The 57671-nt window shown below is 43.0% G+C and carries 44 protein-coding genes (2 of these 44 running past the window's edge); 21 read left to right on the forward strand and 23 right to left on the reverse strand.

Annotated elements, in window-relative coordinates; genetic code table 11:
• From recJ to DB520_RS24250, 6 genes are all read right to left on the reverse strand, one after another.
• Window positions 1–410: the 5' end (the start) of a single-stranded-DNA-specific exonuclease RecJ gene (gene recJ, locus DB520_RS24225; protein ID WP_114752373.1), read on the reverse strand. The gene continues 1291 nt to the left of window position 1, outside the view; only the first 410 of its 1701 coding nucleotides appear in the window; the start codon lies at window positions 408–410; its stop codon lies off the left edge, out of view.
• 112 nt (window positions 411–522) lie between these two features.
• Entirely contained in the window at window positions 523–1149 is a 627-nt protein-coding gene (locus tag DB520_RS24230; RefSeq protein WP_114752374.1) for an SPOR domain-containing protein, read from the reverse strand.
• Between the two features lie 261 nt (window positions 1150–1410).
• Window positions 1411–2814, reverse strand: a complete 1404-nt coding sequence (fumC, locus tag DB520_RS24235; RefSeq protein ID WP_114752375.1) for a class II fumarate hydratase — start codon at window positions 2812–2814, stop codon at window positions 1411–1413.
• A gap of 104 nt (window positions 2815–2918) precedes the next feature.
• Window positions 2919–3404 carry a hypothetical protein gene (locus tag DB520_RS24240; RefSeq protein ID WP_114752376.1) on the reverse strand — a complete coding sequence of 162 codons (486 nt, stop codon included), beginning with the start codon at window positions 3402–3404 and terminating at the stop codon, window positions 2919–2921.
• Between the two features lie 107 nt (window positions 3405–3511).
• A complete protein-coding gene (locus DB520_RS24245; protein WP_114752377.1) occupies window positions 3512–4210 on the reverse strand; it encodes a response regulator transcription factor in 699 nt (232 codons plus the stop codon).
• A complete protein-coding gene (locus tag DB520_RS24250; protein ID WP_114752378.1) occupies window positions 4207–5925 on the reverse strand; it encodes a sensor histidine kinase in 1719 nt (572 codons plus the stop codon). Before DB520_RS24250 ends, DB520_RS24245 begins: the two co-directional genes overlap by 4 nt.
• 141 nt (window positions 5926–6066) lie before the next feature.
• Here DB520_RS24250 and lysA point away from each other — a divergent pair, with 141 nt between their 5' ends.
• The 3 genes from lysA to DB520_RS24270 all read left to right on the forward strand — a co-directional run bounded on the left by lysA (window position 6067) and on the right by DB520_RS24270 (window position 9644).
• Window positions 6067–7299: a diaminopimelate decarboxylase gene (gene lysA, locus DB520_RS24255; protein WP_114752379.1), complete on the forward strand. Its 1233-nt coding sequence runs from the start codon at window positions 6067–6069 to the stop codon at window positions 7297–7299.
• Between the two features lie 449 nt (window positions 7300–7748).
• On the forward strand, window positions 7749–7991 hold the full coding sequence (locus tag DB520_RS24265) for a hypothetical protein (protein WP_232835130.1): 243 nt from the start codon (window positions 7749–7751) through the stop codon (window positions 7989–7991).
• Between the two features lie 120 nt (window positions 7992–8111).
• The gene (locus tag DB520_RS24270; protein ID WP_114752381.1) at window positions 8112–9644 is read left to right on the forward strand and encodes a cryptochrome/photolyase family protein; all 1533 of its coding nucleotides are present in this window, start codon (window positions 8112–8114) and stop codon (window positions 9642–9644) included.
• 12 nt (window positions 9645–9656) lie between these two features.
• On the opposite strand, the gene DB520_RS24275 is transcribed toward DB520_RS24270, so the two are convergent.
• The 6 genes from DB520_RS24275 to DB520_RS24300 all read right to left on the reverse strand — a co-directional run bounded on the left by DB520_RS24275 (window position 9657) and on the right by DB520_RS24300 (window position 16303).
• Window positions 9657–11069, reverse strand: coding sequence for an aldehyde dehydrogenase family protein (locus DB520_RS24275; RefSeq protein WP_232835131.1), 1413 nt, complete (start codon window positions 11067–11069; stop codon window positions 9657–9659).
• Window positions 11070–11510: 441 nt separating this feature from the next.
• The gene (locus DB520_RS24280; RefSeq protein ID WP_114752383.1) at window positions 11511–12095 is read right to left on the reverse strand and encodes a precorrin-2 dehydrogenase/sirohydrochlorin ferrochelatase family protein; all 585 of its coding nucleotides are present in this window, start codon (window positions 12093–12095) and stop codon (window positions 11511–11513) included.
• 17 nt (window positions 12096–12112) lie between these two features.
• On the reverse strand, window positions 12113–12889 hold the full coding sequence (cobA, locus tag DB520_RS24285) for a uroporphyrinogen-III C-methyltransferase (RefSeq protein ID WP_114752384.1): 777 nt from the start codon (window positions 12887–12889) through the stop codon (window positions 12113–12115).
• Window positions 12886–14988 (reverse strand): nitrite/sulfite reductase, encoded by a 2103-nt coding sequence (locus DB520_RS24290; protein WP_114752385.1) that lies wholly within the window; start codon window positions 14986–14988, stop codon window positions 12886–12888. Before DB520_RS24290 ends, cobA begins: the two co-directional genes overlap by 4 nt.
• Before the next feature lie 47 nt (window positions 14989–15035).
• A complete protein-coding gene (locus DB520_RS24295) occupies window positions 15036–15761 on the reverse strand; it encodes a phosphoadenylyl-sulfate reductase (protein WP_114752386.1) in 726 nt (241 codons plus the stop codon).
• Window positions 15762–15886: 125 nt separating this feature from the next.
• On the reverse strand, window positions 15887–16303 hold the full coding sequence (locus DB520_RS24300) for an RrF2 family transcriptional regulator (protein ID WP_114752387.1): 417 nt from the start codon (window positions 16301–16303) through the stop codon (window positions 15887–15889).
• A gap of 498 nt (window positions 16304–16801) precedes the next feature.
• On the opposite strand from DB520_RS24300, the gene DB520_RS24305 reads away from it, so the two are divergent.
• From DB520_RS24305 to DB520_RS24315, 3 genes are read left to right on the forward strand one after another with little or no spacing between them, the layout of a single operon-like run.
• A complete protein-coding gene (locus DB520_RS24305) occupies window positions 16802–17314 on the forward strand; it encodes a DUF1572 family protein (RefSeq protein WP_232835132.1) in 513 nt (170 codons plus the stop codon).
• 11 nt (window positions 17315–17325) lie between these two features.
• Window positions 17326–18555 (forward strand): metallophosphoesterase family protein, encoded by a 1230-nt coding sequence (locus DB520_RS24310; protein WP_198675443.1) that lies wholly within the window; start codon window positions 17326–17328, stop codon window positions 18553–18555.
• On the forward strand, window positions 18552–21575 hold the full coding sequence (locus DB520_RS24315; protein ID WP_114752388.1) for an AAA family ATPase: 3024 nt from the start codon (window positions 18552–18554) through the stop codon (window positions 21573–21575). Before DB520_RS24310 ends, DB520_RS24315 begins: the two co-directional genes overlap by 4 nt.
• Before the next feature lie 303 nt (window positions 21576–21878).
• Here DB520_RS24315 and DB520_RS26870 read toward each other — a convergent pair whose 3' ends face one another.
• From DB520_RS26870 to DB520_RS24335, 3 genes are all read right to left on the reverse strand, one after another.
• A complete protein-coding gene (locus DB520_RS26870; RefSeq protein WP_157972233.1) occupies window positions 21879–22034 on the reverse strand; it encodes a hypothetical protein in 156 nt (51 codons plus the stop codon).
• 666 nt (window positions 22035–22700) lie between these two features.
• Entirely contained in the window at window positions 22701–23138 is a 438-nt protein-coding gene (locus DB520_RS24325) for a hypothetical protein (RefSeq protein ID WP_114752390.1), read from the reverse strand.
• 593 nt (window positions 23139–23731) lie between these two features.
• Window positions 23732–25042: an ATP-binding protein gene (locus DB520_RS24335; RefSeq protein ID WP_114752392.1), complete on the reverse strand. Its 1311-nt coding sequence runs from the start codon at window positions 25040–25042 to the stop codon at window positions 23732–23734.
• 490 nt (window positions 25043–25532) lie between these two features.
• Here DB520_RS24335 and DB520_RS27385 point away from each other — a divergent pair, with 490 nt between their 5' ends.
• From DB520_RS27385 to DB520_RS24350, 4 genes are all read left to right on the forward strand, one after another.
• A complete protein-coding gene (locus DB520_RS27385) occupies window positions 25533–25895 on the forward strand; it encodes a hypothetical protein (RefSeq protein ID WP_232835133.1) in 363 nt (120 codons plus the stop codon).
• A 160-nt stretch (window positions 25896–26055) separates the two neighbouring features.
• A complete protein-coding gene (locus DB520_RS27390; protein ID WP_232835134.1) occupies window positions 26056–26685 on the forward strand; it encodes a hypothetical protein in 630 nt (209 codons plus the stop codon).
• Window positions 26686–26743: 58 nt separating this feature from the next.
• Window positions 26744–29170 (forward strand): hypothetical protein, encoded by a 2427-nt coding sequence (locus tag DB520_RS24345; protein WP_114752393.1) that lies wholly within the window; start codon window positions 26744–26746, stop codon window positions 29168–29170.
• A gap of 267 nt (window positions 29171–29437) precedes the next feature.
• Window positions 29438–29974 carry an RNA methyltransferase gene (locus tag DB520_RS24350; RefSeq protein WP_114752394.1) on the forward strand — a complete coding sequence of 179 codons (537 nt, stop codon included), beginning with the start codon at window positions 29438–29440 and terminating at the stop codon, window positions 29972–29974.
• A 2-nt stretch (window positions 29975–29976) separates the two neighbouring features.
• Here DB520_RS24350 and DB520_RS24355 read toward each other — a convergent pair whose 3' ends face one another.
• Window positions 29977–30735, reverse strand: coding sequence for a hypothetical protein (locus DB520_RS24355; RefSeq protein WP_114752395.1), 759 nt, complete (start codon window positions 30733–30735; stop codon window positions 29977–29979).
• Between the two features lie 112 nt (window positions 30736–30847).
• Here DB520_RS24355 and DB520_RS24360 point away from each other — a divergent pair, with 112 nt between their 5' ends.
• The gene (locus DB520_RS24360) at window positions 30848–31624 is read left to right on the forward strand and encodes an SDR family NAD(P)-dependent oxidoreductase (protein ID WP_114752396.1); all 777 of its coding nucleotides are present in this window, start codon (window positions 30848–30850) and stop codon (window positions 31622–31624) included.
• A gap of 10 nt (window positions 31625–31634) precedes the next feature.
• Here the strand turns inward: DB520_RS24360 and DB520_RS24365 are convergent, their stop codons facing one another.
• The 3 genes from DB520_RS24365 to DB520_RS24375 all read right to left on the reverse strand — a co-directional run bounded on the left by DB520_RS24365 (window position 31635) and on the right by DB520_RS24375 (window position 33910).
• Window positions 31635–33014 (reverse strand): M24 family metallopeptidase, encoded by a 1380-nt coding sequence (locus tag DB520_RS24365; protein WP_232835135.1) that lies wholly within the window; start codon window positions 33012–33014, stop codon window positions 31635–31637.
• The gene (locus DB520_RS24370) at window positions 32980–33543 is read right to left on the reverse strand and encodes an acyl-CoA thioesterase (RefSeq protein ID WP_232835136.1); all 564 of its coding nucleotides are present in this window, start codon (window positions 33541–33543) and stop codon (window positions 32980–32982) included. The genes DB520_RS24365 and DB520_RS24370 overlap by 35 nt, the downstream gene beginning before the upstream one ends.
• Window positions 33544–33631: 88 nt before the next feature.
• Window positions 33632–33910, reverse strand: a complete 279-nt coding sequence (locus tag DB520_RS24375; protein ID WP_114752398.1) for a hypothetical protein — start codon at window positions 33908–33910, stop codon at window positions 33632–33634.
• A 933-nt stretch (window positions 33911–34843) separates the two neighbouring features.
• On the opposite strand from DB520_RS24375, the gene DB520_RS24380 reads away from it, so the two are divergent.
• From DB520_RS24380 to DB520_RS24395, 4 genes are all read left to right on the forward strand, one after another.
• Window positions 34844–38107 carry a SusC/RagA family TonB-linked outer membrane protein gene (locus tag DB520_RS24380; RefSeq protein ID WP_114752399.1) on the forward strand — a complete coding sequence of 1088 codons (3264 nt, stop codon included), beginning with the start codon at window positions 34844–34846 and terminating at the stop codon, window positions 38105–38107.
• A gap of 25 nt (window positions 38108–38132) precedes the next feature.
• Window positions 38133–39743, forward strand: coding sequence for a SusD/RagB family nutrient-binding outer membrane lipoprotein (locus DB520_RS24385; RefSeq protein WP_114752400.1), 1611 nt, complete (start codon window positions 38133–38135; stop codon window positions 39741–39743).
• A 616-nt stretch (window positions 39744–40359) separates the two neighbouring features.
• Window positions 40360–43620: a SusC/RagA family TonB-linked outer membrane protein gene (locus DB520_RS24390; RefSeq protein ID WP_114752401.1), complete on the forward strand. Its 3261-nt coding sequence runs from the start codon at window positions 40360–40362 to the stop codon at window positions 43618–43620.
• Window positions 43621–43667: 47 nt separating this feature from the next.
• Window positions 43668–45266: a SusD/RagB family nutrient-binding outer membrane lipoprotein gene (locus DB520_RS24395; protein ID WP_114752454.1), complete on the forward strand. Its 1599-nt coding sequence runs from the start codon at window positions 43668–43670 to the stop codon at window positions 45264–45266.
• Window positions 45267–45329: 63 nt separating this feature from the next.
• Here DB520_RS24395 and DB520_RS24400 read toward each other — a convergent pair whose 3' ends face one another.
• On the reverse strand, window positions 45330–46820 hold the full coding sequence (locus tag DB520_RS24400) for a PQQ-binding-like beta-propeller repeat protein (RefSeq protein ID WP_114752402.1): 1491 nt from the start codon (window positions 46818–46820) through the stop codon (window positions 45330–45332).
• A 325-nt stretch (window positions 46821–47145) separates the two neighbouring features.
• Between DB520_RS24400 and DB520_RS24405 the strand changes: the two genes are divergently transcribed.
• The 4 genes from DB520_RS24405 to DB520_RS24420 are packed head-to-tail and all read left to right on the forward strand — an operon-like array spanning window position 47146 to window position 54265.
• Window positions 47146–50484, forward strand: a complete 3339-nt coding sequence (locus tag DB520_RS24405) for a VCBS repeat-containing protein (RefSeq protein WP_232835137.1) — start codon at window positions 47146–47148, stop codon at window positions 50482–50484.
• 32 nt (window positions 50485–50516) lie between these two features.
• On the forward strand, window positions 50517–51884 hold the full coding sequence (locus tag DB520_RS24410; RefSeq protein WP_114752403.1) for a TrpB-like pyridoxal phosphate-dependent enzyme: 1368 nt from the start codon (window positions 50517–50519) through the stop codon (window positions 51882–51884).
• A gap of 25 nt (window positions 51885–51909) precedes the next feature.
• Complete coding sequence (locus DB520_RS24415) at window positions 51910–52827, forward strand: amidohydrolase family protein (RefSeq protein WP_114752404.1); 918 nt, start codon at window positions 51910–51912, stop codon at window positions 52825–52827.
• Window positions 52828–52840: 13 nt separating this feature from the next.
• Window positions 52841–54265: a Gfo/Idh/MocA family protein gene (locus DB520_RS24420; RefSeq protein ID WP_114752405.1), complete on the forward strand. Its 1425-nt coding sequence runs from the start codon at window positions 52841–52843 to the stop codon at window positions 54263–54265.
• Window positions 54266–54320: 55 nt separating this feature from the next.
• Here DB520_RS24420 and DB520_RS24425 read toward each other — a convergent pair whose 3' ends face one another.
• The 3 genes from DB520_RS24425 to DB520_RS24435 are packed head-to-tail and all read right to left on the reverse strand — an operon-like array spanning window position 54321 to window position 57124.
• Window positions 54321–55361 (reverse strand): vWA domain-containing protein, encoded by a 1041-nt coding sequence (locus tag DB520_RS24425; protein WP_114752406.1) that lies wholly within the window; start codon window positions 55359–55361, stop codon window positions 54321–54323.
• Complete coding sequence (locus DB520_RS24430; RefSeq protein ID WP_232835138.1) at window positions 55354–56253, reverse strand: hypothetical protein; 900 nt, start codon at window positions 56251–56253, stop codon at window positions 55354–55356. The genes DB520_RS24425 and DB520_RS24430 overlap by 8 nt, the downstream gene beginning before the upstream one ends.
• Entirely contained in the window at window positions 56246–57124 is an 879-nt protein-coding gene (locus DB520_RS24435) for a DUF58 domain-containing protein (protein WP_114752407.1), read from the reverse strand. Before DB520_RS24435 ends, DB520_RS24430 begins: the two co-directional genes overlap by 8 nt.
• Before the next feature lie 118 nt (window positions 57125–57242).
• Here DB520_RS24435 and DB520_RS24440 point away from each other — a divergent pair, with 118 nt between their 5' ends.
• Both DB520_RS24440 and DB520_RS24445 read left to right on the forward strand, forming a co-directional pair.
• Window positions 57243–57581, forward strand: a complete 339-nt coding sequence (locus DB520_RS24440; protein WP_114752457.1) for a DUF4296 domain-containing protein — start codon at window positions 57243–57245, stop codon at window positions 57579–57581.
• Window positions 57578–57671, forward strand: the start of a protein-coding gene (locus DB520_RS24445) for an endonuclease MutS2 (protein ID WP_114752408.1). It continues 2306 nt past the right edge of the window; only the first 94 of its 2400 coding nucleotides appear in the window; the start codon lies at window positions 57578–57580; the stop codon falls past the right edge of the window. The genes DB520_RS24440 and DB520_RS24445 overlap by 4 nt, the downstream gene beginning before the upstream one ends.

The following is a 57671-nucleotide window of genomic DNA, read 5'->3' on the forward strand; positions in this document are numbered from 1 at the left end:
CTAAAACCATTTTCGGCAGCATACCGAATACCTTTTTCGGATACACCATATCCTTCTTTATAACGGTCAGGAATATAAAAATCCACCAAATCATAAAATTCAGAAAGAAACCCTAAAAACATGGCCACAGATGTGGTCCCATCCACATCGTAGTCACCATAAACGAGGATTTTTTCCTTATTTTCAATGGCACTCTGCAGTCGGGTTACCGCTTTTTCCATGTCCTTCATCAAAAAAGGATCGTGGAGCTTGTCGAGGTCAGGACGGAAAAAGTTTTTGGCCTTTTGGAAATTGTCCACACCCCTGTTGACCAAAACGTTGGCCAACGTTGGGTTTACATTTATTTCTTGACTTAGCAGTTCCACTTTTACAGCTTCTGCCTTATCTTTAATTTTCCACCTAAAGTCCATAGTGACTAAATTACGAAACAATAGGCTAGTTTGCTGAAAAATGCAGACAATTGTTCTAAAGGGAAAAGCTTTAAAAACCTAATAGGTAAAAGATCAGGGTCTTACCAAATATTTAATCTAAAGTAGAAAGGACCTCTTTTAGAGGAACCCTATTGCCATCTTTAAAAGGAACTACCCAGGCCCCTTTTAGCCCTAATTTCCTCAGCTCTTTTTTTAACTTATCGGCTTCCTCGTAATCCCTAAAATAACCGACCAGGTATTTTAAGAAGCCATCTTCCATCGTGATATCCAGATTTGGGCTCCCTTGTGCGAAGGACTGGGCATCCTTTTCTTCAATGGCTCCTATCTGAACCCTAAATGCTACACCCTCATTCCAACGATCCTTTTCTTGATTGGTAGTGGCCTCATCTATTTGGCCATCATTTGCTTTTACCTTTTGTGAAAGGGATTGATTTTCTTTCTCAAGTTGACTTAGGCGGTCTCTTAGGGTACCGGTACTTTTTTCTTGCTGCTCAAGTTTGCGCTCAAGGCGGGAATTAGCATCTCTTAAAGAATCTTCCATGGAAGCCAATTTTTCCTTTTCCTCTACCATTTGTTTTAGCTCCTCCGGACTCAGTGCTCTCCGTTCCCTTTTCCACTTTTTCTTTTCCTCTTTAGAAAGCTGTGCTTGGGAAATAAAGGGGATCATCAAAAACACCAATAAAGTGAAAATAAATAGATTGTTTAATTTTGGTTTCATGAGACAAATAGTTGGTAGTTAAGAAAATGACTATTCAATAAATGAAAGTTAACAAAAAAAACGCAAAAAACGGGCTGATTTGTTCTTTTAAGGCAATGAAATCGAGCCTGCCTGGATGGCAGTCAGGCATGAGGAAAACCTCACACGGTGGGATGATTAAGATTGCGAGATTCTCCCGAAATAAATTCCCCGAAACGAGTTCGGGGCAAGCTATATGACCGCTGAAAAGAAAAAGGGGGCCAGTTTTGTGGCCCCTTAGTATCAATTTTTAAGACCACCCGTCATCTCTTCGGGCTTTACCCAGGTGTCAAATTCTTCACTGGTCAAAAGCCCAAGGTCGATTGCAGCTTCCCTTAGACTTGTTCCTTCTTTATGGGCTTTCTTAGCAATATTAGCCGCATTTTCATAACCTAAATGTGGGTTTAGTGCTGTCACCAACATTAAGGAATTTTCCAGATGGCGTTTTATAAAGGGTTCGTTTGGAGCTATGCCCACCGCACAATTGTCGTTAAAAGAGACACAGGCATCCCCTAACAAGGTAGCAGAACTCAGCAGGTTATTCACCATCATAGGCTTAAAAACATTGAGCTCAAAATGCCCATTTGATCCTCCAACCGAAACTGCAGTGTCGTTTCCTATAACCTGTGCACATACCATAGTCAGTGCTTCAGCCTGGGTGGGATTGACCTTTCCTGGCATAATGGAGGAACCTGGTTCATTTTCTGGAATAAGGATCTCCCCAATGCCAGACCTTGGACCAGAAGATAGCATTCGGATGTCATTCGCTATTTTCATCAAGCTTACCGCCAGCTGCTTTAAGGCTCCATGTGTTTCAACCATGGCATCATGAGCTGCTAGGGATTCAAATTTATTCGGGGCAGTTACAAAGGGAAGTCCAGAGAGTTCCGCAATTTTTTTGGCAACTTTCTCCGCATACCCTTTCGGGGTATTAAGACCAGTGCCCACGGCGGTGCCCCCAAGTGCCAATTCCGACAAATGCGGTAAAGTGTTTTTAATAGCTCTTATGGCGTGATCCAGTTGGGCCACATATCCCGAAAACTCTTGCCCTAAGGTAAGTGGGGTTGCATCCATAAAGTGGGTTCTTCCTATTTTTACCACCCCCATGTATTTTTCTGATTTGGCCTTCAGGGTGTCCCTAAGTTTCTCCACACCTGGTATAGTAGTTTCCACCACTTTCTTGTAGGCGGCAATGTGCATGGCCGTGGGGAAGGTGTCATTGGAGGATTGGGATTTATTCACGTCGTCATTGGGGTGGATTTTTTTCTTTTCATCCCTTAAGTCCCCACCCATCATCACGTGGGCTCTGTATGCGATGACCTCGTTCACATTCATATTGGACTGGGTGCCTGAGCCAGTTTGCCATACCACCAGGGGAAACTGGTCATCCAGCTTGCCTTCCAAAATCTCGTCACAAACTTTGGCGATTCCTTCCGCCTTTTCCGTTGCCAGTACCCCAAGATCTGCATTGGTGAGGGCGGCAGATTTTTTTAAAACCGCAAAGGCATGAATGATTTCTAAGGGCATTTGGTGTCTTGGGCCACCGATTTTAAAATTGTTTATGGAGCGCTGGGTCTGTGCACCCCAATATTTGTCGGCAGGCACCTCTACAGGCCCCATTGTGTCTTTTTCTATTCTATGATTCATTTCTTTATATAGATTGATTTTCCTACAATTTTGAAAAGGCTAAAATACAACCTAAGCCTTACATTTCATGGGAAATAGGCATATATTGGAGATTAGATATGGTATCAGTCCTTAAACTGAACATCCAGCATCCGGTGCAATAATCCCTGTGACCTCCTGACTTTTCTTTTAAAATTGCTCCAGGTAAAAAGATAATTGATAGCTCCAATGAAGAAACTCAATAAGGAATATAACCAGTTTTGATGCACTACCAAGAAAAAAATGGTCAATAAGGCTGTGACTACACTCCAAAAACCCAAAAAGAATATTGTGCTTGGGAAAAAACGATAATCTAGAAATAAAATGCTCCCCTTGTTGGTGGGCTCTAGTTTTCCTGCAACAAGGGGTAGGAAACTATCTGCTTTTGCCACTTTCTCAGAAATAAAAAAGGAATAGCCCTTAATTTTGCCAGTGAATAGGAAGGAGGATCCGGTTTGAGGGATGGAATAGGACATGCCGTCTTCCTGTTCTGTGGCAGAGGAGACTCTTTCCAACACTTGATCAGCTTCCAGCCTTGACACTAAAACTTCGGAATATTCAGGTGTACGCATTAAATTCAAAGACTTTTTTGGTTTACCCCGCACCCACACTGCCCCTTAACTACGGAGATTTTAAAGTGTTTATTTGGATAAGAACAGCAAAATCTGTGCTGAGATTTTCAGGACTCCTGCTGCTCCACCATTTTGAAGCCTTCACCATGAAGAGTAATGATCTGAACCTTGGGATCCTCTTTGATTAATTTTCTGATTTTACTAAGATAGACATCCATGCTTCTGGCATTAAAATAACTGTCGTCTCCCCAGATTTGTTTCAAGGCATGGGAACGGCTTACCGTCTGGTTAAGTTCAGAAGCCAATAGCCTCATCAGCTCATTTTCTTTGGAAGTGAGTTTATGGTTACCTCTCGGGCTTTCAAGGAGTTGCCGGTCGTAATGAAGGGTGAAATCCCCAAAATTATAAATTTTCAACTCCTTCACCTCTTCTTTAACCTGAGTACGCCTTAGGATAGCAGTAATGCGGAGAAGGAGTTCCTCCATACTAAATGGCTTAGTGATGTAATCGTCCGCACCGATCTTTAGTCCCTGAATCACATCTTCTTTCAGGTTTTTGGCAGTCAGGTAAATAATGGGTATATCTTCCTCAATCTTTTTGATTTCTTTGCCTAAAGTAAAACCATCCTTTTTTGGCATCATCACATCGAAGATACATAATTGAAAAATGCCCTTTTTAAATTTATTCCAGGCTTCTTCACCGTCTTTGCAGAGTAGGGTGTCATAACCTTTGAGAGTCAGGTACTCTTGTAAGATATCACCTAAGTTTGGGTCGTCCTCTGCAAGAAGAATTTTTATTTTACTCATTGTTTTTTGGGAAGATTAATGGTAAATGTACTTCCTTTTCCAAAGTCACTGTCCACATAAACCGTACCTTTATGTGCTTCAACCATGGTTTTGACATAAGAAAGGCCTAAGCCAAATCCCTTAACATCATGGACGTTGCCCGTAGGCACTCTATAAAACTTGTCAAAAATCTTTTTCTGGGCATCCTTGCTCATCCCAATACCACTGTCTTTTATGGATATTATTAGATGATCCACGTTTTCTTCCACCAAAATCCTTATACGGGGAGCTTGTTTTGAATATTTGTTGGCATTGTCTAGAAGATTACTCAGTATGTTTGCCAAATGAAATTTGTCACCTTCCATATAGGGGGCATTTGCCTTAAAATCAACCTGTATTTCACCACCCCTTTTTTCGACAATGAGTGAAAACTGTTCTTTTACAGACAGGATCAGACTTTCCAAATTTATTTCCTCGACTTTTAATTTGAAGTCTTTTTTATCCAGAGCCGCGGCCTGTAATACCTGCTCCACTTGAGAGCCAAGCCTCTTGTTTTCATCCTTGATGATTCCTAAGTACTTTGTCCTTATCCTTTCCTCATGCGCCAATTCCGGCTCTTGTAGGGCTTCTATGGCCAGACTCACCGTGCTGATGGGTGTTTTAAACTCATGGGTCATGTTGTTGATAAAGTCATTTTTTATCTCCGAAAGTTTTTTTTGCTTTATAATTACCTGAACTGCGTAAATAAAACAACAAACAATGATTCCCAGAAAAACAAGAGAACTCAATAAGGGCAACCAAATCTGTTGTAATAGATGGCTTTTTTGATTCGGGAAATTAATAACTAAAAAATTGCTGAAGCCCATTAAATCACTGGGGAAAAGTTCAGCCCTAATTTTGGAATTTATTAGACGGTTTTCATCATTAACATTGCCCACACTAATTACCTCTTCCTGCCGGGAATCAAGAATTCCCAATTCAAATGGTTGGTGTATGCCACGTTTGTGAAGTTGGTCCTGGATTTCTTTTTTCACCACACTCGTATCTACACGTGCCAGTATATGTTGTTTGCTTTGGGATAGCAATTGATGAATAACCACATCCACTAACTCAAGCTTCATATTCACCTGCATTATGGTCTCGGCGACATTCCTAGAAACATTATATTCTTCTATCATCAACTCCTGTCTGTCCGCAGCATAGGATCTCTTGTTGTAGTTCCTGTCCTGTTTACTGATTAGGTCAAGGTACTTTTCTTTTTCCTGAAGCAGGATTTGCATCTCATCCGGGGTAAATATGGAAGAGGCCTCTGACGGGGGCATGTCTAGGTATTTTTCGATGTCCTCAAAGCTCTTCACCTCGCCTTCCTTGGTAGCGATTAATTTTTGGAAGGTTTGCGAAATTTGGGGAATCGGCTGTCTCAGCAAGGAGTCAACCATGGAAGGTCTTTTTACCGCTACTTGTCTTCTTGTGATCTGAAGCTGGATGGGTTCGATTTTTTGAAATAGCGTTTGTCTGAAAATGGTGTCCCTGGCCAGTGATTTTAGAAGTATTTCACTGGTTTCACTTTTTTCCAACTTGTCGGCGGTATACGCCATGGCCTGAAAGACGTTTTGTTCAAAACGTTCCCTGTTTATCTTTAATACGTTGGTCACCCAATAGAACTGAAAGCCCATTAGCCCAAGGCAGGCCAAGGACATCAATAGGATGATTATGTTCATATTAGTCTTGGACATAATGCAAAAATACTATTTATAAGTCAGCCAATGAGAAGGTTAACTTTTTTTAACACTAGGAAGCAAGAGTGTATGGAAGGTTTAGCTCCTGCTTTTTTTTTACAGCTCTTTACTTATCTTTGCTTCCTCAAAAAATAGACCATGCAAGTCATAGATCAAAAATACAAGATTCAAGGCATAAATTTGACAGATTTGGCCGGAAAATATGGCACACCGCTATATGTGTACGATGGCGAAAAAATCCAATCGCAAGTAACTGCGCTGAAGGAGGCCTTTTCCACCGTGAAAATGAGGATTAAGTATGCCACCAAAGCCTTGTCAAACATCAATATCTTGAAAGTCATAAAAGACAGCGGAGTAGGGGTAGATGCCGTATCTATTGAGGAAATAAAATTGTGCTTGCATGTAGGTTTTGAACCTAAGGACATCATGTATACCCCAAACTGTGTTTCTTTTGGGGAAATCCAGGAAGCAGTAAGCCTGGGGGTAATGGTGAATATTGACAATATTCCAATGCTTGAGCATTTTGGGAACGAATATGGCGATAGCGTTCCAATTTGTATACGCTTAAACCCTCATATTTTGGCAGGAGGAAATGCAAAAATCTCTGTTGGCCACATAGACAGCAAATTCGGGATATCCATCCTCCAGTTAAAGCATGTTCTTAGGGTTGTGGACGCCTATAACCTTAATGTGATCGGGCTTCATGTTCATACTGGTTCCGATATTTTGGATGCGGAAGTTTTTCTGAAAGGCGCAGAAATTCTTTTTGAAGCTGCAAGGGAGTTTAAAAAGTTGCAATTTTTGGATTTTGGTGGTGGATTCAAGGTTGGTTATAAGCAAGGGGACATTACGACGAATATAAAGGAACTCGGAGAAAAGGTTTCCTTGGCTTTTAGGGAATTTTGTGAAGAATACGGCAAGGAACTGGAAATCTGGTTTGAGCCTGGAAAATTTTTGGTCAGCGAATGCGGAATACTTCTGGTGAAGGCAAACGTGATTAAATCAACTCCGGCGACTACCTTCGTGGGGGTAGATTCAGGCTTGAACCATCTGCTCAGGCCTATGATGTATGATGCCTATCACGATGTGGTAAATGTCTCCAGAGTGGAAGGCCCCGACCGGGTCTATACCATCGTAGGCTATATCTGTGAAACGGATACTATCGCCGCTGATCGCAGGTTGAAAGAGATCAAAGAAGGAGACATTATTGCAATCAAAAATGCAGGGGCTTATGGGTTCAGTATGGCTTCCAACTATAATTCAAGGTTAAGGCCAGCTGAGGTACTCTTGTTGAACGGCAAAGACCACCTTATTAGAAAAAGAGAAACCTTTGATGATATTTTGAGAAATCAGGAATTGGCAAATTGGTAGTTGCTAATAGCAACATCCTATTTCTGAAGTTAATTTTCTCCAATTTAACATTGGTTTATATTTTGCGTATTTTAATTTACAAATGGCGTTTGTTTGCTGATAAAAAATATTTTCTAAATTTTTCATTTTTTTATATTGCTAATTAGGGTTTTATTTTATTAATTATCCTTATATGGATTATATTAAAAATATCATTTACCTATATATGAGATACATAAAATATTATTTTTAAAATCAAAAAACAAAATTATTTATTTGTAAAACAAAAATCTTGGTTAAAAAAGACCTCGGTCTTGATGCTGCTTTTAATCTTTGCCTCTTTGACATCCAGGTTGGCAAAGGGATACGTAAATATGTCCAAATCAAAATTTGAAACGATTGCTAGTGAGCTTGGAGATAGGAGGGGAAGATGAAAAATAGCAAAAAACCTGGAGACAAACATGACAATAATGGCATCTAAAACAAAGGCAATTATGCAGATTCAGCTAGATCAGAACGATGCGGACAAGATTGGGGACGATCTGCTCGAATATGCCGAAACACTTTGTCAAGCACTTGGTATGGACTGTCAAAGAATCACCAATGAGATGACTAGTGGGGACCTATCCCATCTAATCGAAACTTTTAACAAGTATTTTGGTGATTACATTGAACTTTTGAACGTAGACCAAGCGGTGTTTACCAAAAAGTAATAGAATTAACAGCTTTTTTCTATCTCTTTTTTAGGCTTGAAGCATCTCATTTAAAATTGCCCGGGAATTTTTAAACATCCCGGGATTTTTTTCGCTTATGTTTCCAAAAAGCTTTGGGAAATGGCAAAAGTACTTCGTTTAATCTTGGGGGATCAACTCAACCAGCTACACAGTTGGTACCGGGAAGATACCAAGGACGTGGTATATGTGATGATGGAAATCCGTCAAGAAACGGACTATGTGGTTCATCATATTCAGAAGATACTGGCATTTTTTATGTCCATGAGGAATTTTTCTGAAATGCTCAAAGGCAAGGGGTTGGAAGTGGAATATCTTACCCTTGATCACAAAGAAAACCTTCATAAACTAAACGAAAACCTTCTTTTTCTGATCGAAAAGTACGAAGTAAGCAAGTTTGAATACCAGTTGCCTGATGAATTCAGGTTAGACAGTGAACTGAAGGCCTTTTGTGAAAAGCTTGAAATTGACTCGAAAGCCTTTGATACAGAACATTTTTTGACTAGCAGAGGGGACTTATCCCGATTTTTTAAAGGAAAGAAAAATTACCTTATGGAGTCGTTTTATCGGCACATGAGAAAGGAGTACGATATCCTAATGGATGGGGATCAACCCGTATCCGGTAGATGGAACTACGATGAGCAAAATAGAAAAAAGCTGAAGGATACTTCTTTACTAAAAAACTTGCCAGAGGAGGGGCTTGATGTTTCAGAGCTTATTTCACTACTGAGAAAGGAGAATGTAAAGACCATTGGAGGCCTGAGCGACTCGTCAAAGTTAGATTGGCCCTGCACCAGAGAAAGCGCCTTGAAATGGTTGGATTTTTTTCTGGAGCAGTTGCTCCCCCGGTTTGGTGACTTTCAGGATGCAATGCATACAGCCTCCCCTTATTTGTTTCATTCCCGCTTGAGTTTTGCCTTAAACATCAAATTAATTCATCCCCTGGAAGTAATACAGGCAGTGGAGAAAAGGTGGAAAAGTGATCCGGATACCTATGGGATTTCTCAAGTTGAAGGCTTTATCAGGCAGATTTTGGGATGGCGAGAATTTATGCGTGGGGTTTATTGGGCAGAGATGCCTGGTTATGCTGCCAAAAATTTTTTTGGAAACAAAAACCCGCTACCAAAATTCTTCTGGACCGGTGAAACCCAAATGAACTGCTTGAAGCATAGTATCGGTCAATCCCTTAGTCACGCCTATGCCCACCATATTCAAAGGTTGATGGTCACCGGGAATTTCGCTCTATTGGCGGGTATAGACCCAGACGAGGTGGATCAGTGGTACTTAGGTATATACATTGATGCTGTGGAGTGGGTGGAAATCACCAATACAAGAGGTATGAGTCAATTTGCAGATGGGGGAATTGTGGGGACGAAGCCTTATGTGTCCAGTGCCAACTACATCGATAAGATGAGTGACTATTGCTCAACTTGCCACTACTCAAAGGCAAAAAAGTACGGGGAAAATGCATGTCCTTTCAATAGCCTGTATTGGGCATTCTATGAGAGAAATAAGGATAAACTTGAAAAAAACCCAAGAATAGGTTTTGTTTATCGCACCCTGGGGAGGCTAAAGGACAAAGACAAGATAATGCAGCAAGCCCACGACTATTTGAAGCAATTGGAGGAACTTTGATCTGGGGCTTTTTTAAACCCACCTTAAAAAGAAATCGGTGATTTTTTTGGATTTAAAGGTATAGGGAGGATAGACGCTTTTTAGTAGGTTTATGGAGGTTCCCTGATGCAAGACAGCTCTTTCATTGGAAAAGGCCTTAAACCCAAAAAAACCATGTGATTTTCCCAACCCACTTTGATTTACTCCTCCAAAGGGCAGGGAGGAATGTCCAAACTGTACCGCGCAATCATTAAAACAAACACCCCCGCTACTGGTATTGCTTAGCACATAATCCTTAACAAAGCTTTCTTCAGTGAACACGTACATGGCAAGTGGTTTGGGAAGCTTTCCGATAATAGATACTGCTTCCTCAAGAAGAGTATACTTCAATACCGGTAAAATAGGGCCAAATATCTCCTCCTTCATGATTTCCATATTTTCGTTGGTTTGTGTAAGCACAGTTGGAGAAAAATATAGGGTTTCAAGGTCATGGACTTCCCCCATAAAGCATTTTGCCCCTTTTGATAGGGCATCAGAAATCAAATGCTGTAACCTTAGATGGTGTTGCTTGTTGATGATGCGTGCATAATCAGCACTTTTATTTATGCCTTTATCTTTGTGGTCGTACATCTTTTTCACGGTCTCTGCCAAATGATCCAAAATGGATTCGTAATCCAGATCATTTACCAGCACATAATCCGGAGCAATGCAGGTTTGTCCACAGTTAAGCCATTTTGCCCAGGCAATTTTCTCTGCGGCATCTTTCAGAGAATATCCTCTATCCAAAAGTACTGGTGATTTCCCCCCTAGTTCCAAGGTAATATCAAAGTGGTGCTTCGCAGCAGCCTCCATCATTAATTTGCCTGTCTTGGGACTACCGGTGAAAAACAATTTATCGAAGGGTAGCGTCAAAAGCTCCTGAACTACTGATTTGTCCCCTTCTACTACCGCAACCTCCTCCATGGAAAAAAGCTCTGCCACCATTTTCTTTATCAGCGTGGAAGTGGAGGGCGAAAATTCAGAAGGTTTAAGGATTACTGCACATCCAGCTGCAATAGCAGATATCAAAGGCCCTATGGATAAATTGAAAGGGTAGTTCCACGGGGAGATGATCAAAGAATTGCCCATGGGTTCATAGTGAATAAATCCCTTTGTGCCGATGAACTGAATGGGGGTATTGACTTTTTTTGGTTTCATCCATCTGCTCAGGTGCTTTACCGCATGACTTATTTCATGCAAAACTATGGATATCTCCGAAATGTCCACTTCCGTGGCAGGTTTGGAGAGATCACTATGAACAGCGAACCTTATCTCCTCTTTATGTACTAGTATCCAGGTCTTCAACGCAAGTAGTTTTTCCTTTCTTTCTTTGGGGCTGCTGTTTTTAAGTCTAGGCAAACTCTTCTTTTGCAATTGAAAAAGGGCATCTAAGTTGGGGTTTTCCATGACCATAGGGATTTTTATTCAATATAATGCAAAAACACCTTTATTTACCTCTTTATATTTGTCTTTTGGGGGGCACCACCGACTGCACTCCCAAACATTCCTAACAACCAGACAAGCTTGATTCCTGAAAATCTTGCCCCTATTATCAACCCTGTTGGAGATGTTTTCGGTATGCTCGACTTCAAATTTCCAAAATATGCATTTACTTTTTCTAAGTATCCTCTTGATTTAATTTAAAAAATACCCCAACCTTTTTGTATAAATTACTGTTTATAAGGTATAATTAGAATAAACACACCGTAATCATGTTTTGGAGTATAGATGGGCTGTTTCAAAGGCAAAAATTGCCGGATAGCCAAAAATGGAAAGTTATTAAGAGCTATATAAAAAAGCTCAAAGAGGAAAATGCAAAAAAGAAAGGGGCTTAGGCCCCTTCATAAATTATTCCTTTACCTCTTTTTTAACAAGGCCTTCTGTCAACTTATTAAGTGCATCTACCTTGTATTCAAAATCTCCCTTAAGCGTCTCCCTGTACTTATTGATATTCTCAACCATTGTGTTGATATCCTCGGGGATGGTTTCTTCGAACAACTGCCGCAATCGCTTGGCAGTAGTGGGAGACTTGCCATTGGTACTGATGGCGATTTTTACATTTCCCTTGGTAACAATGCCTCCCAGATAAAAATCACAGTATTGGGGAGTGTCTGCCACATTAACCAATAGATACCTTTCTTTGGCATCCAGATAAATCTGTTTGTTTACGGCTTTATCATCTGTAGCCGCAATCACGATGTGTTTTCCAAGCAGGTATTTTTCCTGATAGGCGTCTTGAATTAAGGTGATCCGCTCATTTTCTGAGGCAATTTGGGAAATTTCTTCAGAAACTTCCTTAGCAACTATGGTGACATGGGCTTGGGGGCTTGATTTAAGAAGGAAAGACAATTTTTCCAGCCCCACAAAACCCGCTCCTACAATCAAGGTGTTCAATTGATTTACTTTCAGAAATATGGGATACAATTCATTCATTTTTGAAACTGTTGGGGTCAAGCGAATTTTCCGTTAATCTCTAATTCCTGATGGATATCTTTCAGTTTTCTGGCCTCCCTTACCACCTCACCTATTACAATTACTGCAGGAGGGCCAATACCGATTTTAGCAGCTTTCTCTTCAATGTCTTCCATGCAACCGATAACGGAACATTCCTCTTTTGTTGTCCCGCTTTGGATAATGGCAAGGGGCATTTCACCATGACCTAATTGCCTATAAATTTGCACAATTTCTGGGAGTTTCCGGGTACCCATAAGAACTACTACGGTAGCAGTAGATTGGGAGGCCAAATACAAGTCTGAGGAGAGGTTTCCGGAGGAGGTGGTTGCAGTAATTACCCAAAAGCTCTCCGAAACCCCCCTTTTAGTCACAGGAACACCTATACAAGCCGGCACTGCAACAGCGGAGGTTATCCCAGGAATTACTTCGGTAGGGATACCATATCCCTCAATAAAATCGATTTCTTCAGCTCCTCTGCCGAAGACAAATGGATCCCCTCCCTTCAACCTAACCACGTGTCCGTGCTTTTTTGCATAAGCTACACATAGCTGATTGATCTCTTCCTGGGGATGGGTCCTTTGACCATGCCTCTTACCTACGAATATTTTTAACGCTTTCGCTGGGGCATGGTTCAATAAAGCCGCATCGATGAGGGCATCATATAATACTACATCCGCCTTGTTTAGTGCCAATATGCCCTTTAGCGTAACCAGTTCTGGATCTCCAGGGCCCGCACCAACCAAGGTGACTTTTGGATGGGTTTTTTCTGTCATACCTGAACTTCCTTGGCTCGGAACGCATCAATTTGCTCAAACACCCTTTCAGCATCAGCATAATAGGACCTAGCAAAAGATTCATTCGGCTCGTTATTTTGAATCTGATAAACTATATCAGAAAATTTTCCGCCTACATTAATCTTACCTGATTCAGCAAGCACCTCTTCAAACTGCTTTACGATGTTCGCATAAGAGTTGGTGTTAACTCCTTCTGCTGTCAGGATGGCCTTTGCGGCATTGATTATTCCCGCATAGGTATGATAAATAGCATCAGACCATTTGCTTTCTTTTAGGGAATCCTCTGCGTTGGCTAACTTTTCTTTGGCCTCCAACAAGAGTGTAGAAACCAGATCGATGACCACGCCTGCACATTCCCCTACACCAATGGCTTTTACATAAGCCTCCTCATTTCCCCAATCCACAAAGTCTTCATCCTTCAGATCTTCGGTACTAGCAAGGGGTTTAAGGATTTCGTAGAAATACATTTGGCCCATCCTTTCGTAAAAGGCATGGTAGGACTCACCCTCATTGGCGTGTTGTTTAAAATCGTCCAGTAGTGCCCTTAGGGCTTGTGGACCTCGCTTGCTGGGTATTTTGATGACCTTATCGGAAAATTTTCCCTTCCCTTTTCCAAAAGTAGCTCCACCAAGTAACACTTGAAGTGCAGGAGCCACTTTTTTACCTACTTTAATGGACATACCCTGAAACCCTATAGAAGCCATGTTGTGCTGCCCACAGGCATTCATGCACCCTGAAATTTTAATATTGAAATCTTTGTCCACCAAAAACTCCGGATACTCCTCAAGGATGACTTTTTCCAAAATGCTGGCTGCACCCGTACTGCTGGCTATTCCAAGGTTGCAGGTGTCTGTACCGGGGCAAGCGGTGATGTCTCCCACGGTATTGTAGCCATGGGCAGCGAAACCGAGTTTTTGCAGTTCTTGGTAAAAGAAGGGGATAAGATCTTCCCTTACATCCCTGATGAGGATATTCTGCCGAAGGGTAAGCCTGATTTCGTTATTGGCATAATCCTTTATTAGCTTGGCCAATTTTCTTGCCACGTCAGTTCTGAAATCTCCGAGATAAACCTTTACTCCTATGGATACAAACCCTTTTTGTTTTTGGGGGAACACATTGGTCAGCAGCCACTTTTTGTAGGTATTGTCTGAAGGCGTTTCTGTTTGTACAGATGGAGGGTTGGGAAGTTTTTGTGTTTCCTCATAACTCTTGTAATCAATTGGGTAAGTTTTATAGGGGAGTGCAGTTTTTTCCTCTTCCACTAATTGCATAAAACCTTCAATACCCAAATTGTTGATCAAGAACTTCATCCTTGCCTTCATTCTCTTTGCTCTCTCCCCATGTCGGTCAAAGACCCTTACCACTCCTTCTATAAATGGAATAAGTTGATCAGTAGGCAGAAACTCATGTACCTCATCGGCATGCCTGGGTTGAGAACCTAATCCTCCTCCCAGAAGTACTTTAAATCCTCTCACTTCTTTACCGTTTTCTTCCCTAACTTGAGGGATAAAACCCAAATCATGAAGGTATCCTAAAGCGGTGTCTTCCTCAGAGGCGGAAAATGAAATTTTGAATTTCCTTCCCATTTCCTGGCAGATGGGATTCCTGAGCATGTATTCAAAAGTGGCATGGGCATAGGGAGTCACATCAAAAGGTTCTTTGGGGTCTACCCCTGCGGTTTCGGATGCCGTTACGTTCCTCACGGTGTTACCGCAGGCCTCCCTTATGGTGACATTGTCTTTATCCAGTTCAGCCCATAACTCTGGGGTTCTGTCCAAACTTACATAGTGGATTTGAATATCCTGCCTGGTGGTAATGTGGAGCCGGCCCGTGGAGTATTCATCGGAAACATCCGAAATCCTGTTGAGCTGCTCGGAGCTTACCTTACCATAGGGGAGCTTAATCCTTATCATTTGTACTCCTTGCTGCCGCTGCCCATAGATCCCTCTGGCCAGCCTAAGGCTTCGGAATTTCTCATCATCTATTTTTCCATCCCTAAACAGGGATATCTTCTTTTCCAGCTCTATGATGTCCTTCTCAACTACCGGATTTTCTATTTCTGTTCTGAAGCTTTGCATTGCAATGTTTTTTTTCCGTTCTAGGTTTGAATTATTAATGGATCGGTCTAGGAATTCTTGGCCAAGGGAGTTTGCTCATGCAAACCACATTCTTTGTGGGAACTTTCCCACCACCACCTTCCGGCCCTTGGGTCTTCTCCGGGGTCTATTGCCCGTGTACACGGAGCACACCCAATACTGACAAAACCTTTGTCATGAAGGGGGTTATAGGGTACTTTGTTAGCTTTAATAAAAGCCAACATTTCGTCCATCGTCCAATCCAATAAAGGATTATATTTCAATATTTTGTTGCCCTCGTCCCACTCTAATTTCCTCATGTTTTTCCTGTTTGGGCTCTGCTCCGCCCTCAGTCCGGTGATCCAAATCTCATTTCCTGCCAAGGCTCTTTTCAAGGGTTCTACCTTTCTGATATAGCAGCAGCTTTTCCTGTTATCCACAGAGTCGTAGAAGCTGTTAATTCCCTTTTCCCTTACGAATTTTTCCACTGAATGGGTATTGGGATAGTAAGTTTTAATATCCAGGCCATATTTCATAATTGTTCTGGCCAACAGATCGTAGGTCTCATAGAAGAGCCTTCCCGTATCTAATGTGAAAACTCCCACTGGAAGTTCCTTTCTGGCAATGATATCGGTGATTACTTGATCTTCCTGTCCCAAAGAAGTACTAAAAACTACTTTGCCGGGGAATAGGTCACACAGTAATGCCATTCCTTTTGAAGGTTCAAGATGCTCTACCCGCTGGGATAATTCCTCGATCTTGCTATGATCTATCATATTCCTATCGAAATTTTATAAGGCTGGACTACCTTGTAATTGCATGGCAGTCCAAACTTGTTAGATTATTCCAAATACAAAAGTACATAAAACCTACAAATTATATAGGCTTTATGGCAAAAAAATTATTCTTCTTCCAAAATGTCCTGCAAAGTTTTCATTTCAAGGATCTTGAGGGTCTCGTCCCTAACCCTGATCATCACTTTGTTGAGTCCACACCGTTCTTGATTTTCGCATTCCTCACAGGGTTCATAGTAGTTGAGGCTAACGCAGGGAAGTAGGGCAATAGGACCGTCTAGCAGACGGATAATTCTGGATAGAGCGATTTCATTAGGAGGCTTTATGAGGTAATACCCTCCCCCTTTTCCTTTTTTGCTACCCAAAAACCCGGCCTTTTTTAATTCCAAGAGAATGTTTTCCAGGAATTTGTGCGAGATGCCATAATTTTCAGAGATTTCCTGAATTAAGATGGCTCCCTTGTCCTGGTTTTTGCCCAAATAGGTAAGAGCATGGAAGGCATACTTGGTTTTTTTGGATAGCATATCCCACAAAAATAGGACTTTTTGTTAAAAAATCTTCAAATAAGTTGAAATCGAGCCTGTCTACAGGCAGGCATGACGAGCACGTCACACAATGGGATGCCCCCCGATAGCTACGGGGCTATCGGGAAGATGCGAGATTCCCCCAAACAAGTTCCCCGAATCGAGTTCGGGGCAGGCTGGGGCAAGCTACCTTCCTGACGGTTTACCTGCCGAAGGCATGGCAGTCAGGTCTGACCATTAAAAAACAAATATAAACACATGAAATCGAGCCTGTCCTGACGGCAGTCAGGGCATGACGCAAGCGACACACGGGGGGATGATTATCGTTGCGAGATTCCCCCGAAGCGAGTCCGGGGCAGGCTATCTGACCACTGAAAAACAATTATAAACAGATGAAAAGCGAACGCATCCTCCAATTTGGGCTAGGGAAAAAGTCCTGACAAATGATAGGGATTACAAGCCATATGCCATAATTTTAGGCTGACTAACTTGAAAAGTATGGATCCAAACATCATGCACCGAGAATTCCTTGAAAGCACCTTAGGCATATTAAAGGAATACAAGCAGTTAGGTGAGAAAGCATTGCAACAGATACCAAAGGACAAATGGGATTGGCAGTACAACGACAATTCCAATTCGGTAAGTGTTCTGGTAAAACATCTTTGGGGAAACATGATGTCCAGATGGACCGACTTTCTAAACAGTGATGGGGAAAAGCCCTGGAGGCAACGGGACGCCGAATTTGAGGCTGAGAACATTTCGCCCAAAGAGCTAATGGAAAAGTGGGAGGAAGGTTGGATGACCCTGTTTGAAGCCATCTCGGATTTGACCATAGCGGACATGGAAAAAGAAGTACTAATCAATGGTAAAAACCACTCTGTTTACGATGCTCTACTCCGACAGCTTGCACATTATGCATCACACATAGGACAGATCCTGTATATTGGAAAAATGCTTAAGGACCAATCATGGATCAACCTAAGTGTCCCGAAACGCCCCTCCACCAATTAAAAACTAGCTAAATGATCAAAATACTACATACCGCCGATTGGCATTTGGGAAAGCGATTGCAGGAATTCTCCAGAATTGAGGAACAAAAAGAGGTCCTTGAAGAAATCACCCACATCGCAGATGAGCAGGGAGCCGACCTGGTGTTGATTGCAGGGGATGTGTTTGATACTTTTAATCCCAGCCACGAAGCTGTAGAGCTTTTTTTTAAGACGATCAAGAAACTATCTTTGGGAGGAGATAGACCAGTGGTAATTATTTCCGGTAACCACGACAGCACTCAGTTTATAGAGGCTCCAGACCCATTGGCCAGGGAGATGGGCATTTTGTTTTATGGAAAATATGATTCCCTGATTCCCACAGGGGAAATAGGGAATGGCATACAGGTCTGCCGCTCGGAACAAGGTTTCGTAGAGCTAAAGCTCCCAAAAATGAATTTTCCGGTACGGGTTATCCTTGCTCCCTATGCAAATGAACTTTTGCTAAAGTCCTACTTGGGGGAAGATGACAGGGAGGCTGAGCTAAGGAAATTACTTGCCCGGCGCTGGCAGGATTTGGCAGATGCTTATTGTGATCACCATGGGGTGAATCTCTTTTTGGGGCATTTCTTTTTTGTGAAGGAAGGGAAGGAGCCCGATCCTGAACCGGAAAGTGAGCGCCCCATTTTGCATGTGGGGGGTACACAGGCCATCTTTACCCATGACCTGCCAAATTCCCTACAGTATGCTGCCTTAGGCCACTTGCACCGGTATCATTCTGTTCAGGATCGCCCTTTTCCGGTGACTTATAGCAGTTCTCCTTTGGCCTATTCCTTTAGCGAGGCCGAGCAGGAAAAGCAGGTGGTCATCATAGATGCTTTGCCGTCCGAACCCGTGAAAATTAGGCCCCTTGCCTTAAAGAAGGGGAAACCACTATACCGAAGGACATTTGACAACCTTCCCGGAGCCCTGGATTGGCTGGAAGCAAACCAAGATGCCTATGTGGAGCTTACTTTTGTTACGGAAAATGCCATCGATGCCTCCACCAGAAAGGCTCTTCAAAATGCCCACGATGGGATTGTAAACCTTATTCCCCAACTCAAAAACCCCCAAGGGCAGTCGCTTCCAGGGCTGCAGGTAGCAGATTTGGAGAAAGACATGAAGACGTTGTTCGCCATGTATTATGAAGCTAGCAGGGGACTTCCACCCAATGAAGAAACCTTATCCATTTTTACAGAAATCATCAGCCAAAACGAACATCCATGATCCCCATCCAACTCGAAATTGAAGGATTATACAGCTACAGGAAAAAACAAACCATTCATTTTGACCAACTTACCGCTGCGGGGTTGTTTGGGATTTTTGGGGCTGTGGGCAGCGGAAAATCATCCATTTTGGAAGGGATTCTTCTGGCACTATATGGAAGTAGCGAAAGGCTTTCCGACAGGGGGGAGAAAAGCAGCCTGCTCAATTTGCGTTCCTCTTCCCTGTCTATACGGTTAAGCTTCAAAGCAGGTAAGGGAAATGTCCAGGAATACGTTGCCCTCTATCAGTTGAGCAGGCATAGTACCAAGGAGGATCAGATTGGAACGGCTTCCCATCAGTTTTATAGAAAGTACGAGGAAGAGCTGGTTCCCATAGAAGAAAAGGCCAATGAAATCCTAGGGATGAAAAAGGAGCATTTCAAGCAGACCGTCATCATCCCACAGGGGAAGTTTCGGGAGTTCATAGACCTGACCCCGGGGCCCCGGGCTGAAATGATGAAGGAGCTTTTCGGCCTGGAGCGCTTTGATTTATCCGCGAAGGCCAACCATCTTTCCAAAAACAGCAGGGATGAACAATTGAAAATAAAAACTAGGATAGAGAGCCTGGGTGAAGTGGATAAATCGCTTATAGGTGAAATGAAGGGTCAACTAGAAGGATTGGAAAAGGATAGAGATACCCTCCAAGATGCCCAGAAACTCAATGAGGAGCAATTCAAAAACAAGGAATCCCTGTGGGGTAAATTTGTGGAGAAAGAAAAACTGGGCAAAACACTGAACTCACTCAATTCCGCAAAACCGGAGATCGAAAAAAACAAAGAAAACCTGAAACTCTACCAAAAGGCCAACACTTTACTAAAACCCATCTTTGATGGAATCGAAGATAAGGAAGCAGAGAGGGAAAAAATGTCGAGGTCGGTAGAAAATTGTACCCGATTTAAAGGGGAGTACGAAAGCGAGGTTGCCGAATTTGTGAAGGAGGTGGAGAAGCTTCAGGCCAAGGCGGACCAAAGGCATTTGAGAGAGGCCAAGATAAAGGACTTGGAAAAGGTGTTGGATATCCAGGAGCTGCTTAGCCAACTAAAGACCGCCGAAGAGAAGCTTCAAAGCCTTACGCCTCAGTTGGAGGCATTGGATCGGACTAAGGCCAAGCTTACCCAGGAAATAGATAGAGAGGAGGAAGGGCTTGACAGCTTGGAGGAGGTGGATCCGGGGAAGCTGGCACAATGGCAGTCGGCATATAAGGAAAGGGAGTCGCTGGAAGGGAGGATCACAACATCAAAAGAGGAAATTAAAGGGCTTAAAACCAAGATTGATCAAGAGGAAACAGCCCTAAAACGGCTTATAGAAAGCCTTGATTCCACCTCAATCGAGGAGGAAATAGAAAAAGCCAAGCTTCTGATCAAGCAATTGGAACAATCCTGGGAGGCATGGATGGAAAAGAAAGGGCTTCATAACCACGCCCATCTTCTTGTAGAAGGTTCCCCTTGCCCACTCTGCGGTTCTGAGCACCACCCCCAACCCTTAAAGGAAGGGGAAATGGAGGAGGAGCAAAAATTAAAAAACCAACTAGAATCCGCCAAAAAGTCTTTGGACAGGCTTCAATTTATGGAAAAGGAAATTCAGGGCCACGGCCATCAAGTCAAAGCCCAGGAACAAGTATTGGAAAGGGAAAACGCCCAATCCGCTGTCTTGGAAGAGGAACTGGAAGTCCTGAAAAAGCAACTAAGCCTGGAGAACTTGTCTGATAAATCGGCTCTTGAAAATGCGATACATCGTTGCTCAAAGGTCTTGGATCAACGAAAAAAGTTAGACCTTTCGCTTAAGCAAAAACGGTTGGCAGTAAAGAGTGCGGAGGCAGATTTAGATCGAAAAAGGCTGGAAATACAAGGCCATGAAAATAGGAAGTCAACGTTGCAATCTACCATTGCTGCAAAGCAGGACGAAATAGTGGACATGGAATTTTGCCACCCCTATTTTGACAAAAATGCTGAGGAGATTAAAATTCAAATTGATAAGGTAAAAAGTGACATTGCCGAAACGGCTGAAATGCTGATCAGCAAAAGGAGGGTATTGGATGACCTGAGGCGGAAAGCCACCGCAAATCTCACCCAATTGGAGGGGTTCAAACTGAGGCTGGAAGAGTGCGTGGAGGCTTTGGCCCGACTAAGGAAGGAGCTCAAAGATAAAATGAGCCAAGCCGGTTTTGAGAGTGAGGAGGGGCTTACGGAACTATTCAGCCGCCCTATGGATGTGGAAAAACTGGAAAACGAAATTCGAGAATTTGAAGACCGGTATTTACTTATATCCAGCCAATTGGAAAAATTGGAGAGTGAAGAAGGGCTTGCCGGCTTTAAGGAAGAGGATTACCTTAAGGCAAAGGAGAAACTGAAAGACTCCAAAAATGCCCTGGAAGCCAAAAGCAAGGAAATCACCTTACTGCAGCAGTCCATTCAGGATCTGGGGGAGAGGCTTTTGCGCAAAAAGGAGTTAGAGAAAGAACTGGAGAAGGTGGAAAAGCGGCTTTTAACCCTAGGCGATTTGCAGAAGCTTTTTCAGGGAAATGGTTTTGTGAAGTATGTGAGCACCATTTACCTCAGGGAGCTGTGTGCCACTGCCAACCAAAGGTTTATGAGGTTGACCAAAAACCAGCTCAGCCTGGACATTGATGACCAAAACACCTTTTGGATCATCGACTACCTCAACGGTGGCAAAAAAAGACTGCTGAGGACACTCTCCGGTGGGCAGACCTTCCAGGCCTCCCTTTGTCTGGCACTGGCACTGGCCGAAAAGGTAAAAAGCCTCAATCAGGCCGATCAGAGTTTCTTTTTCTTGGATGAGGGATTTGGGGCACTGGATAAAAATGCCCTGAGGGTGGTTTTTGAAACCTTAAAGTCGCTTAGGCACGAAAACAGGGTGGTGGGCATCATTAGCCATGTGGAGGAGCTACAACAGGAAATAGGTGTCTTTGCCAAGGTGGACCTGGATCCTGAGGTGGGCAGTGTGGTTTCTTATTCATTCTAGTTGTTCCCCGCTGTTCGAGGAGCCACTGTTCGGGATTTGTAATCCCGAACCCAGATAAAGGGGATTTGCAATCCCTTACGAAAACGATCTATCCCCGAAAATCAGGCTTTCAGGAAAAAGCACCATCGCCACATCCATTCCCCGACATTGATATGTTTCCTCGAATCCTGTACTACTTTGAAAAGACGTTCACCCGCGGATTACAAATTAGCCCTATCTGTCCACGAAATTGCAAATTTCGTGGAGCGGCTGTTCGGGATTTGAAATCCCGAGACTTCCACTTGGGTTAGAGTAAATGGCTACTTACCATACCTTGTAATTCAGAAAAATCCCAGTATATGGTCTGAAGCGAAGCCCCCTTTCGTCGAGGGTAGTTTCCACCTTTGACTGAAGCTGCCATTCCATATTGCCTTCCAGGGGTTTGGTTTCGTAGGTTTCACCTGTCCTGGTCCAGGTCATGGTATACGAAAGTCTTAACTCCGTACTGAGGAAGATCCTTTCAGAAATTCTGAACCTTAACCCGAGCAGCGGGGACAGGGCAATGTTCCTTCCGTGGCTGTACTCCTATGACCTTTCCCAAAAGGAGTAGGGGTCGGCATCAGGGTCATATCCTGTCCTAATTTCGGTAAAAGATTCCCGTGACCGTCCTACTTCTACGTCCAGCCCGTAGTAGGCTTCCCATCTTTTGGTGATCGGTTTTATCCATTCGTAGCCCAGTGCTACTCCATACGAGGTGTGCAGGTTTTTGTGGGTCCGTGGTAAAAATCACAGTCTCATTATTATTTAAGAGCCCGTAAGCCCTGACCCTTATTGTCTGGAAGGGGTTGGGCATCTTTTTGCGTAAAAGCACTTCCGCGGGGCTTTTCACACTTTGGTCAAGTATCCTTTTGGATGAAGTTAAATACACACCCGATTTGTGTTCACAGTAGGATTATTAAAAAGCCGGGGAGGTAGATAAACTCCGGCTTTATTGGTTAATTACTCGTCACTCGATTTTTATTTGTCTCTTAATTACCCCGTCGGGATGTTCAATATGTATAAAATATCTTCCTAGCTGGGAATAAGCGTAATGAGAAAAGAATAAAATTAAAAGAAAAAATGGTAATTTATGCGGATTCATAACTATTAAAATTTGAAATGGATAAAAATATTAGCAAATGGTGTAAAATAAAGTTGCAATTGATTTTCACTCAGTTTGGAATATGAGCCAAGGGTGTATTCCCCAGGGTTGTCATTGGGAGTTTCATACCAATTGGCATTTAGGGTTGAAAGGTTATATCGCAGATGTAATTTCACTTCAGTGGTTAAATAAAAATTGTCATAAATATGATAGGTTATGCCCACCAAGGGTAACAATCCAAATCCATTATCCCTTATATTAATCACTAAGCGAGATTTTAGGTAACCTATAGGTGTATCAAATGTAACCCTATTAAGGGTTGATTTATTCAAAGAAATCCCCTTTTCAAATTCCACTCCATAGAAAAAACCGAACTCCCTGCCGATTCGCTCATGCCACTCATACCCCAGGGAAACGGCAAGGCTGGTTTCCCTGGAATCCATACTCTCGTCAGTTTGCCTACTCTGTGATTACCAGGTCATTCCTGCCAGTCTCGCCCTATAGGCCTGGTTGCGCTTGGCGCGTTTTCGAAACATCAGTTCCAGCGGTGTTGAAATGTTTTGGTCGAACAAACCTTCCCATGCTATCTGCGAGTTGATGCCTAGGCTGTGGTTAACACCGTCTTGAAACAGGGGGTGTTTATCCTTGTCCGCACTCTGTCCTAATACATCCAATATGCCATGACCTATAAAAATGAGGACAAAAAAAGTTTTCTTTATAAAATGTGATTTTCCGAAAGCTATTCAAACAAAATCATATAAAGAATATGGTTTCAATAATTATTTTTATACTAATTTTTATATAATTTTATTAACGGGAAAATAGTTTTTTTAATGATTTGAATTATAAAAATATGGTTTTCGAAATAATTTATGCTTTGTGTAACTATATTAAATTGGCTGTTACCAATGGCCAAGAAGCCGAACCATTAGATTCGGGAATTACCCTATTGATTTAGGCAAAGTCATCGATACACCATAATATATAGTGAACTGGAAGCACAGGGCTCGGATTACAAACTACGATAAGCAACTTTTCACATTTCTTCTAAGGAATATCCTTCAAATATAAACTCATAACCCTTAAAACGCTCCTGCAATTTCTTTGATTTTTCTCTGAGCAGGTTCAATTTGATGTTCTTTTTCTGGCGTTTAACTTCGGCTACCAATACTTTCTTCTCCAAATCATTTACTGCAACAATGTCGATCTCGTTCTGATACTTTCTTTCCCAATAGGTGCCAATAAGGTTAAACCTTCCCTGACCCTTTAGCTTTTCCCTGAAATAATCTTCCAACACCTTACCGCTATAGGTCTCATAATCGCGTTCAATTACATCTCTTATATATCCTAAATTGCCAGCCTCCACAGAACTGCGATACTTGTAAATGAACCTAAACCAAAAAGACAAAAACTGATCTGTGACCTTATACTTCAGCAAACGTCCTCCAGGTTTTGCAAACAGCGGCCGCACTTTTAGGATCAGGTTGTATTCCTTTTCCAACCGATTTAAAAAACCTCCCACATCCATTTCCAAAATGGACTCAATCTCAACCCTTGAAGCCTTTCCTGAAGCTATCAACGAGAGAATGGAAAAGTAATTTGCATACTCTTTGCCAAACTCCTCTATCAACACGTTTCTTCCCTCCTCCAAAAACAAAGAATTTTCCGCTACCACCCTATCCAGGATTTTGTTTCTGGAAAGTGCCCCTTGTTGCACCAACAGTTCCAAATACCTGGGAACAGCCCCTGTTACCATATATAAGGTCAACAAATCATCCTTCACATATCCTGCTGCGTGGTCTTCCAAAATCTCTTTTAGGATGGCAAAGTCAAGGGTCTTAACATGAATTCGTTGTGTGGCTCTGCCAAAGAGTGGTTCTTTTGCATTTTCAAAGATGCTGTACATCATCGAGTACACAGAACCACACAGGAGTAGGTTGATCTTACTCTCCTCTTTGTGAAGATCCCAAGCTTTTTGCATTCCTGAAAAAACCGAGGGGTTAACTGTAAAAAATTCCTGAAACTCATCTATAATCACAGTAATAGGTTTCCCTTTGGATTCCAACATCAATAACTCAAAGAGGGCCACAAATGACTTTATCTCTCCATATATGGGTAGGTTTAGATGTCTTTGGATTTCATCTAGGAACTCTTCGCAAAGAAGGGACTCGTTTTTTTTGCCTACAAACAAGTAAATATAGGGATTGGCTTTATAGGCCTTCATCAGCAACCGGGTTTTTCCTATACGCCTACGTCCAACTACAAATGTCATTTGGGCGATTTTGGCTGATCTATTACCAACCTCCTGCAATAAGGCAATTTCTTTTTCCCGATTATAAAATTTCATTGGTTATCGTAAAGTAAGTTACCGTAACATGAGTTACGATAACAAATCTAAATAAATTCTTTGTTAATTGGAAAAAACTCCATTATCGAATCATTTCCCTGACCTTGATTGGGTCTCCGGAACCCTGATATATTTTCAGAACAAGTTTGCCAGCGGATTGCAAATCCGCCCTATCTGTCCACGAAATTAGAAATTTCGAGGAGCGGTGGATAATATTGAAATAACTATAAACAATTGAAACATTTTAAAATAAATACGTAATTTTAAGTTGAAAACCGTAAGAGGGTGAATGGAGCTTACATCAATCATTCCCAAGGCTAATACATGTTTATGGTCAAAAATTTTGGTAAAAAGAGGTATGCTTGGTTTTTCTAAAGAAATAATTTAAAAGTTCCTCTGCATCAGTTATATATGTATGGTTTGCAAGTTTAACTGATGCAGACAAGAATCAATATTTTCAAAGAGTTAATAAGTTAAAACCGGGATCCAAATGTTCAAGTTACATTTTATTTTACTTGCCGCTTTTGCATGTACAGAGAAATATAAAGCCGGTAAAAAAAGCTCCGGTTCCAATGAATGGGAACTTGTGGTTTTGGATTCTATTCAGGTAGATTATTTAGGGGAAATAAGAGAAGGTACTTTTTCCAATGGAATAGGGCTGATTAAGAATATATCGGGAAGCCACATGGTCATGTTTGATTCCCTGGGTACTATCTTGGTGAAGAAGGAGTTTCCCAAAGAAGGACCTGGGTCTATGATGTGGTTAGAATCGTTGCTTGAACACAATGGAGAGTATTATGGAACCACCTCATTTAATGATATTTACCATTTTGATGCCAACCTCAACCTATAAAACAAGTTTGAAAATGCCATTTATGGGGGAAAGCAGAGGAGGTGCCTACAATCGTAAAGATATTGCGGTTTGAAATGAAAAACTACTGCTTTGGTATCCCGGGCGCGACGGAATTAGCCCTTATATAGACCATTTTTATAGAGACCATCCTTTGTTGGAGTTGTATGATCTTAAAACCAAAACCTCCCGACCGGTTATTCGAACGCCCCTGTCATCGAAGTTCAGCACAGAGGAGTTTTTTGGCCGTCCCACAGTCAATTTTACCCTAGAAATCGATAGCTTGTACCTTACTTTTTCCAATGAATCCCTTTTGCATGTATATGCTATGGGTGATAGAATCCGGTGGGAAAGAAGTATTGATATGGAACCAACTGATTTTAAATTATTGCCAGGACAGAAAACCACGGTGACTCATCAGGAAAGGATCACAATGAATGAAGCTCAGATTCACGGTATGTATGCTGATCCGAATCATATCATGGTCACCTATTATGGTGGGATAGATAGCGAGACTATTGTGAATAACAGCTTAAAGGACAGGGAAAACTTTTCCCGATATCCTGAATTCCGCAAGAATTACATTAAAATCTACAAGCAGGGAGAGGGTTGGTCCAATGAGTTGCTCATTCCTTCAAAAATCAAAATAATTTTGAATATTGAATCGGTGGAAAAACCCTTTTATGCGCTCAGAAACGATATCAGTTACCAAAAAACAGGTATTGGCGAAAAACCGCCGTATTCCAGTGGGTTTCCCGCTATCTCTCAATCTTTATCAGGGACAATGGCCTGAAAGGTTAATTGCAAGGTATCCCTTACAAGACAATCAACATTATTCTCGCAAGGAAATTATGAAGAAGTATATCATCGTTTTTTTTATACTGTTTTGGGGTGATTATCCGCTTTTAGGCCAGGATTTGGATTTCTCCCAGGCCTCCATCTGGAGCCCAGATCCTTCCGGAAAGAGGGTTAAGCATTATATTAACCTATTGCAGGAGGAGGTGGAAAAGCGGACCCAACTCAAATGGCCTATTACCAATGACATCACAGAAGATCAGGGCACCACAATAGCATTACTCTACCAAAAAGACCTTTCTGAACTTGGTGCCGACTATCAGGATGATCTGGGGAATATACCAGATCAAGCTATGGAAGGATACTTTATTAGTTGGATGCCGGAGCGAAAGACCTTGTTTGTGGTGGCCAAGGAAGATAGAGGGCTCTTATACGGAATAGGAAGGATTTTAAGGAAGATGCATTGGGAGAAGGGCAAGGTATTACTTCCGGCCTCCACTTTACAGGGGAGCAGTTCACCAAAGTATTCTATTAGAGGCCATCAGTTGGGGTACAGGCCAAAGACCAACTCCTATGATGCCTTTACGGTGGAACGCTTTGAACAATACATCAGGGAATTGGCCCTTTTTGGGGCCAACAGTATAGAAATAGTGCCCCCACGCACCGATGATGATTTTACCAGCCGCCACATGGTGCTCCCGGCCATAGAGATGATTGGAGAGCAGTCCAGGATTGCCGATGAACTTGACCTCGATGTTTGGATGTGGTATCCCAATATGGGCGAGGATTATACCCATCCGGATTCCATAGCCGCCGAATTGGAGGAAAGGCATGAGGTATTCAAAGCGGTCCCAAGACTGGACCACCTATTTGTCCCTGGTGGCGACCCGGGGGAATTAGAGCCTGATGAGCTTTTCCATTGGCTAGAGCAAACGGTAGAGGTCTTGCATCAGTATCATCCAGCCGCAAAAGTGTGGGTTTCCCCACAGGTTTTCCGGCCTACCCAGGAATGGTATGACCAGTTTTTTTACCATATCAATCAGGGCTATTCCTGGCTGGGAGGGGTTGTATTCGGCCCATGGGTGAAAATCCCGCTTCCTGAACTCAGAGAGCTGGTAAACGCCGAAATTCCCATCAGAAGGTACCCGGATATTACCCATAGTTTAAGTTCACAATACCCCATCCCGGAATGGGACCTGGCCCTGGCCATGACCTTGGGCAGGGAATGCATCAATCCCAGGCCGGAGGATCAAAAAGGCATACACAACGCCTTGGATGGATATGCTGATGGTAGCCTTAGCTATTCGGAAGGCACAAACGATGATGTGAATAAATTCATCTGGACGGATCAGGATTGGGACCCGAATACCCCTGTGATAGAAACATTGCGGGATTATGCTAGGTTCTTTTTTGGACCCGACTGGGTGGAAGGGGTGGCACAGGGGTTTCTTGCACAAGAAGAAAACCTGAGAGGGCCGCTGATCACCAATACCCAGGTTCCCCTTACCCTTTTGCAATGGAAAGAAATGGAGGCTAAGGCTGATGAGAAGCTTATGGGCAACTTTCGGTTTCAAATGGGACTGATCAGGGCATATTTTGACGCCTTTGTGCAGAGGAAGCTGATCCATCAAACAGAAATGGAGGCCAAGGCCAAGGAGGTACTCAATGAGGCGGCAGAGGACAAGATAAATGAGGGCATTGCATTGGCTATGCAAATCCTGGAGGAATCTACCAGAGCCGATCTGGCGGAAGGGCTTAAGGCCAGGTGTTTGGAATTGGCAGAAGACCTTTATCAAAGCATAGGGGCACAATTGACCATAGACCCCCATGGAGCGGCGCCGGGCCGCGGCAATTTTATCGATAACCTGGAAGCTATTTTAAATGACGCACCTTGGCTTTTGGACAAGCTCGAGGCGATCAGCCACAATGAGCCAGAAGATAGAAGGGAAAAAGTTAAGGAGTTACTTAACAGGGACAACCCTGGGGCTGGTGGGTTTTATGATGACTTTGGGCAACCTAAAAGCTGGAAAAGGGTGATTTCTGACAAAGAATGGGCAGAGGATCCCGGCAGTTTGTATTCACCACGGATCAGTTTTGGGGTGGGGTTGATAGGCGTGGAATGGGTACATGAAGTGAGGGCGGTAGGTTTTGAGGGTACTGCAGCCCCACGCTCCTGGATGATGCAGGTAAACACCTTGTATGATACCCCTTTGAGAATAAGGTATGATCAATTAGACCCTGAACTTTCCTATACCCTAAAAGTGGCCTATACCGGCCGGTTCAGATCTAAAATGAAGCTAGAGATAGAAAAAGGTCCCTTGGTTCACGATTTTATTCAAACGGGGCATCAACCCATTTATGAGTTTAAGCTTCCAAAGGAGGCCTATGATAACGGGGAAATCATTTTTAGCTGGACCTGCGGAGAAGGGGAAAGAGGGGCCCAGGTAGCGGAGATTTGGTTGATTCCTGAAGAAAAACCTTGACCTATTCAATTGTAATCCTTCATGAGGTAAGCGTCAAAAGGGGGGATGCCTAGATGGCTCGGGTTAGTGAGGTTCTCCCGAATCCAATTCCCTGAACCCTTTTAATAATTTGGGAATGAAGTCCTCTTTGACCATTAAGGTACAATGGTAGGTACATAGAATTCCTTAATAATTAAATACCTACCTTCTGAGTTTATATTTGCTTTTTGGGAATGTTTTCTTTTATAAAGGAAAGCGTACTTTTGTTGGTCTAAAAAGGTAAGAGCCATGAAGAAATTAAGTATGGATGAGTTGGACCGGCTTTCTGTCGATGAATACAAAGCGACAGCTAAGAGTCCCCTTATCCTGGTTTTGGACAACGTACGTAGTTTGAACAACGTGGGCTCTGCCTTTAGAACTGCGGATGCTTTTCGGGTAAAAAAGGTTTACCTGTGCGGGATCACCGGGACACCCCCTCACAGGGAAATACAGAAAACAGCTCTTGGTGCCACGGAGTCCGTGGATTGGGAACATGTTTCTGATATTCTCTCTTTAGTAAATGCGCTTAAAAACGACGGGGTAAATGTGGTCGCATTTGAGCAAACCTCCGGTAGTGTATCTCTTCAGGAGTATCACCCTGAAAGTGCAAAAGTGCAGGCTTTGGTGTTTGGCAATGAGGTTTTTGGAGTGCAGGAAGATGTACTTCAAGCTGCTCAAGAAGTGGTGGAAATACCCCAATTAGGCACTAAACATTCCCTAAATATCTCCGTCAGCATAGGGATTGCACTCTGGGACATTTCTTCCAAGATGGGTATTTGGAGATAAAATTACCATTGGATAAATACCCCAAATACCGCGAAATTTACTAGGGTGAAATTATAAACTTCATCGATGTTAGCACCTCCTTCCAGAATTCTATAGCCCGCCTTCAGGTCGGTTCTTTCAGTTAAGGGAATTCTAGTACCCAGGAAAAAGTCAAATGCCCGACCGGGTCCACCGGCCAAACCGTCTCCTTCCAAATAGAATTTCACTTGACTAGGCAGGGTATAGGAGGTGAAAACATGTAAAAGCGGTACAAATCCAAAATCATCTTTTCTATCTTTAAGTCCATCCTCATTTTCCAACCTTACACTCGCATCCCTGATCTTTGCCGTAAACCCTACCCCGACTGTCCACCTATCGTCCTGCACAAGGTCTCTTCTGTAAGTTAGTCTGTAACTATTGAACTGGTAATATCCATCGATCAATTCCCCAGCATCAAAGTTGGCTTGCTGGAATTGAATGTCCCTGGGGGCAGCTCCCTCATAATTTACGAATAATGGGGCAAATAGGGCAAACACATGATTTTTTTCGCCAAAGGTATACCCAATCCTTGTCCTGAATGGGATTACCGGGCCTTTGATATCAAAGTCGCCATTGAAATTAAAAAATGTTCCAGTTTCATTAGGGATCCTTACGTGGTTGTAATCCTGAAAGGCGAATCCTGTTTCAGCATCTATGCTAAACTGTGCATGGCTCCTATGGACAATGAAAAGCAAAAACAGTACTAGAATTGCCTTATGCTTTTTTATTAATTCTCGTATCATGCCAAAAGTTTTTGATTATTTATCCAACAATCATGCCTTCGTTGATTCCAGGTCCTAATTTCTAAAATCCATCTTTTTGGTTAAATTGAAACAAATCTAACCCCCAACGTAAATGGAAACCGCACTGATCACAGGAGCTTCTACAGGTATAGGCAAAGAACTGGCCAGAATATTTGCCCAAAAAGGGATAAATCTAGTTTTAGTGGCGAGGAGCCAGGAGAAGCTACAAGGGCTAAAGAGTGAATTGGAAAAGGATTTTGGTATCAATGCACATGCAATACCCATTGATTTGTCAGTGCCGCAATCCGCACTTAGGGTGTTTGAAGAAACTAATTCCCGGAATCTTCAAATCGATTACCTCATCAATAACGCAGGTGTAGGTGTATATGGAGAGTTTTACGCCACAGACTGGGAAAAGGAGCTTACTATGATTAACCTCAATATCACAAGTTTGACGCAACTTACCAAGCTTTTTTTAGAAGGCATGAAGCAAAGGGGAACTGGTAGGATCATGAATGTGGCTTCTGTGGCGGCTTTTCAACCCGGCCCACTTATGTCGGTATACTTCGCCACCAAAGCCTATGTGTTGCATTTTTCCGAAGCCATTGGGTATGAATTGAGAAAATCCCGCATCACAGTGACTACCCTTTGCCCAGGACCCACCAGAAGTGGGTTTGAAAATGCAGCCTCCATGAAGGCCAGTAAGCTGTTTAAACAAAAAGGTATTCCCAGTTCTGCGGAAGTCGCCAGATTTGGCTATAATGCCATGATGAAAGGTAAGTCGGTAGCCATACATGGTTGGAAAAACAGCCTTTTGGCAAGATCCACGGGTTTTGTTCCAAGAAAGTTGGTGTTGGCAATTGCGGAGAAAATTCAGGGAAGGGAATAATCCCTTCTGCCTATCTGCCCATGTGTTTAGGTCTTGGGATAGGTAAAATTCTTTTTTGTCTTCCATTGAGATAGGTCACCTTATCTCCATCAAAATAGGCACCCTCTTCCAGTAAAATGCGAACTTCCTTTTTCCATTCACTCAAAAACACACTTGCGTTGAGCTCTATCGCGTAAACGGTATGGGGAAAAAGAGGATAATCCCCATGCCCAGGATTGTCACCTTGGTTGTCCCACATGCCTATGGTAGGGCCAGCAGCATGCCCGTGGGTACCTAAGGGGTGACTGTAAATGCTTCCTTTAATCCCTTCATTCTGCATGATTATCCTGGAAGCCCTTAAAATTTCATTGCCAGTGCTACCAGTTTTAAATTGGGAAGTTAGGATGTCTTGCAGCCTATTCCCTACGGAGAAGGCATCTTGTAAGTAGGCTGGGACCTCATCCTCGTTTAATTTCAGCACATAAGCCATTTGCTGAGTGTCTGTGTTTAACCTGAGGTAAGTGATGCCAAAGTCGATATGCAATAAATCCCCGGGAAGTATTACTTCCTCCTCAGCTTTATTCGCAAAATCGCCTTTATTTTGGGTTTCAGGTTCGGCTCTTTGCAGGTCAACAGTGGGATGAAACCAAGTGTCGAGTTTTAAGGATTTTATTTTTTCCCTATACCACCAAACGACATCCTCTGTGGTAGTGATACCTGGGGTTATTACTTTTTCAGAAAGACCTTCAGCGATGATAGCATGGGCGATGGATTGTAATTGCCGGTAGGCGTCCATCTCGGGTTGGCTGCGGGTTTCCAGCCATCCCACAGCCAAATCCTTAGCAGAAACCAACCTTTGGCTGTAATCTTCCCCCAGATACTGTTTCAATAATTGGTGTTCCGTATGCGCAAGCCCATCTGCATGTCCAAAATCCTCAGCTACATTGATGCCTATTTTTTTTGGGTTTCTCTCTTTAATCAAGGTAATAAGCCTATTCCATTGGTCAGGCTCCACTTCAGGATCCCATGCCCTTTGAAAAGACTTGCCCACATCATAGCGGGCTACGGCAATTGCCTCTACATTTCCAGCATCAGGTGCCTTATACATCAAAAGCATGGTTCGTCTTCTTGCGGCAAACCATTGTGCGGGGAGAAAAGTTTTAAGTATTGGGTCTTCGTTGTATTCTCTTGATATCACCACCCACATATCGATGTCTGTCCTGTCCATTAGCTCAGGAAGTAAATGTTTCATCCTATATTCCAGCCACTCGTTGATCACGGAAGCTTGTTCTCGTTGAGTGAGGATAAGTTGATCCTGGGCTTTTAGTCTGTCACACAGCAGAGAACCCAGTAAAAGCAAAACGAATGTGGGGAATTTAATATTCATTGAGGCGTTGTATACATCTTTCATTAGCCAGGAGTTGATTGATTTGTTCCTGATTCCACTCTTTTTTGGCCTTTTTAAAACTTTCCTTGCTTTCGTTCTTGAGGCGTCGCCTGTAAATGGCTTCGACAAACCTCCTCACATCCGTTTTGTCTTCCAAGATAAGAGGGGGGACTTTTTTTGGGCTGTCATTTTCATCTTTTGCCACCATGGTGAAATAGGAGGTGTTGGTGTGTTTAATTGCCCCGGTTTTGACATTCTCAGAAATCACTTTAATGCCCACTACCATAGAGCTGTTTCCCACATAGTTGATTCTAGCTTTTAGGGATACCAGTTCACCTACCTCAATGGGTTGTAAAAAGTCGACGGTGTCCACGGATACGGTTACGCAATAGGTGCCACTGTGTTTAGCAGCCGTTGCATAGGCTACCTTATCCATCAAGGAAAGGAGTATACCTCCGTGGATTTTGCCTCCAAAGTTGGCATAGGAGGGGATCATTAGTTCGGTAATGATGACTTGGGAAAGTCTAGTTGGTTTTCCTTCTTCTGCATTCATGGAGGGAAAAATAGGCAGATTCTTTTAAATAAAAAAAGCCAGGCAAAATACCTGGCGAATAAATAAAACAAAAACAACCTTAAAATCTCTAGGCAACTTCGTACCTGCGTCCGTGTAGCTCTTTTAAAGTACCTTTGCTGTCTTTGCCAAAGATCGTCTCCATAAATTTGTTCCATGCGCTTACTTTTTTCCTCTCTGCTTCGTAAAAAAGGGATTGTTTGTGTTTTACCACTGCAACCATTTCCGCACCTATTTCATAAGGGACATTTACGGTCTCGTCACCAATCTGCACATTTAGGGATCCGTTTTCTGGATCTACCCAAGTCTTCAACTCCTGATCTTTAGTTTCGAAAGTGTACTTTAACATTGCCTTAGCTGTTTAATTTAAAAGAATAAAAAACTTTAACTTGATGATGCTAAGGTAATAGAAAGAAAATAAATAAACAACAAAAATAGCAATCCGAAATGCAAAAAAGATTGTTTAAAATAAAATAAATAATTTAACACGCTGTGAAACAGCAGGTTAATAAAAAGAAAATTCTTTGGGTTTTTTTGATACGGCCCTCCCTCAAGCGTAATAGCCTCCTCTCTTAGGCCTGTTTTTTGGAGAAATTTGTTAGGTTTAAATTCCTTCTTTGAAAATGCACCCTTAATCCAGCAGTTTCAGATTAAGTTTCTTTTCTCCACATGGTTTCCTATCCTAGTCAATGGGTTTCTGGGAGCTGCTTTTATTTAGAAAATGAAAGACCTGTTTTCAACCTATTTACCGTCCATCACAAATACACTTGTTTTTCACAAATTGGTGAAAGTAAATAGGGGTTGTTTATTTAAAATTTCTTTTTTGAAAAAAAAATTAGAATTAAATATTATAAAATATTAAATAATGCGTATTTAATATTTAAATTGATGTTAAAAAAAAATATTATTGCTATTAATAAATCAATATAAATTGTATTTTATGAATAAAATATAGTTTTAATGATTAAAAATGAACCACAAATAACTTTTTTAAATTTAAACCTTTCTAAATAGCAAGATTCATGTAAAATCAGTTTTTATCTTTTATTAACATCTATTAACTTTTGGACAATTTAACCGTGAATAAATCCTAACAAAATTTCCGTGTAGCCTATAAACAATTGATAGATAAGAGGTTAAGGAATATTTATATGGGAAAAGCATCATTTAGAATTAAATATTACAAATGTATAATTGAATAAAACAAAGCCAATGAGGGAAAAACAGTGAAGTTGCTAAAATTTAAAATCAAATCAATTAAATCTAATTAACTATTTATTACATGAAAAATAACCTACTAAAATGCTGCATGGCGTTGTGGTTGACTATGTTTACTGCAATGGCCATGGGCCAGACGATTACAGGAACAGTGACAGAAGAGGGGACTGATGCCCCAATTCCGGGGGTTTCGGTGTTAATCAAAGGAACATCTACAGGTACTGCAACGGATGTGGATGGAAACTATTCACTTTCGGTGCCAGGCTCGGAAACGGTGTTGGTTTTTAGCTACCTTGGATTTCAGACAATAGAAGAGGCAGTGGGCAATAGGTCCACTATTAATGTAACCATGGCAGAGGATGCCGCCGAATTATCCGAGGTGGTGGTAACTGCCTTAGGGATTAAGCGGAACGTGAAGGCGCTGCAATATTCCGTGACGAATATTGGGGGCGAGGAGATGATGGTTGCACGTGAAAATAACCTCGCTAATCAATTAGCTGGTAGGGTAGCTGGTGTAAATGTGAGCAATGTGGCTTCCGGACCGGCAGGGTCTTCCAGGGTAATTATTCGAGGAAACACCTCCTTGCAAGGAAACAACCAGCCCTTGTATGTAATTGACGGTATCCCTATGGACAATACCAACTTCGGTCAGGCAGGTATGTGGGGAGGCGTTGATCAGGGTGACGGTATGTCCAGTATCAATCCAGACGATATAGAAACTATCTCGGTACTTAAAGGAGCAAGTGCTGCGGCACTTTATGGTGCAAGGGCGGCAAATGGTGTGGTCAACATCACTACGAAAAGAGGGGAAGCCAGGAGAGGTATAGGTGTTGAATTTAACTCCAACTATGTTTTCGAAAGGATCAATGACCAAACGGAACTACAACGTCAATTTGGCAGTGGACGTGTTCAAGGTAGCGACCTAACCACTGCTCAACCGGTAAGGCCCATGTCTTCCCAGCAAGGTTATGATTGGGGAACCCAGGCTTGGGGTCCGAGAATGGATGGAGGAGAGGCAGTAGGCTTCGATGGAGTGAGCAGACCCTATGAATACGCAGGGGACAACTGGAACCGGTTTTATGAAACGGGGACTGCCAGGACGAATAGTATTTCTCTTTCAGGAGGTAGCGAAACCCAATCCTTTAGGTTCAACGTGACAGATTTAAGGAGTGATGCCGTGGTTCCTAACTCCGGATTCGACAGATTAAACATGTCCTTGTCTACTAATGGAAAATATGGAGACAGGTTAACTTTTGATGCGAAGGTGCTTTATTCCCATGAGGAGGCTAGAAACCGCCCAAGTTTGTCGGATTCTCCGAACAACGCATTTCAGTCTATCTTTGCTTTACCACCTAATGTGAACGTGCTACATGGGATGGGTGACCCTTCGAATCCAGGAGTCATTCCATCATTGACAAATCCTTTTTGGGGCCAACAAGGTATCCAAAACCCCGGTGCATTGCTGAATACTTGGGGATTTCAGGAAAATGAGGAGATGCTAATGGTAAACAACCCCTGGGGTCAGAATCCTTATTTCGCCACTCACCAGGTGTCCAGGGGCGATAAAAGGGATAGAATCATTACTTCAGGAAGTTTAAGGTACGATCTTACCGATCATCTCTACATCTCAGGTAGGGCAGGTATGGACTGGTTTACTAGAAGGTTCCATGATTTGATACCACAAGGTACAGGCCACACTCGAAACGGAGTCCTCACTGAGGGAGAGAATAGGGTAAGAGAGGTAAACCTTGAGGCAATGTTGGGATATTCGCAAGAGTTTGACAGGTTTGGCGTGAATGCTTTTATTGGGGCCAATAGGATGCGTAGAGACAATGAAACCATTTCTGCCAACGGGCAGGGCTTTAATGTTCCTTTTTTCCATGCCATCAATAATACCGTAACCCGAAACTTTGGGTATGGCTATGAAGGTTGGGGGATAAACTCCGCATTTGGTTCTGCGGAATTCTCCTACAACAATTTCCTATTCCTGACCGTAACAGGAAGAAACGATTGGTTCTCCGTCTTGGCTCCAGAAAATAACAGTATTTTCTATCCCTCCGTGGGAGGTAGCTTTGTGTTTAGCGACGCCATGGAAAATCTTCCAACCTGGTTGGATTTTGGAAAGCTAAGAGCATCTTGGGCACAGGTGGGAAGTGCCACTGTGGCTCCCTATCAAATTACCAATGTGTATTCACTTTTAGGAGCACCTGCCATCAATTTTGATGGAAACCAGGTTCCCATGGGTACCTTTGCAACTGCTCAGGGTAATGCAGGAACCATACCTAATATAGGTTTGGTGCCTCTGATATCCACTGAAACAGAATTGGGTTTTGATGTCCGTCTCTTTCAAAACCGTTTAGGTGTAGATGTAACCGTATATCAACAAAGAAGTACCCAGGATCAATTGAATGCTCAGGTGTCCAGGGCTTCTGGGTTTGGATCAACCCTAGTGAACGTGGGTGAAATGGAAAACAGAGGAATAGAAGTATTGCTTACTGGCTCACCCATTACCGGAAGGGCAGTGCAATGGGATGTGTCTTTTAATTTTGCCAGGAACCGTAACGAAGTGATTTCCTTAATCGAAGGGAATGACATTTTGAATATCGAGGAACCAAGGACCCAAACGGTATTTGTGCAGCACAGAACAGGGTTTCCATTCGGTGTAATGGCGGGATGGGTTCAGGCTAGAACTCCCGACGGAAGAAGGATTTATGAAGAAAATGGTGCTCCTGTACAATCTGAGTCTATGGAAGTAATTGGTAATGGTGTTCCGGATTGGACTGGTGGTATAAATAACTCTTTTTCCTTTAAGGGTGTCACTATGTCAGCTTTGGTGGATTTTAGGATTGGTGGAGACTTGTATTCAGGTACCAATCTCAGGTTGACTCAGTGGGGACTGCACGAACAAAGTTTGCTAGGTAGGGATGGAGAGGACCCATTGATCATCTCAGGTGTGGTACAGGCTGGAGAAGATGCTGAAGGCAACCCTGTGTATGAGGATATAGAAAGAGAACTAACCCCTGGGGAAGCACAAAACTACTGGAACCAGATGGGTAATCGGGTACAGGACCACTTCATGTATGACGGTTCTTTTGCTAAGTTGCGTCAATTTACACTTGGGTATAACTTCCCAATGGCACTATTGGAAAGAACCCCTTTCCAAACTCTAAATCTTTCCTTTGTTGGTAGGAACTTATCTATTCTCTGGAAAAATGTGGAGAACATAGATCCGGAGGCCAATTATACCGCTGGAAATGCCCAGGGCTTGGATTATTTCGGAATGCCTCAAACCAGGACATTCGGTTTCAATTTAAGGGCGACATTCTAATCACCATTGATCAAAAAAGGAAATTATGAGATTAATTGATAAAACAATCGGATTAGTGGTGGGCATGGCAGTGATGTTTGCTGCTTGCGACACCCAGGAATTACACGATTTGAACATCAACCCACAAGCCGTAAATGAAATGGATGTAAACTTCATCTTCACTGCGGCACAGTTAGGTACGGCCTCGGGAGGGGCGGCTGGTGACAACCGGATTATTGACTGGAGAACAAATATTGGAATGGGTGCTTATTTGATTCAACACTTGGCCAATGCCGGTGGTGGTATAGCACCTGGTGACAAGTACATTGAAAACTTCGAGTCCAACAATGCACCATTTCAGTTCTTTTATGGGGATGCCTTGAAGAACCTTTCGGAGGTGCTCAGACAAACTGGTCCTGGAGGATATGAGGAGGGAACCAAAAACAACATGCGGCAAGCTACCCGTATGATGATGGTGCTGAACTTCCACAGGCTAACGGATTTCTATGGAAACATTCCCTATTTTGAGGCATTACAGGGTATGGAAGGAAACTTCTTTCCTCAGTACGATACGCAGCCTGAGATTTATGCCGATATGTTGAATGAGTTGGCGGAGGCCACTGCAATGTTGGATCCGTCTGGACCAGATGAGGGTTTTTCCAACGCAGACATTGTTTTCCAAGGTGATATCGATAAGTGGAGGAGATTTGGTAACTCCCTTATGCTTAGGTTGGCTATGCGGGTTTCCAATGTGGCCCCTGACATGGCAAATGAGTATGTTTCACTTGCAGTTTCCGGTGGCGTTATGGAAAGCAACAACGATAATTACTGGGTCCCAATGGCAGAGGGGCCAAGTCTTTGGATCAACCAGAATGGCATTTCCAGGGCTTTCTTTCCAGGAGATGGTGGACAACCGGCCTTTATGAGTGACACCTTTATCGATTGGTTAAAGGCGGATGCCGCCTCAGAAGATGAAGTTGACCCTAGGTTGATGATCCTTTCTGGGGGTATAGCCAGGTGGACTGCCAACGATTGGATTGTCTATAACGATAATCCCCTTGAACAAATGGGGATGCCGAATGGTTTTGATGCAGCAGGTATCGACGATATGTTTGGAGAGGAAATAGACCAGCAGGAAACATTTTCAAGGATCAATTATCTGCTCTTGCAGAGAGATGCCCCCTATCTTTTGATGAATTATGCGGAGACTGCCTTTTTGTTGGCAGAGGCTCTTGAGAGAGGGATTGGTTCAGGCATACCCGGTCAGCCACAGGAACATTATGAAAGTGGTGTAAGGGCTGCCATGCAAATGTACACTCCATTTAATTCCTCCCTTGTGGTAACCGATGATCAGGTGGATGCTTATCTTGCCAGGCATACTTATGGCCAGGAAAAGCCAGCCTTAGAAATGATTGGGGAACAATTGTGGGCCAGTAAATTCTTCAATTGGTGGGATGCTTGGTCGGATTGGAGAAGGACGGGATACCCTGAACTTACTCCTACAAATCACCCCTTGAACATGACCCAAGGTCAAATCATGAGAAGGCTTAGGTACCCTGCTCAAGAAGCGGCATCCAACGAGCATTTTGCTTCTGGAAGTACCCAGCCGGACACCTTTGTGAACAGGGTCTGGTGGGACGGTGGTTCCGCAGATTGATAAGCAGTTTTTAAAACGAACAAAAAAAATAAAGGGTGGGCAAATAATGCCTGCCCTTTTTATTTTTCAAAGTTCTGTAAACGCATATTTGATTTTTTATAGTTAGAATGTAAGTAATTTTTTGGTATTTTCCATAAACAATCTTCGGTCACCTGGTGAAATTGAAATATTATTAGGAAACGACGCAACTTAGTTTCGGATTAATTTGAAAGCAAGATCTAAATAAAATTATTTTTGGGTTTTTATTAAATTAATTTAATAAAAAATTTAATAATTAGTGGAATTTTAGGTTAGTTTGAAATTTTTTTCATGGGGCATTGCTAAAAAAATATCAGCCATAAACACCGTTCAAATAATCAGTATCACTATTTTAAAAAAAAAATCAAATCTCTCTCTTTTTTTTTAATTTATTTAATTTTACCTTTTCACGATAAATAGCATGTACTTTTATTAATTACCTAACCACAATATTATTATCTGTTATATCACCTAATAACAAAATAAATAATATAGGCATCCAGTAATGCGTTTAAAGGTCTTTAAAAACATTGTGCCGTTTATCAAAAAAAAGTGAATTAAGTTAGTTTAAGTCAAGTTTAATCCAAAATGATCAATTATGAAAAACCTATTACTTATTGTATGCTTGGGTTTGCTGATTAGTTTCAGCAGCTTTGCCCAGGCACAAACGGTGACCGGAAAAGTCACCGACAGCAAAGACGGAACATCACTCCCCGGGGTGTCAGTCCTCATTAAAGGGACTTCCACAGGAACTGCGACGGATGTGGATGGAAATTATTCTATTAGTGTGGACGGTTCCGAGACTGTACTAGTCTTTTCTTATTTGGGGTTCCAAACCTTGGAGCTACCAGTTGGAAACCGAAACACCATCAACGTTTCCTTAGAAGAAGCAGCTGCAGAGTTGACAGAGGTTGTGGTTACCGCATTAGGTATCGAAAGAAATGTTAAAGCACTACAGTACTCGGTTACTACAGTAGGGGGAGATAATCTTACTGAAGCCAGGGAAAATAACTTGGCCAATCAATTGGCAGGCCGTGTAGCTGGGGTTAACGTTACCAATGTCGCATCAGGGCCAGCAGGATCCTCAAGGGTGATCATTCGTGGAAATACCTCCCTACAGGGCAACAACCAGCCTTTATATGTGGTTGACGGTATTCCTATGGATAACACCAATTTTGGACAAGCAGGTGTTTGGGGAGGCCCCGATAGGGGTGATGGCATGTCTTCCATCAACCCTGATGATATTGAATCTATTTCCGTATTGAAGGGTGCGAGTGCTGCTGCACTTTACGGTGCCAGAGCTGCAAATGGGGTCATCAATATCGTAACCAAAAGAGGTACCGCTAGAAAAGGAATTGGTGTGGAATTTAATTCCAACTTTGTTTTTGAACAAATTAATGACCAGACGGAGCTTCAAAGAACCTTTGGTAGCGGAAGAACCATAGGCCCTAACATGCTGGAAGCTGTAGGGACTAGGCCAGCTACCATTCAGCAAGGCTATAACTGGGGAACTCAAGCATGGGGCGAGCGGCTAGATGGGGGAAATGTAACCCATTTTCATGGTTTACAGAGACCTTACCAATATGCTGGGGACAACTGGCAAAGGTTTTACCAAACTGCCACCGCTTTGACAAATAGTATATCCTTAGCTGGTGGAGGAGAAAACCAAACTTTCAGGTTTAATCTAACTGATTTGAGGAGCAATGCAGTTATCCCCAATTCTGGATTTGACAGATTGAATGCTTCCTTGGCAACTAATGGGAAGTTTGGGAAAAAGCTTACTTTTGATGCCAAAATTCTATATTCCAACGAAAGCGCAAAAAACAGGCCCTTCCTTTCGGACTCCCCTAATAATGCCTTTCAGTCTATTTTTGCCCTACCACCTGATGTGAATGTTCTAGATGGTAGAGGAGACCCTAACAAACCCGGTGCCATTGCTCCTGTAATCAGTCCTTATTGGGGTCAAATGGGTATTACTGATCCTCAACTATTGTTGGACACCTGGGGATTTGTAGAAGGGGAAGAGATGCTTATGGTGAATAACCCATGGGGTCAAAATCCCTATTGGGCGACGCATCAGGTTAGCGTGAATGATGTTAGGAACAGAATTCTGGGCTCAGGCTCGATGAGATATGATATTACTGACAACATATATGCTTCGGGTCGAATAGGTATGGATTGGTTTAACAGAAGGGATACTCAAATAATCCCTCAAGGAACAGGCCATACCCGAGGTGGAAACATGTATGAAGGTGCCGACATAGTTCAAGAGACCAATTTGGAAGCAATGTTGGGCTTCAACAAGGAGTTTGGGTTGATAGGTGTAAATGCTTTCGTGGGTGCAAACAGGATGCACCGAAGCTTCAACCGGATTAGGGCAACTGGGCAGAATTTTAATGTTCCATTTTTCCACGCAATGAATAACGCTGCGATCCGAAATTTTGACTATGGGTTCAATGAACTTGGAATCAATTCGGTTTTTGGTTCCGCAGAAATCAGTTATAATAATGTACTGTTCTTAACGGGAACCATGAGGACGGACTGGTTCTCTGTTCTCAACCCCGAGAACAACCAAATCACTTATCCTTCAATTGGAGGTAGTTTCGTGTTTTCTGATGCACTTTCTGAATTGCCATCGTGGTTAAGTTTTGGCAAAGTGAGAGCATCTTGGGCACAGGTGGGAAATGTGACAGTTCAACCCTATCAGGTGGAAAATTTTTATTCATTGCTTAGCGCACCTGCGACGGATCATTCTGGCCAGCAAATTCCGATGGCATCCTTTGCCGCAGCACAAGGCAATGCCGGAACCATCCCTAACCGGGATTTAGTTCCATTGACCTCTACCGAGCAAGAGTTTGGGATAGACATGAGGTTTTTTCAAAATAGGTTAGGTTTGGATCTTACCTATTATAGCCAAAAGACCACTAACGATATCTTGAACGCCACGATTTCACGGTCTTCTGGATTTGGATCGACGCTGGTGAACGTGGGAGAAATGAGGAATAGAGGAATAGAGATGTTGTTTACAGGAACCCCGGTCGCAAAAAGGGGATTTACCTGGGAAGTTTCCTTGAATTTAGCCAGAAACAGGAATGAGGTCGTGTCGCTAATTCCTGGAAATGACATTCTTGTGGTGGATGAGCCCAGAACAAGGACGGTATTCATTCAACATAGGGTGGGGCAACCATTTGGATCTATAGTAGGATGGGTTCAGAAAAGAACACCCGATGGGATTCCAATTTTTGAACCCAATGGGGCACCTGTGCAATCCGATGCCATGGAAGTAATTGGTAATGGGATTCCGGATTGGACCGGAGGATTTAGTAATACCGTTTCTTTCAAAGGGTTTAACTTGGGGGCTCTTATCGATTTCAGGATAGGTGGACATATCTATTCCGGGACAAACCTGAGATTAACCCAATGGGGCCTTCATGAGCAGTCCTTACAAGGTAGAGAAGGAGAAGAGCCACTTACCGTATCTGGAGTGGTTCAGGCGGGTACAGACGCAAATGGTAATCCTATTTATGAAGACTTCAATAGGACGCTTTCACCTGGTGAAGCCCAAAATTATTGGGCTCAGACAGGAAATAGGGTGCAAGATCATTTCATCTATGATGGCTCCTTTGCGAAATTAAGACAGATTAATTTTGGATATAATTTCCCACAAAGACTCCTGGAGAAAACCCCTTTTGGCAACCTTAATTTGTCATTTGTAGGTAGGAATCTTTCCATTCTTTGGAAAAATGTGGAAAATATAGATCCAGAATCAAATTATTCCTCTGGCAATGCGCAAGGCTTGGATTACTTTGGAATGCCACAGACCAGGAGCTATGGATTTAACTTGAGGGCAACATTTTAAAATGTGCTATCGAGATGATTTTATCATTTCTAAAAAAAGCAAAAATTATGAAAATCACATATAAATTCGTACCGATTGTATTTCTGTTGATGGTTGCGTTAGTTGGGTGCGACACGGAGGAATTACACAATCTAAATATAAACCCACAAGCGGTAAGGGAGATTGACCTCAATTACATGTTTACCGCAGCACAACTGGGTACAGCAGACGGAGGCTCTGCCTCCAACCGTTATCTTAATTGGAGAACCAATATTGGTTATGCAGGATTATGGATGCAGCAAATTGCCTCCTCCGGTACTGGTTTGAATTCAGCAGGTAGTGTCTATAATGAGAATTTCGAAGGTAATAATGCCCCATGGGAATACTTATACGGGGACGCGCTCAAAAATATCGCAGAGGTAATCAAACAAACCGGTCCTGGTGGATATGATGAAGGAAACAAGCAAAACTTGCGTCAAGCCTCCCGTATATTAAGGGCCTTTAATTTCCACCGATTGACAGATTGGTATGGGAACATCCCTTATTTTAATGCCTTAAACGGGATGGACGGTGAGTTTTTTCCAGAATATGATCCTCAGTCGACTATCTACCCAGATTTATTGCGAGAGCTTGAAGAGGCTACAGCCGCTCTTGATCCCAGTATTCCAGATCAAGGATTTTCAAGAGCAGATTTGTATTACGATGGTGATTTAGGAAAGTGGAGAAGATGGGGGTATTCCATCATGTTAAGGTTGGCAATGAGGGTTTCCAATGTAGCACCGGACCTTGCCAACGAATATGTCACCAAAGCCATTGCCGGTGGGGTTTTCCAAAGCAATGATGATAATCCATATGTGCCTCATTCAGAAGGTCCAAGCCAATGGGTGAACCAAAATGGAATTTCTAGGTCCTTTTATCCTGGCGACGGTGGTCAACAGTCCTTTCTGGCAAAAACATTTGTTGATTTCTTGAAAGGAGATGAACCCAATGACCCAGCAAGTCATGACCCCAGATTGATGATTTTAGTGGGAGGAATCGGAAACTGGACCGCCGCTGAGTGGATTCCCTATAACACTGATCCCGTGGCACAAAGAGGAATGCCCTCTGGTTTTGATGCAGCTATGCTGGAAGCAATTGACCCCAGACCCTTGATAGAGGTTTATTCTAGGATCAACGTTAACTTATTGAGGTTTGATAGTCCATACCAACTTATGAACTATGCGGAAGTTGAATTCCTACAAGCTGAAGCTTTGGAAAGAGGGATAGGTTCAGGCATACCAGGAACGGCCAGAGAACATTACGAAGCTGGTGTCAAAGGTGCTATGCAAATGTATACCTTTTTCCACTCCTCATTGGTGGTTTCCGATCAGCAGGTGGAAAATTACCTGGCTAGATACCCCTATGGATCAAAAGCTCCGTTGGAAATGATTGGTGATCAAATGTGGGCAAGCAAGTTCTTTAATTGGTGGGATTCCTGGAATGATTGGAGAAGAACGGGTTATCCCCAATTGGTCCCTGTGATACATCCTCTTGGAGTTACTGATGGACAGATTCCAAGAAGGCTCAGGTATCCTGCGCAGGAGTCTGCATCCAATATTAACTTTGCAACAGGAGCCACGCTTCCAGATATACTTACTGGAAGAGTGTGGTGGGATACTACCAATTAATACCCAGATACTCAAATACACATTTAACATTTTAAAAGGCCCGGATTTTTCCGGGTCTTTTTTTTAGCGTATGGGGTAAATCGCATCGTTGTTAGAACCCATATAAGCTCCCCAAACCGGGGTTTTCCGCACTTTGATGGGTAGGTCAATCCGCTTTACACGCATACCCAAAAAAGAAAGTAAATCCGAATGGCTGTAATACTGGCAATGTACCAAATCCAAAAAACCATCCCCGTCTATATCCCCTATCCATGGCGTGCTAAAAATATTCTTAAACCCCTTGGTCTGGTCTATCGAATAATGGCTACCGGTCTTAAAATCGATAACCAAAAGCCTGTTTTCCACAGCAAAGGAACTTTGATCCCCGATAAACCGATTGCAATCAAACTCATTGATACTGATGATGGCCTCCTCTATTCCGTCATTGTTCAGGTCATAGGCCACAGGAGAGGAAAAACCCGTACAACCCAGGGAGTCGGTAAAGACTATTTCACCTGTACTGCCGTCGAATAATACCTGTACAGAACCCGTATTTTCCGGCCAAACCCCTTGGGAAACGAAAGTGAAAAAATCGGGGGTGTCATCATCTGTGAATTGACCCACCGCAAAACTGTTGCTGCACTCCGTGCCTGGCACCTGGTTTTCCCATATGGGTTTCAAGGTGTTTCCGTCTATGGCCACTGCGGTGCTTGCGTGAGATATGGCTATGATATCGTACATGCCATCCTGATTTATGTCTGCTATTACCGGGGTGGCGATAAAGCCATGCCCATTCTCCCTGGCGATAGGGATGGAATTGGAAAGGTCATTGTTCATTAAATCCTCCAGTTTGGTCACATATAGCGACCCATCAATGGTTTCTCCCCCACTGCCAAAAACCACTTGAGTGGCCTTTTCACCGGGCTGTTGGAAAGCCACAGGGGACATGTAGGTTTCCTTGCCATCCGGCAACGTATCTGCAGCGAGGATATTTCCGGTTTTAGCATCAAACACCATAAGGACTCCCGGAAAGCGGTTTTCGGTAAGGTAAGGTTGGGCTTCATAGTTGCCGCCATTAGACACCAATAAATCAGGGATGCCGTCTTCATTCTGATCGGGAACAAGTACCGCAGTATTGAAGTTGAACCTTGCGTATTGCAACACCGGATGATCCTCATAGTCATACCTGTATTCCCAAAGTAAATTTCCGGTTTTGCCATCAATGGCTTTGAAATAGGGGGATCTTCCTCCAATAAAGATATCTGGAACCCCGTCGTCATTTATATCCTGAAAGACAGGGGCACCATAAACCTGATCTTCAGAGGGATGAGCCCATAGGAGTTCCCCGTCCGACCCATCTATGGCAAGGATTCCCATGTCACTTTCCTGAAACTCGTTCTTTCCCGCCCCCATCACGAAATCCAATATCCCATCTCCGTTCAGATCCACTGATCTGGGCGAGGATTGTGAGCCTATCTGGGAGAAATTAACATCCCATACCAAGTCGCTTTCCTTTTTTTGCTTACAGGAAAAAACCCATACAGCCACAAGGCTGATCAAATAAAAACGTGACATAGTTAGGATTTTTTTTAATGGGCGATTTGAAACGGTGAAGTACAGATTCATGGATTTTATCATTCTGACCCCAAACATACTAAATATTTTGAGAGCCTGTTTTAATATGGCTAATTCGGAATAATGGGTTTGGTGGCTACAAATGGTTTATATCATAAAGAATAGCAGCGAATTTGAAGATTTTCCTTTCCTTTTACTTGATGCTTAGGGGTATTATCACGTTATTTATCTTAGAGTATCTTCAGTTTAACGAATAGTTACTGTAAGTTTTCTTAATCACTTTCCCCGAAATTATACTGGGAAGCTAAAACAAATTATCATAGTCATGTGCAATAGTTGGAAGGGTAGGGCAATATTGGTTTCCTTTCTCCTAACAGGTTGGATGTATCCTGTGTGGGGTCAACAGAAGTTTGAGGAACTGGCACCGAGAAAGACGGGAATTAAATTCCAAAATAGTCTAAAGGAGGATAAACAAACCAATATTCTCACTTACGAATACTTCTACAATGGCGGAGGGGTAGCAATAGGCGATATCAATAATGATGGCCTGGATGACATTTACCTCACGGGGAATATGGTATCTAATAAGCTATACCTCAACCAAGGAAACTTCAAATTCAAGGACATTACGAAAGAAGCCGGGGTGGAAGGAAAGGATGCCTGGACCACTGGTGTGGTAATGGCCGATGTCAATGGAGACGGTTGGTTGGATATATATGTATGCTATTCTGGCAAGGGAGACCCGGAGAAAAGAAGGAATCAACTCTTCATTAATCAAGGAGATGGCACCTTTGAGGAGCAAGCCAGTTCATTTGGCTTAGACGATCCCTCAAACAGCATTCATGCCCTTTTCTTCGACTATGACCTGGATGGGGACTTGGATATGTATCTGCTTAACCACAATACCAGTGTGATTAATGAAATAGAGTTTGACGAGAATAGAAGGGACAGAAACCCAAATGCCGGGGACAAGCTTTTCAGAAATGACAATGGCAAATTTGTGGATGTAAGCAAAGAAGCCAACATCATGGGAAATTCCATGGGGTTTGGCCTTGGGGTGGCGGCATCAGACGTCAATGGGGACGGCTATCCGGATCTATACATATCTAATGATTACATAGAGCCGGATTATTTGTATATCAACAATGGGGATGGGACTTTTACCGAAAGCCTAAGTGCTTACCTTCAGCATATCTCTTATTTTTCTATGGGCTCTGATATCAGTGATATCAATAATGATGGCTTACCGGACATTTATACCCTGGACATGCTTCCTGAGGATAATAAAAGGCAAAAGCTACTATATGGCCCAGAAAATTACGAACAATATGCCTTGATGGTAATGAAGGGGTTTTACCATCAAAATATGCGGAATATGTTGCACCTAAATCATGGAAATGGTCTATTTAGTGAAATAGGGCAACTAGCTGGTGTCTCCAACACTGATTGGAGTTGGGCGGCGCTATTTGCAGATTTTGACAATGACGGATGGAAAGACCTGTTTGTTTCCAATGGCTATTTTCGGGATTACACCAATAGGGATTTTTTGAAATACAAAAGCGACTATTATTTTCAAAAAGCCAGGGCTAAGGAGACTGCGGATACCTTGCATCTAGTTACCACTATGACGTCTACCCCGGTGCATAACTACATCTACAAAAACAACGGGGACCTCACCTTCAGTGACAAAACCAAAGATTGGGGTTTTTCGAAACCAGGTTTTTCCAATGGTGCTGCTTATGCGGATTTGGACAATGACGGGAACCTGGATTTAGTGGTAAACCACCTAAACGGTCATGCGGGTATCTATAAAAACGAAGGAAATTCTGACCATTTTCTTCAGGTAAATCTCAAGGGTGAGGGGAAAAACACTTTCGGGTTGGGGGCAAAGCTTCATCTATTTACCCCAAATGGGGAACAGTTCCTAGAACAGCAGCCATCACGGGGTTTCCAATCCTCTGTAAGTCCTCGATTACACTTTGGGCTTGGCAAAAATGCCGAAGTAGATTCCTTAAAGGTGACTTGGCCTTCCGGAAGAACACAGTGGGTGAGAGGAATTTCAGCGGATAGGGTTATAGCTTTGGAGGAAAAAGAGGCAAATCATCCTTCTGAAAAGCCTTCCGGCAAAGTGGATGATCCATTATTTACCCAGATCGTACCCCCTGTTAAATTTGAGCATGTGGAACTCGGATACAATGACTTCAAGCGGCAGCCTTTGTTAAACCACATGCTTTCCCCATGTGGGCCAGTCATGGCCGTTGGGGATGTCAATAATAATGGGTTTTCGGATGTTTTTGTAGGAGGCTCGGAGGAGCATCCCGGAAAACTTTTCTTTCAGGTATCCACCGGACAATTTATAGAATCACAGGGTCTTGATTTATCCCAGGACATGGCTTCCACGGATGCAGATGCTGTGTTTTTTGATGCCAACGGGGATGGCTGGCAGGATATTTACCTGGTGAGCGGTGGATACAATGATTACGAAAAGGGCGATAAAGCACTGCAGGACAGGTTGTATATCAACCAGGGAGGAGGGAATTTCAAAAAAGCCATGTCTTCTTTACCCGATATGAAAACTAGTGGTTCCTGTGTAAGGCCAGTAGATTTTGACGGTGATGGCCACGTGGATTTGTTTGTTGGGGGGAGGGTGATCCCCGGTGAATACCCGCTAGCACCGACTTCCTATTTGCTAAAAAATGACGGGAAGGGAAATTTTAAGGTGGTTACAAAGGATTTTTGCCCTGAACTCTCAAACATTGGTATGGTCACGGATGCGGCCTGGATAGATGTAAATAAGAACGGGTGGATGGATTTGGTGGTCGTGGGCGAATTTATGCCGGTGCAAGTGTTCATCAACCAGGAAGGGAAGGGTTTCGAAAACGAAACCGAAAATTTCTTTGAAGATCCATTGAACGGAATGTGGTCTTCGCTAGCCGTCGGAGATTTTGACGGGGATGGTGACCTGGATTTAATTCTGGGGAATTTTGGCCTCAACTCCCAACTTCAGGCTTCCCCGGAGATGCCGATTGAGTTGGTGTATGGTGATTTTGATGATAACGGATCCATAGACCCCATTCTCACGCAATATATACAGGGCAAATCCTACCCTTTTATGAGCCGTGACGAATTACTGGATCAAATGTATAGTATGCGTAGTAAGTTTACCGATTACGCTTCCTTTGCAGATGCTACTCTATCGGATGTTTTGAGCAAGGATCAAATAAAAAAAGCCAAATCGCTTAGGGCAGATGAGTTGAGGACCCTGTATTTGGAAAATAAAAATGGGAGCTTTAAGGTGCATGAGCTTCCTATAGAGGCACAATTTGCTCCAGTCTATGCTATTTCTGTGATGGATTTTAACGGGGACGGGCACTTGGACTTTATCCTGGGAGGAAATCAAAATGCAACCAGGCTACGCCTCGGAGTTATGGATGCAAACTTTGGGCAGGTGTTTTTGGGAGATGGTAGTGGATCGTTTAAAACCCTACCCAAAAAGGATACGGGACTGCTCTTTTTGGGGGATGTAAAATCTTTGCAACCTGTGAAAATGGCCCATTTGCAGTTGTTGTTGGTAGGCATTAATAACCAAGGGGTAGAAGCCTATCTGCTGAACAACCCGGAATCGCTTAAGAATATTCGAAATTTGTCAGATAAAAACAATTAATTCATCCAAAATAAACCCACCAAACCAAATCCATGATAAAAAGAAAGATTTTGCTGGAAGACCACGAAATACCAGAGAAATGGTACAACGTGATTGCCGACATGCCCAATAAGCCTTTGCCACCTCTGCATCCCGGAACACTGGAGCCTATTGGGCCTGACTCTTTAGCCCCACTTTTTCCCGAAGCCCTAATCAAGCAAGAGGTTACTACGGATAAATGGGTAGACATTCCCGATGAGGTAAGGCATATCTACAGCATTTGGCGCCCTACCCCCCTATACAGGGCATATGGCCTGGAAAAAGCCCTGGATACACCTGCGAAAATATATTATAAATATGAAGGGGTAAGCCCTTCTGGCTCCCACAAACCCAATACGGCTATTCCTCAGGCCTATTATAACAAGCAAGAAGGCATAAAGAGGATAACAACAGAAACCGGAGCCGGGCAATGGGGAAGTGCATTAAGTTTTGCCTGCCAGCATTTTGGGATAACCTGTGAGGTATATATGGTGAGGCTTTCCTATAGGGATAAACCGTATAGGAAGATCATGATGAATACCTGGGGAGCAGAAGTATATCCCTCGCCTTCTGAAAGGACACAGGCAGGAAGGAATATCCTTGCAGCTAACCCTGATTCTCCGGGATCCTTAGGAATAGCAATCTCGGAGGCAGTAGAAATGGCAGCTACCAGAGAAGACACCAAATATGCATTGGGAAGTGTGCTCAATCATGTCAAACTCCACCAAACCATCATTGGTTTGGAAGCAATCAAGCAATTGGAAAAGGCGGGGGACATGCCCGATATCGTAATTGCTCCCTTTGGAGGCGGGTCTAATTTTGCAGGGCTCTCGTTTCCTTTTATCCGCTTAAACCTGGAAGAAGGTAAAAACATTAGGTGTGTGGCAAGCGAGCCGGCATCTTGCCCTAAACTGACCAGAGGGGTGTTCAGGTACGACTTTGGTGACACGGCAGGAATGACACCGCTTTTGCCTATGTACACGCTTGGGCATGACTTCATCCCCGCCCCTATACATGCAGGTGGGCTGAGGTATCATGGTGCCGGAGTGATCGTGAGTCAATTGCTCAAAGATGGCCTAATAGAGGCCAGTGCCCATGACAACCTTGAAATATTTGAGGCAGGAGTCCTATTCGCACGGGCCGAAGGTGTGATCCCTGCCCCAGAAGCTAACCATGGAATTGCCACAGCTATCGCAGAAGCCAAGAAGTGCAAGGAAGAGGGAACCTCTAAGACCATCCTGTTTAACTTGTGCGGTCATGGCAATTTTGACATGAAGGCTTATGAGGATTATTTTGCAGGTAAAATCCAACAACACGAATTAAGCCAGGAGGAGATTAATGCCTCTATTGCAAGACTGGAAACCCCGGAAATCAACGCATAAACATAGCTGAACCCACCCCATTGAAATGGACAAAAGAAGTTTTATTAAAAGGGCCGCTCTTGGGGCAATGGCAGTAAGCCTTAAACCAACTGCTTGGATAACCGCGGGGGAAGAAACCCCGATTGTAGATACCCATCTTCACTTATGGGACAGGTCAGTAATGGATTACCCATGGTTAAGTGGGATTTTGGACAGGGATTTTTTGGTGAAGGATTTTAGCCAAGCCACACAAGGAATTCCAATTAAAAAAATGGTATTCGTGGAATGCGCAAGGAAACCCGAACAATACCTTACAGAAGTAAAGTGGGTGGAGGAAAGAGCCAGGGAAGATCAGAGGATTCAGGGTATGGTAGCCTATTTTCCGCTAGAAAAAGGGGAATCGTATAGGAAAGAAATGGAGGAATTGGCTGGGCATAAGATAGTGAGAAGCATCAGGAAGGGGGTGGATAAAGAACTACTGCAGAACAGACAATTTCTGGAGGGGGCAAAAATGATGGATGAAAAAGGCCTAAACTATGACCTTAATATACAGCCGGATCTTATGAAGGAGGCACTAAGTTTTGTAAGGAAATTCCCAAACATGCAGTTTATTCTAAACCATATTGCCAACCCCTCCATAGCTAGTGGCCAGCATTGGGAAATCTGGAAGGAGCAGTTGGTGGAGTTGAGCAGGCTTGACAATGTAAACTGCAAAGTTTCGGGAATGATCACAAAAGCAGACCCATCTTCTTGGAAGGTGTCGGATCTTCACCCCTATTTTGACCATGTGATGAATACTTTCGGCCCAGATAGGGTAGTATATGGGGGGGATTGGCCAGTGGTGTTAAGGGCCGGCAGTTACATGGACTGGATGCAGGCCTTTTTGACCCTTACTTCTGACCTTTCGATGGACGAAAAAGAATTGCTGTATTTTAAAAATGCCGAACGCATTTATAGAATTTAACTGTACGTAATTGATGAACAAGGAAAACACAAAAATAAAGGGGGATTTGCCTCGCAGGGATTTTGTAAAGAAAGCCGCATTGGCAGGCGCAGGTTTCTATATTGTGCCTAGGGCTGTATTGGGTGGCCCCGGTTATGTGGCCCCCAGTGATAAAGTAACTATCGGACTGGTGGGAGCTGGAGGAAAGGGCCGGCAAAATGCCGAGGACCTGATGAAGCTGGATGATGTCAGGATTACCTCCATTGCAGATCCTGGGGAATATTGGGATTTGGCAAATTTTTATTATAGGTCAATAGCCGGAAGGGGCCCAGTAAAAAGATTGGTTGAGAACTTTTATAAGGATAAGGATGATAACTTTAAACTCAACGAATACTTGGACTTCAGGAGGTTACTAGAAAAGGAGCAGGGCATAGATGCCATTTGTTGCAGTACCCCCGACAATACCCATGCCTATATCACTTATCTGGCGATGAAAAGTGGTAAGCACGTATATTGTGAAAAGCCACTTACTCATAATATTTGGGAGGCTAGGCTGATTAAAAATTTGACCGAAGAAACAGGTTTGGCCACCCAAATGGGAAACGTGGGGCACAGTACCAATGGTATCAGGGAAACAGTGGAATACCTTCGTGCAGGAGTGATTGGAGAAGTACGAGAGACCCACTCTTGGGTACCTGCAACGCGATGGATCCCCGAAGTGAAGGGAATGCCTCAGGAAAGTTCCACCAAGCCGAATGGGTTTGACTGGGACCTTTGGCTAGGCCCCACTCCGCATAAACCCTACCATGAGTGGTATTCTCCGGTAACCTGGAGGGATTTTTGGGATTTTGGATGTGGTGCTTTGGGGGATTTTGGCTGTCATGATATGGATGCAGCTACTTGGGCCTTTGAATTGGATTATCCCGAAACGGTACAGGTGTTTCCTGCTGGGTTTAGCAATGAGGATATTACCCCCTATGGAGAAATTGGCTACTATCATTTTCCCGCTAAAAATGGCTTGCCGCCTATAAAATTGACTTGGTATTCTGGGGGACTGAAACCCCAATTGCATAAAGATTTGCCGAACGATTATAACTGGACTTCGAGGGGGACGCTTTTTGTCGGGGAAAAGGGGATAATCGTCAATGAGGGTGGAAATAGGGCTCCCAAGGTCTTCCCGGAAGAATTGGCAAACCGGATTCAAAAACCCAAAGAGGTGTTGCCAAGAAGTAAGGGGCATTTCCGGGATTGGGTAGATGCCATCAAAGGAGGGCCCAAGTCGAGTGCAAACTTTGAGTATGGTGCTCATCTTACAGAAATTACCCTTTTAGGTGTACTTTCCTTGCGATTGGGTGGCCAGAAAATAATATGGGACGCTGAAGCTTTGAAAGCAAAAGGTATCCCAGAGGCAGACCAATACATCAAAGAACCTGTAAGACCGGGATGGGAAATGGGTTGATTTGTTGAAATATACGGAGGAGCCTAACCTAAGGGCTCCTTCAATTAACACAAAATCAGTCCATCAGAAAATTATTGAAGAAGGTATTTTTAAGTCCCAGCCAAATAAAGAAGCAAACTACTCCCCAAAACAAGTATGCCCTGTAGTAGTCTATGGTTTCTTTATATCGGGACTCTATGATTTCCGCTTTCTCCAATTCATCAATTTGTTCAAATATATTGTCAAGTGCATTGCCGTCTGCCGCTCTAAAAAACTGGCCATCTGCGATTTTGGCAATGTCCCTCAGGGTACTTTCATTTAGATAGCTCTCTATCATTTGGGGCCTGCCGAAAAAGTCCGTTCCATAGGGTACCATACCATCTTTTCCAACGGCTACTGTATAAATTTTGATATCCATGGCAGCGGCAAGCTGTGCGGCAAAGACAGGGTCTACATTGCCTGCATTATTGTCCCCGTCGCTTAACAGTACCATTACCTTGGATTGGGCTTCTGACTCTCTCATCCTATTTGTGGCAGCGGAAAGGGCACTTCCTATTGCTGTGCCTTTTGCGTCCATCATATTGAAAGAAATGTCTTTGATCAGGTCCTTTAATAAATCGTGATCGGTGGTGAGAGGGGCCAAAGAAAAGGCCTCACCTGAGAAAATCACGATACCTATCCGGTCCCCAAACCTACCATCGATGAAATCTATCGCAGTTTCTTTTGCGGCCTCAAGCCGGTTGGGGGTGAAATCCTGCAAGTCCATAGATTCTGAAATATCCAATACCAGCATGATGTCTATTCCCTCCGTAAACTGTTCCACCTTTTCGTTGGTGCGCTGAGGTCTGGCCAATGCAATAACGATCAACCAAAGGCAAAGCATGAAGAAGAGCATGGGTATAAGCCTTAGGTATGTCCAGGGGTTTTTTCTAGACCCCAGCTTGGGGACAGACAATTCCAGAACAGGGTTGTTGATGATCTTGGCAAACTTCCTGATCAATAGGATCAAAGGCACCACCCAGAGCAAGTGCAAGGCCCAAATGTTTTCCCATTCATAAGAGCGGAAGGTTTCTGGTGAAAACCAAGTCCACGACAAATAGGGCAGGGTCTCATTCATGTACGTGGTATTTATTTATTTTGTCTTCAAATATTTCGGTGGATACTTCCCTGAGTTTTTCACAAGAAACTGGAATATCGTCCTCCACTTTGTCCGCATAAATGACCAATTCAATTTTCCTGAAATCCCTGAGAAGATCTGGCAGAGCCAAATGTTGGGCGATTTCGGTGGATGTCCATTCCCGGAATGGTTTTCCCGTGAGGGATTCCATGTAGCTTTTCCACAAGCCCAGTAGTTCGTCGGCAGATTGCAGAGAGGGTTGTTCTAATAACGTCCTTTTTGCATTTTTCCATCTTTCCAGAAAACGTTTCCTTTTCTTCCTCTCCAAATACACCAACCACATGCTCATTAGTTTCTTTCCGAAGAGAAAATAGAGGGCTACCAATATACCAATGGAAAGTAAACCAAGAAGTATAAGCCTGGGATAATTGAAACCCATAGGAACCTTGAGGTAGCTGTTGTTTTCTTGGAAACTTAATCCCTCCGGGATTTCGTCTATGGTTAAAACGAGTCCCAGCAGGGCTTCCTCAGGAAAGTGAGAAATACTGTCGTATCGCAATACCTCATATACAGGAAGGCTAATCCTGCGTGTGGGATCCAATGAAAAATTGGACAAATAATAAACCGCAGAGTCCAAAGTAATGCTGTCTTGGGTGGTGGAAGTAAAGGTCTGTTTTTCCAAAAATTCCATACCCCCAAAGTTGTAGGTAGAATCAGGAAAGAGGATGTCCAAGGAGGCATGGTACCTAGCCTTCAGTACGTACCCCACCCTTTCGCCTAATTTGGCAGAGTCCTTTAGGAAATAGCCATCTACCTGTACCTCCTGAGCATGTGCCGAGGAGCAGATAATGGAGAAACAACCAATAAAATACAGAAATAGATATTTACCCACGCTTCATGCTACGGTTTCTTGTTTTAAATAGTTCCATTAGGGGTAACACAATATCCTGCCCTGTACCTATTTGAAGGTAATTGACTTGGTTTTTTTTACAAAGTGTCCTCAATGATTCTCTATCTGCATAAAAGGATTTGAATATTTTTTTTGAAAATCCACCAAAGGCTGTGTTCACCCAGGTGGTTTTACCATTTTCTTTATCATAGAGGGGAACAATCCCAAGGGAGGGCAGGGCTGACTCCAGGGGATCCGTCAGTTGAATAGCTACCACATCGTGTTTATTGGCCAAAGCTTTCAGGGGATTTTCGTACCCCTCATCTATGAAATCAGAAATAATGATGATTATACTTCTCTTTTTGATCAGGTTGAGACAAAAGGTAAACATTCCCTTCAAGTCAGTTTTCAGGGAGTTGTTTTTGTGATTGAAGACTGCCTTAATTATTTTTACGGCCTGCCGGGGGCCTTTGGAAGGCATGACCAAATTCTCTTTTTGGTTAGAATAAGACACTAAGCCTACCTGGCTACCCTCAAAAACGGCGGCTAAGGTTAAGACGCCAGCTATCTCCTTGCCCAGGTCTATTTTTTTTCGCGTTTTCCCTCCCGTCTCTTGTGAACCACTAATGTCTAGGAGGAAAAAAACAGACTGGTCTTTGTCCTCTTTGTAAGTTTTAACAAAAGTCCCATGCCCTTTGGCTGAAACTTTCCATTCTATCGTGCGTATATCATCCCCGTACTGATAGGGCCTGAGGTCGTCAAATTCCAGGCCTGCTCCCTTGAAAATGGATTGATAATCACCTTGCAGGTGGTTATTTGCCACTTTTCGGAGCATAATTTCGTACCTTCGTAATTTCTTGACGAGTTGGTTCATAAAGCTTTTAGGAATGAAAGGCCTAATTTAGCAGTCTCATTTGAATAATAAAACGTCTTTAGGATCACATATTGTCATTTGTCTTAGGAATATGGTAATTTTGGCTGTGAGAAATTTTATGTTATTGTTGGCATTGGGTTGCTTACTGATAGGTTGTGGTGCGAAAAACAGGCCAGATGGTGTACTTAATGAAGACAAAATGGTGGCAATATTGATTGACATCCATTTAACGGAGGGGTTTGTGCAGGCACTACCCATACCTTATGATTCTTCAAAAAGGCTTTACCCCATCTTAGAAAAGGAAATTTTTGAAAAACACGCCGTCAGTGACAGTGTTTACCTTCAGAGCCTGCAATTTTACTTGAGAGATGCCATAAAAATGGAAGAGTTGTATGCCCGTACCATCGATTCTTTGACGGTAATAGAAAAAAGAGTGGAACAACCTGCCCAACGATGAAGACATACCCTGCAAATTTAGAGGAAAAGATAAATTTTGATAAGATAAAATCCCTGATAAAAGAAGCTTGTACCAGTAAGTTAGGGGTGG

This window comes from Pleomorphovibrio marinus, assembly GCF_003347495.1.
Classification (GTDB): domain Bacteria; phylum Bacteroidota; class Bacteroidia; order Cytophagales; family Cyclobacteriaceae; genus Pleomorphovibrio; species Pleomorphovibrio marinus.

Coding starts and splice junctions, on each gene's coding strand:
- DB520_RS24305 (WP_232835132.1), top strand. CDS start 16,802: ATGGATCCAAACATCATGCACCGAGAATTCCTTGAAAGCACCTTAGGC.
- DB520_RS27385 (WP_232835133.1), top strand. CDS start 25,533: ATGTTCAAGTTACATTTTATTTTACTTGCCGCTTTTGCATGTACAGAG.
- DB520_RS24425 (WP_114752406.1), bottom strand. CDS start 55,361: ATGAATGAGACCCTGCCCTATTTGTCGTGGACTTGGTTTTCACCAGAA.
- DB520_RS24435 (WP_114752407.1), bottom strand. CDS start 57,124: ATGAACCAACTCGTCAAGAAATTACGAAGGTACGAAATTATGCTCCGA.
- DB520_RS24420 (WP_114752405.1), top strand. CDS start 52,841: ATGAACAAGGAAAACACAAAAATAAAGGGGGATTTGCCTCGCAGGGAT.
- fumC (WP_114752375.1), bottom strand. CDS start 2,814: ATGAATCATAGAATAGAAAAAGACACAATGGGGCCTGTAGAGGTGCCT.
- DB520_RS24370 (WP_232835136.1), bottom strand. CDS start 33,543: ATGAATGCAGAAGAAGGAAAACCAACTAGACTTTCCCAAGTCATCATT.
- DB520_RS24410 (WP_114752403.1), top strand. CDS start 50,517: ATGATAAAAAGAAAGATTTTGCTGGAAGACCACGAAATACCAGAGAAA.
- DB520_RS24390 (WP_114752401.1), top strand. CDS start 40,360: ATGAAAAACCTATTACTTATTGTATGCTTGGGTTTGCTGATTAGTTTC.
- DB520_RS24290 (WP_114752385.1), bottom strand. CDS start 14,988: ATGCAAAGCTTCAGAACAGAAATAGAAAATCCGGTAGTTGAGAAGGAC.
- lysA (WP_114752379.1), top strand. CDS start 6,067: ATGCAAGTCATAGATCAAAAATACAAGATTCAAGGCATAAATTTGACA.
- DB520_RS24240 (WP_114752376.1), bottom strand. CDS start 3,404: ATGCGTACACCTGAATATTCCGAAGTTTTAGTGTCAAGGCTGGAAGCT.
- DB520_RS24385 (WP_114752400.1), top strand. CDS start 38,133: ATGAGATTAATTGATAAAACAATCGGATTAGTGGTGGGCATGGCAGTG.
- DB520_RS24245 (WP_114752377.1), bottom strand. CDS start 4,210: ATGAGTAAAATAAAAATTCTTCTTGCAGAGGACGACCCAAACTTAGGT.
- DB520_RS24345 (WP_114752393.1), top strand. CDS start 26,744: ATGAAGAAGTATATCATCGTTTTTTTTATACTGTTTTGGGGTGATTAT.
- DB520_RS24375 (WP_114752398.1), bottom strand. CDS start 33,910: ATGTTAAAGTACACTTTCGAAACTAAAGATCAGGAGTTGAAGACTTGG.
- DB520_RS24415 (WP_114752404.1), top strand. CDS start 51,910: ATGGACAAAAGAAGTTTTATTAAAAGGGCCGCTCTTGGGGCAATGGCA.
- DB520_RS24360 (WP_114752396.1), top strand. CDS start 30,848: ATGGAAACCGCACTGATCACAGGAGCTTCTACAGGTATAGGCAAAGAA.
- DB520_RS26870 (WP_157972233.1), bottom strand. CDS start 22,034: ATGACCTGGACCAGGACAGGTGAAACCTACGAAACCAAACCCCTGGAA.
- DB520_RS24335 (WP_114752392.1), bottom strand. CDS start 25,042: ATGAAATTTTATAATCGGGAAAAAGAAATTGCCTTATTGCAGGAGGTT.
- DB520_RS24405 (WP_232835137.1), top strand. CDS start 47,146: ATGTGCAATAGTTGGAAGGGTAGGGCAATATTGGTTTCCTTTCTCCTA.
- DB520_RS24295 (WP_114752386.1), bottom strand. CDS start 15,761: ATGATAGATCATAGCAAGATCGAGGAATTATCCCAGCGGGTAGAGCAT.
- DB520_RS24300 (WP_114752387.1), bottom strand. CDS start 16,303: ATGCTATCCAAAAAAACCAAGTATGCCTTCCATGCTCTTACCTATTTG.
- DB520_RS24400 (WP_114752402.1), bottom strand. CDS start 46,820: ATGTCACGTTTTTATTTGATCAGCCTTGTGGCTGTATGGGTTTTTTCC.
- DB520_RS24265 (WP_232835130.1), top strand. CDS start 7,749: ATGGCATCTAAAACAAAGGCAATTATGCAGATTCAGCTAGATCAGAAC.
- DB520_RS24325 (WP_114752390.1), bottom strand. CDS start 23,138: ATGGATTCCAGGGAAACCAGCCTTGCCGTTTCCCTGGGGTATGAGTGG.
- DB520_RS24280 (WP_114752383.1), bottom strand. CDS start 12,095: ATGAATGAATTGTATCCCATATTTCTGAAAGTAAATCAATTGAACACC.
- DB520_RS24395 (WP_114752454.1), top strand. CDS start 43,668: ATGAAAATCACATATAAATTCGTACCGATTGTATTTCTGTTGATGGTT.
- DB520_RS24270 (WP_114752381.1), top strand. CDS start 8,112: ATGGCAAAAGTACTTCGTTTAATCTTGGGGGATCAACTCAACCAGCTA.
- DB520_RS24310 (WP_198675443.1), top strand. CDS start 17,326: ATGATCAAAATACTACATACCGCCGATTGGCATTTGGGAAAGCGATTG.
- DB520_RS24275 (WP_232835131.1), bottom strand. CDS start 11,069: ATGGAAAACCCCAACTTAGATGCCCTTTTTCAATTGCAAAAGAAGAGT.
- DB520_RS24440 (WP_114752457.1), top strand. CDS start 57,243: ATGTTATTGTTGGCATTGGGTTGCTTACTGATAGGTTGTGGTGCGAAA.
- DB520_RS24380 (WP_114752399.1), top strand. CDS start 34,844: ATGAAAAATAACCTACTAAAATGCTGCATGGCGTTGTGGTTGACTATG.
- DB520_RS24365 (WP_232835135.1), bottom strand. CDS start 33,014: ATGAAAGATGTATACAACGCCTCAATGAATATTAAATTCCCCACATTC.
- DB520_RS24355 (WP_114752395.1), bottom strand. CDS start 30,735: ATGATACGAGAATTAATAAAAAAGCATAAGGCAATTCTAGTACTGTTT.
- DB520_RS24315 (WP_114752388.1), top strand. CDS start 18,552: ATGATCCCCATCCAACTCGAAATTGAAGGATTATACAGCTACAGGAAA.
- DB520_RS24250 (WP_114752378.1), bottom strand. CDS start 5,925: ATGTCCAAGACTAATATGAACATAATCATCCTATTGATGTCCTTGGCC.
- cobA (WP_114752384.1), bottom strand. CDS start 12,889: ATGACAGAAAAAACCCATCCAAAAGTCACCTTGGTTGGTGCGGGCCCT.
- DB520_RS24350 (WP_114752394.1), top strand. CDS start 29,438: ATGAAGAAATTAAGTATGGATGAGTTGGACCGGCTTTCTGTCGATGAA.
- DB520_RS24230 (WP_114752374.1), bottom strand. CDS start 1,149: ATGAAACCAAAATTAAACAATCTATTTATTTTCACTTTATTGGTGTTT.